Origin of the sequence: Oleomonas cavernae, assembly GCF_003590945.1 — a bacterium.
Lineage (GTDB): Bacteria > Pseudomonadota > Alphaproteobacteria > Zavarziniales > Zavarziniaceae > Zavarzinia > Zavarzinia cavernae.
In genome coordinates this window covers 4,190,036-4,243,180 of record NZ_QYUK01000011.1, presented here as the reverse complement: position 1 = coordinate 4,243,180, position 53,145 = coordinate 4,190,036, and the positions used below count along the sequence as shown (strand labels likewise).

Here is a 53,145-nt window from a genome sequence, read left to right as displayed (position 1 = left end):
GATCATGTAGGGCAGCCAGACATAGGTGAAGACCAGGAAGGTGCCGATATAGCTGGTCGACAGGCTGGGCCCGCCCACCACCGGCAGGGCAAGCACACCGTCCAGCAGGAAATCGAGCCCCAGCGTATGGGCGAACCACGAGACGATGCCTTCCTTGGCCAGGATCAGCTTCCAGGCATAGACCTTGACCAGGTAGCTCGACCACAGCGGCATCATCACCGCGAGGTAGAAGAACGCCTTGGCCCGGCCGCTGGCGTAACGCGCGGCGTAGTAGGCGATGGGAAAGGCGATGATGCACGAGGCGATGGTGACCGCCGTCGCCATCCCCGCGGTGCGCAGCACGATGTCCATGTTGGCGAGCTGGAACAACTGGCCATAGGTCGCGAGCGTCAGCGTCCGGTCGATCAGGCCTGAAAATTCGTCGATCGAGAAAAAGCTCTGCGCCAGCAGGGCGAACAGGCTGCCCAGATAGACGATGCCCAGCCACATCAGGGGCGGGATAAGCAGCAGGCTGAGGTAGAGCCCCGGATGGCGGACCAGGAGATCCGACAGCCGGCCCAGCAGGCCGTCGCGCGGCGCGGGCAAGGCGGCGGCGGTCACGACAAGCCTCCCCAAACTCCCTCTCCGCCGCTCGCGGGGGAGAGGGAAGGGGCCCATTGCGCCAGCAATGGGAAGGGTGAGGTGGTCGAGGGGACGGATCTCGCCCCGTGACGACCACCCACCTCACCCCACCCTCTCCCCCCTGAAGGGCGGAGAGGGCTACGTGGCATCAACAGCATGGCCATCACACCCCCTCCATCGCCCACAACGCAGACCGGGGGAAGGTGAGACTGACGGCGTCCCCCGGCGCAATCCCTTGGGCCTCGACCGCCGGCACGCTGGCGACCAGGCGGTTGCCCGCGAACTCGCCGCCCAGGGCGACCAGCAGACGGCGGGCGGCGCCCTGGTATTGGACGTCCTCGACCGTGCCCCGGGCGCTGAGGTGGCCGTCGCGGGCGGGGCCGACATGGATCGCCTCGGGCCGCAGGGAGCAGGCGGCGTTCGGCCCGCCCAGCCTGGCCGCGAGCGCCGCCCCCAGCACGTTGGAGGAGCCGACGAAGCGGGCGACGAAGGGCGCCTGGGGGCGCTCGTAGATGTCCTGGGGCGGGCCGACCTGGACGATGCGGCCCTCGTTGAACACCGCCACCCGGTCGGACATGGACAGGGCCTCGCCCTGGTCGTGGGTGACGAAGACGAAGGTGGTGCCGAGCTGGCGTTGCAGGGCCTTGAGCTCGACCTGCATTTCCTCGCGCAGTTTGAGGTCGAGCGCGCCCAAGGGCTCGTCGAGCAGGAGCACGCGCGGCTCGTTCACCAGGGCGCGGGCCAGCGCCACGCGCTGGCGCTGGCCGCCCGAGAGCTGGGCCGGGCGGCGCTCGCCAAGGCTGGCCAGTTTCACCAGGGCCAGGGCCTCGCGCGCCCTGGCCAGGCGCGGCGCCTTGGCGATACCCTTCACCATCATGCCGTAGGCGACATTGTCGGCCACGCTCATGTGCGGGAACAGGGCATAGTCCTGGAACACGGTGTTCACCGCGCGGCGGTAGGGCGGCATGCCGGCGCTGGGCTGGCCGAAGATCTCGATCTCGCCGCTGCTGGGCTGCTCGAAGCCGGCGATCAGGCGCAGGCAGGTGGTCTTGCCCGAGCCGGACGGCCCCAGCATGGAAAAGAATTCGCCGGCGGCGATCTCGAGGTCGACCCCGTCCACGGCGCGCACGCTGCCGAAATGGCGCGAGACGGCGCGAAAGCGAACGGCGACGGGCGCGGCGGTCATGCTTACCTCAAATAAACCTGGGGCGTCATCCCGGAAGCCGCGTCGGCGGCTATCCGGGATCTCGTCGGGGTTACACTGGTCAAAAGATCCCGGATCTGCGCTGCGCTTCGTCCGGGATGACGACTTTTGCTTTAAGTCTCAGCGACCGCCGAGCACGGCGATGTAGTCCGTGACCCAGCGGTAGTAGGGCACGCAGGCTTCCTGGGTCTTGCACTTGGAAACCGGGGTGCGCCAGAAGTGGATCTTGTCGAAGTTGCCCTCGCCATTGGTGGCGCAGCCGGTATCGGTCAGCAGGGCATTGCCCTTGCACGCCGCCAGCACCACCGGCACCGAGCCGAACCAGGCCGCCAGGTCGCCCTGAAGCTTGGGACTCAGCGAGTGTTCCATCCACAGATAGGCGCAATTGGGATGCTCGGCGTCCACATGCATCATGGTCGTGTCGGCCCAGCCGGTGGCGCCTTCGGCCGGCACGGTCGAGGCGACCGGCTTGCTCTGCGAGGCCAGCAGGTTGACCTGGAACGGCCAGGACGAGGAGGCGACCACGCCTTCATTGTTGAAGTCGTCGACCTGGATCATCGCGTCATGCCAATAGCGGCTGACCAGGGTCTTCTGCTGGCGCAGCAGGTCGAGGGCCGCCTTGTACTGGTCCTCGGTCAGCTCGTAGGGATCCTTGATGCCCAGGTCGGGCTTCTTGGCCATCAGGTACAGGGCCGCGTCGGCGATATAGATCGGGCCGTCGAAGGCCTGGATGCGGCCCTTGTTGGGCTTGCCGTCCGGCAGGTCCATCGGCTCGAACACCACGTCCCAGGACTTGGGCGCCTCCTTGAACACGGTGGTGTTGTACATCAGCACGTTGGAGCCCCACTGGTAGGGCACGCCATAATGCTTGCCGTCCACCGTGTGCCAGGGCGCATCGGCCAGGCGCGGGTCGATGGTCTTCCACGACGGGATCAGCTTGGTGTTGATCTCCTGGACCTTCTTGCCCGAGATCATGCGCAGGGAAGCATCGCCCGAGGCGGTGACCAGGTCGAAGCCGCCTTCGTTCATCAGGGCGACCATTTCGTCGGAGGTGCCGGCGGTCTTCACCCGCACCTTGCAGCCGCTGGCCTTCTCGAACTCGGTGACCCAGTCATAGCCCTTGTCGGTCTCGCCGCGTTCGATATAGCCGGGCCAGGCCACGATATCGACGAACCCTTCGCCCTTGCCGACCTTGGTGATCGGCCCGGCGGCGCCCGCGGCCCCGGCAAGGCACCCAGGATCGCCATGGTACAGGCGGCGACCAGCAGCTTCTTCATGGCCTCATCCCCCGACGCTTTGCGTCATTTTACCGTCGCGGGCCCTGCGCCCTCGACCCTGGGGAGAAGTATGGCGACGGTTTTCCACACTTCGCCAATTCAAAAATCAGAAATATGAAATCGGAATTTCCGAAACACGCTCAGTTCTTGACTGGCCACCTCCCCCATCCGACATTAGATGAGCCATGACCGAGAATGTCGAAAACCTGATCCTGGAACATCTCCGCCACCTGCGCGGGATGATGGACAACATGCGTGTGGACATTCTTGAGATAAAAGAACGATTGGGAATCCTTGAGCGCCAGTACGCTTCGATTTCCAACCGCGTGGACCGGATGGACGTGCGCCTCGATCATATCGAGCGTCGCCTTGGTCTCGTCGAGGCCTGACGCGGCTCCTGACAATCTCATGGTTTCGTGATCATGGCCTTGCCCGCAAGTGCCCTTGCTATTGCCCCGACCAGCCCCGCCGATCAGGCGGCGCTGAATGCCGCCTATGGCCGGCTGGCGCAGGCAGCGCATCTGCTGCCGATCAAGGTTACCGGCTTCTACAAGGCCAAGCTCGAGGCGGAACTGGCCGCCCTGGGCCATACCGACGGCCCGCTGCACCGGATCGTCTATCCCAGCCGTGAACGCATGACCGACCGGGCACCGGGCGAGGTGGCCGATTTCGTCGACGACCGCGCCAACATGGCCGCCGCGGGCCGGCGGGCGATCGTGCAGAAATATGCCGACCGGGTGCTGTTCCTGGCGACACCGGTCTGCGCCGCCCATTGCCAATACTGCTTCCGCCAGGACGTGCTGACCCAGATGCACGGGGAAGACCCGGTCGACCTGGACGACAGGCTGGCCGCCCTGGTCGAGCATGTCGAGCGCGACCCGGCGATCACCGAGGTGATCCTCTCGGGCGGCGACCCGCTGACCCTGTCGCCGGCGGCGCTGGAGCGGGTGCTCACCCGCCTGCGCGCCCTGCCCCAGCTGAGTTCGATCCGCGTCCACACCCGCGCCCTGGTATTCGCGCCGCAGTTTTTCGCCCATGGCGACAAGGCGGCGATCCTGGCCCGGGCCGATGTCCGCCTGGTCCACCACATCGCCCATCCTTACGAGATCTGCGGCGAGGTGGCGGCAGCGCTCCGGCACCTGAACGCCCTGGGCCTGCGCAACTACAACCAGTTCCCGGCCTTGCGCGGCATCAACGACGATGCGGGACTGCTGGCATTCCATATCCGCCGGCTCGACGAGTTGCGCGTGCGCAACATCTCGATCTTCGCGCCCGACCCGATCAACTATTCGGCCGCCTTCCGCTTAGGCCTCGACCGCCTGTTTGCGATCCACGACCGGCTTTCGGCGAGCACGCCCAGTTGGATCAACGCCACGGCACTGACCTTCGATTCACCGCAAGGCAAGTTCCGCCGGGAACACCTGGTGTCCCGCGACCGCGCGGCGGGCACCGCCCTGTTCCGCCATCGCGGCCAGGACATTCTCTACCACGACCTGCCGGCCGCGCTCGATGCGCCCGGCGATCCGGCCGTCATGTTGTGGCAGGGGATGGTGTAACCGCCCCGGGCTCACACCAATCCTTCGCGTCATCCCGCGCAGGCGGGGATCCACGGCAGTGGCGATACGGGTCTGTTCCAGTATTCCACGACAGTGGATCCCCGCCTGCGCGGGGATGACGAATTGATGAGGAAACGACCCAACCTATTCGGTCAGGTCGTTCCAGAGTTCCTTCACCTTGGCGAAGAAGCCCTCGGACTCGGGGCTGGTGCCCTTGCCACCGGCCTTTTCGAACTCCTTGAGGAGGTCTTTCTGCTTCGCGGACAGGTTCACCGGCGTCTCGACCACCGCGTTGATGTAGAGGTCGCCGAAGGCGCCGCCGCGCAGCGCCGGCATGCCCTTGGCCTTCAGGCGGAACTGGCGGCCGGTCTGGGTGCCGGCGGGGATCGCGACCCGCGCCCTGGTGCCGTCGATGGTCGGCACTTCGATGTTGCCGCCCAGGGTCGCGGTGACCATGGGGATGGGCACGCGGCAGAACAGGTTGCCGCCGTCGCGCCGGAACAGGGCATGGGGCGCCACGGTCAGGAAGATGTAGAGATCGCCCGGCGGCCCGCCGCGCAGGCCGGCCTCGCCCTCGCCCGACAGGCGGATGCGGGTGCCGTCCTCCACCCCCTGCGGGATGTTGACCGACAGGGTCTTGTCCTTGGCGACGCGGCCATGGCCGCCGCACACCTTGCACGGATCCTTGATCACCCGGCCCGAGCCCTGGCAGGTCGGGCAGGTCCGCTCGACCGTGAAGAAGCCCTGGGCCGCGCGCACCTTGCCGGCACCGTTGCAGGTGCCGCAGGTGGTGGGCTTGGAGCCGGGCGCAGCACCAGCGCCGTCGCAGGCCTCGCAGGAAATGGTCGAGGGCACGCGGATCTGCGTCTTCTTGCCCTTGAACGCCTCCTCGAGGCTGATCTCCATGTTGTAGCGCAGGTCCGAGCCGCGGGTGGCGCTGTTGCCGCCACGCTGGCCGCCCCGGCCCATGAATTCGCCGAACAGGTCGTCGAAGACATCGGCGAAGGACGAGCCGAAGTCGAAGCCCCGCGCGCCGCCGCCAGGGCCCCCGCCCGGACCCTCGAAGGCGGCGTGACCATAGCGGTCATACGCGGCGCGCTTCTCGTCGTCCGACAGGACCGAGTAGGCCTCGTTCATTTCCTTGAATTTTTTCTCGGCTTCCGCGTCCCCGGGGTTTTTGTCCGGGTGCCATTTCATGGCCATCTTGCGGAAGGCTTTTTTGATCTCGTCGCCCGAGGCGCCGCGCGCCACGCCGAGGAGTTCGTAATAATCGGTCTTCGCCATGGCGGACTCCCAATCGTCCGGCTACCCGGCCGGTGTGAAGACACCGGCCGGGCCATCCGTCATGACCTCAGTTGGCGGACTTCTTCTTGTTCTCGTCGACTTCCTCGAAGTCGGCGTCGACAACGTCCGGCCCATCGTTGGCCGGGCCGCCGGCCGACGGGCCGGCATCGCCGCCGCCCGCCGCCTGGGCCTTCTCGGCTTCCGCCTTGTAGATCGCCTCGCCGACCTTCATGGCCGCCTGGGCCAGGGCCTCGGTCTTGGCCTTGATCGCCTCGGCGTCGTCATTGGCGACCACGCCGCGCAGGTCGGCGATGGCGGTCTCGACCGCCGACTTCTCGGCTGTGCCCACCTTGTCGCCATGCTCGGCGATGTTGCGCTCGGTCGAGTGGATCAGGGCCTCGGCGTGGTTGCGCGCCTCGACCAGTTCCTTGCGCTTCTTGTCCTCGGCCGCATTGGCCTCGGCATCCTTCACCATCTTCTCGATGTCGGCGTCGGACAGGCCACCGGAGGCCTGGATGCGGATCTGCTGCTCCTTGCCGGTGCCCTTGTCCTTGGCCGAAACCTGGACGATGCCGTTGGCGTCGATGTCGAAGGTCACCTCGATCTGGGGAATGCCGCGCGGCGCCGGCGGAATGCCCATCAGGTCGAACTGGCCCAGCATCTTGTTGTCGGCGGCCATCTCGCGCTCGCCCTGGAAGACCCGGATGGTGACCGCGTTCTGGTTGTCGTCGGCGGTCGAGAAGGTCTGGCTCTTCTTGGTCGGGATCGTGGTGTTACGCTCGATCAGGCGGGTGAAGACACCGCCCAGGGTCTCGATGCCCAGGGACAGCGGGGTCACGTCGAGGAGGAGCACGTCACGCACGTCGCCCTGCAGCACGCCGGCCTGGATCGCGGCGCCCATGGCCACGACTTCGTCCGGGTTCACGCCCTTGTGGGGTTCCTTGCCGAAGAAGCTCTTCACGATCTCCTGGATCTTGGGCATGCGGGTCATGCCGCCGACCAGGACCACTTCGTCGATCTGGCCGGCCGACAGGCCGGCATCGCTCAGCGCCTTGCGGCACGGCTCGACCGTGCGCTGCACCAGGTCGTCGACCAGGGCCTCGAACTTGGCCCGGGTCAGGCGCAGGGTCAGGTGCTTCGGGCCCGTGGCGTCGGCGGTGATGAAGGGCAGGTTGATTTCGGTCTGGACCGCCGAGGACAGTTCGATCTTGGCCTTCTCGGCCGCTTCCTTCAGGCGCTGCAGGGCCAGCTTGTCCTTGCGCAGGTCGATGCCGCCCTGTTCGCGCTTGAACTCGTCGGCCAGGTAGTCGACCAGGCGCATGTCGAAGTCTTCGCCACCCAGGAAGGTGTCGCCATTGGTCGACTTCACCTCGAACACGCCGTCGCCGATTTCCAGCACGGACACGTCGAAGGTGCCGCCGCCCAGGTCATAGACGGCGATGGTCTTGCCGTCCTGCTTGTCGAGGCCATAGGCCAGCGCCGCCGCGGTCGGCTCATTGATGATGCGCAGGACTTCAAGGCCCGCAATGCGCCCGGCGTCCTTGGTCGCCTGGCGCTGGGCGTCGTTGAAATAGGCGGGAACGGTGATCACCGCCTGGGTGACAGTCTCGCCCAGGAACGATTCGGCGGTTTCCTTCATCTTCTGCAGGATGAAGGCGGAAACCTGGCTGGGGCTGTACTTGGCTCCGCGGATATCGACCCAGGCGTCGCCGTTGTCGGCCTTGACGATCGAATAGGGCACCATGCCCTTGTCCTTCTGGGTCATCGGGTCGGCGAAGGAGCGGCCGATCAGGCGCTTGATCGCGAACAGCGTGCCTTCGGGATTGGTGACACCCTGGCGCTTCGCGGCCTGGCCGACCAGACGCTCGCCATCGGGAGTAAAAGCCACCATCGACGGCGTGGTGCGCGCGCCTTCGGCATTCTCGATCACCTTGGGCTTGGCGCCCTCCATGATGGCGATGCAGGAATTCGTCGTCCCAAGGTCAATACCGATTACCTTGCCCATATCTCTCTCCTTTTCGGCAGGCGTCGACGGCCCGTCCGGCACCGGCAACACCCCCTGACTTCTCCGGGGATTGAGCGACAGGGGCTAAAACCCCTGTCACGCTGGGGCTTATATAGGGCCCCGTCCTGCGGCCCGCAACGCCCCGATAGCGGCCAGCAACGATGGCCATGACGAAATGTCACGGGCAAGGCGACCGCCACGGGGAAATGGGGCGGCCGGCTCGGGGCGTCAACCCTGCCGGCGATCACTCGGGCAGGGGGGTGAACTGGCAGCGGTCGGGCTTCAGGTCGACCAGCGGCGTGCCGTCGAGGCAGTCGAGGCCCCGGACCTCGAGGCCGGACGGGGTGCGCCCGACCAGGGCGACGAGCGAACTGCCGATCGGGTTGGGCCGGACGGGCGAGCGCAGGGCGAAGGTGCCCCGCGTCCGCCCGTCGCTGGCCGGGCTCTGCCGCACCAGGTCGCGGCGCGCCTGGTGCAGCCAGTAGAGGACCTCGATCCGCTCGTACTGCTCGATGCCGTCGAGCGCCGGCAGCCACAGCGGGTGGAGCTCGATCCGGCAGACCGGGCCGTCGAGGCGCCCCTGGCGGGGACAGTCCGGCCGGGCGGTCCAGGGGGTGCGGATGGTGCCGATGAAGAGCAGGCCGGCATCGGTCGCGGCGGGCAGCTCGACCGCGACCTCGTTGGGCCGGATATCGCTCGATCGGACCACGGCCGCCCCCTCAGTTGTGCTTGTGCTCCGCCTCGCCGCCGGCGGCGCCCGCCGGGCCGACGACGAACTTCACCTCGACGGTGCCGGCCTTCTCGAAGCTCAGAGTCGCCAGGAAGGGTTCGCCTTCCTTCAGCGGGTGCTTCAACCCGATGAACATCAGATGGATGGCGCCGGGCTTGAGCTCGACCGCCCCCTTGGCCGGCACGACCAGGCCGTCGGTCAGTTCCTTCATGCTGGACATGCCGTCGGCGCTCATCGCCATCTCGTGGATCTGGACCTTCTCGGCGATGTCGCTGCTGACTAAGACCAGGCGATCGGGCGTATCGCCCTTGTTCTCGATGGTGAAATAGCCGCCGCCCACCGTGGCGGCCCCGGGCGTCGCCCGGGACCAGGGATGGAGGATTTCCAGCGGGCCCAGCTCGTATTCATGGGCCTGGGCCAGGCTGGCGAAGCCCATCAGCAGGGCCAGGACGGCGGCGAAGCGCGAGAGCATGTTCATGGCGATACCTTGCATCAACGAATGGCGGGTTTGAAGGCGCGGCAGCACGAACAGCCCGGCATGGAAGCGCCAGCGCCGGATGGCGCGGCGGAAGGCCCCGGTCGAACGGGCGATCGCGCCCGTCGCCGGCCCGGCAACGATTTCAGTCATGGAGGTAACCCTTAAGGCTGATGCGAGAGCGCGGGCAGGGCCACGCGCGACGGTTTTCGCGAAATCAGGCCGAAAGGGTCGGGGGTGCGCGAGGCTGGGCGCCAAGGCGTGGCGTGGCCGGCAGGATCGTCCCGCCGACGGCGACCCAGGGCGACAAGGCCATCGCGACGGGGATGGGTGGCACGCCAAGAGCGGGTGGCGGGCCCAGCAGGTTCTGATGGGCCAGGGCCTGGCACAGGGCGCAGTCGCGCGGCACCGGCGGCTGCTTGTGTTCGGGGGGCTTGACCTTGCCCGTCTCGTCGAGCGCGACCAGGCTGGCCAGCGGCACCACCTGATAGCCATAGAGCGTGCAGATCACCACCGACATGCCGTCGCCGCCGGTCTTGGCGGCCATGGCCATCGCCGCATGATGCCAGGCCGGCACCAGCGCCTGCAACAGGATCGCCAGCGCCGCCAGCCAGGCGCCCAGGCGCCGGCGCGGCAGGTTTCCAGCGATGGCAGGGCTGCGGCTCATGACTTTAGCTTTAGGCCCGGCAACCGGCCGGCGCAACCGGCCGGCCGATGGCTGCGACAATCGGCCGGGCGAGCGCGCCCGCACCCTCAATCGTCATGACCGGGCTTGTCCCGGTCATCCACGTCGGCAAGCTGCCTTTTCCGTCGACGGATGTGGCTCGTCTCGACGTGGATGCCCGGCACAAGGCCGGGCATGACGATCAAAAGTGGTTCCAAGGTTCCCGAGAACAGCCAGTTTCAAAATTCCCGACAGCCATGTGCCTTCACCGGGCCGCGGGAGACCGCGTTATCCAGGGGCCGGTTTCGTGTAATCATCAAGGGTGGGGAAGCGGGGATGGCCGGGCATGGACGACGGGGCGCTGACGATTCTGGTCGCCGACGACCACACCCTGTTTCGCGACGGGCTGCGCCAGGTGCTGATCCAGTTCGACCCACGGGCCCGGGTGGTCGAGGCGGCGAGCCTGGCCACCGTCTGCGCCGCGCTGCGCGCCGAACCCGCCATCGCCCTGTGCCTGATCGACCTGCACATGCCGGGCATGGCCGGGCCCGAAAGCCTGGAGGTCATCCGGGCGGTGGCGCCCCGCACCCCCTTGCTGGTGATCAGCGGCGACGACACCCCGGCCCAGATCGAGGCCGTCCGTGCCCACGGCGCCGCCGGCTTCGTCGCCAAGACCGCGTCGATCCCCGCCCTGCTGGACGCCTTGCAGGCCGTGCTGGACGGCGAAGCCTGCTTTCCCCAGACCCCGGTCGTGCCGCCGCCGGGCGGCCACCGCCTGACCGAGCGGCAGGTGGCGATCCTGCGCCTGATGGCCCAGGGCGCCAGCAACAAGGAAATCGCCAACAGCCTCGGCATCGCCCTGCAGACGGTGAAGAATCACGGCGCCACCATCCTGCGCCTGCTCAACGCCCGCAACCGCACCGCGGCGGTGCAGGCGGCAATGCGCCTGGGGCTTATCGGGGCGCCGCCGGGGCCAGCAGGGCCGCCGTAACCTTGGCCAGCTCGTCGGGGTCGACCGGCTTGTGCAGCACCGGCCAGGCCTGGCCGTGCAGGCTGCGCAGGCGCTGCGGCCCGGTGTCGCCGGTGACGATGATCGCGGCCAGCGGCGTCGCCTGGCGCCGCGCCACTTCGTCGATGACATCGTCGCCGGTGACGTCGTCGGCCAGACGATAATCGGCGATGACCAGGTCGGCGGCGCCGCCCAGCCGCTCCAGGGCCGGGCCGAGGCCGTCGGTGGTTTCGGCATGGGCGGTCTTGAGGCCCCAGCCCTCGAGCAGGGCCACGGTCGCCAGGGCCACCGCCCGGTCGTCCTCGACCACCAGCACCCGGGCACCCGGGGAATGGCATGGGCGCGGTCCGGCAGCGGCAGCGCCAAGGCCGGGGCGCAGGCCGGCAGGGTGACGCGAAAGACACTGCCCCGGCCGGGGATCGAGCGGAAGGCAAGGTCGTGGCCCAACAGGCCGCACAGGCGCTTGACGATGGCCAGGCCCAGCCCCAACCCGCCTTGCCGGTCGGACGAGCGCCCGCGCAGGCTGAAGAATTCCTGGAAGATTTCCTGCTCGTGCTCGGGTGCGATGCCGATGCCGGTATCCCAGACCTCGACCAACACCTGGTCGCCGCGCCGGCGCGTGCCGATCAGCACGCCGCCCTCGCTGGTGTAACTCAAGGCATTCTCGATCAGGTTGCGCAGCAGGCGGCCCAGCAGGGTGGGATCGCTCAGCACCCAGGCCTCGGTCGGGCGCAGGGACAGGCGCAGGCCGCGCTCGTCGGCAAGGCTGGCGAAGGCATCGGCCGCCTGGGCCAGCAAGGGGCCCAGCGCCAGGGGCGCCGACACCGGCTGCACCGTACCGGCGTCGAGGCGCGAGATGTCGAGCAGGGTGTCGAGCAGGCCGCGCAGGCCGGCCAGGGACTCGCGCACCCGGGCGACCAGGGCCGCAGATTCATGGTCCAGCGGGCGCGCCGCCAGGGTCTCGACAAACAGGCGCAGGGCATGGACGGGCTGGCGCAGGTCGTGGCTGGCCGAGGCGAGGAAGCGGGTCTTGGCCTGGGCCGAGCGCTGCGCCTCGTCCAGGGCGCGGCGGGTCTGGGCCAGGGCATCGCTGAGCGAGGCGACCAGGGCCTGGTTGGTGAAGCGTAGGGCAAAGGACTCGCGCACCTGGGCGTTCATCCGCCGGCCGACATTGAGCAGCACCAAGAGATAGACCAGCAGCATCAAGGCCATCTCGTTCGAGGTCGGGATGTCCGAGAGCCAGAACTGCCCGGCCAGGATGCCCAGCGCCGGTACGACGGCGACCGGGATCGCGCGGTAGCGCGGGCTGAGCGTGATGGTCGCCGCCGCACACATGCCGCCGACCACGAAGGCGATGGCGACCTCGAGCTCGTAGTGCCCCGGGGCCTGGAGCAGGGTGGCCGCGCTGCCCCACATCACGCCGTTGAGCGCGACCAGGGCCAGATAGGCCCGCTCCCAGCCCGGCAGGGCCGCGTCGGGCGGCGCCACGGCGGTGAAGCGCCGCACCATGGCCAGGCGCATCAGGCCCACCGCCATGATTCCCGCCGCCCACAGCACAACCGCGCCATGGGGCGCGAAATCCCAGGCCATGGCCCCGGTCAGGCCGATCAGCAGGATATGGGTGAAGCCCGGCTGGGCATTGCCGAACATGGCGCGGATCTGCGCGGCGGCGAGCACCGCGGGATCGATATCCGCCGGGCCGGCCCTCTCCGCTTGCGCACCCGGCATCATGATCGGCAGATCCCCCGTTTCCGGCGCCCACCATGCGGGGCTTCGCGCCGCCGCTCAAGCACCGCGGCCGCCAGTACCAAAGTACCAGTACCCCTGGGCCTCTGTCGCCCGGGCCGCCCGCGGCCTAGGCTGCGCTCGCGATCGTGAGATCGGTGGAACCGGGGGGCTCCTCGGCCGGCTGCCAAAGCGTCCGGCCGGACCGATCGCACCAGACGCACCGTCGGGGTGCTGCCCTCGGGATGACGGAGCCGTCATCCCGAGGGCAGTTGTTTTTTTGGGCCCCTCAGACGCCGGGCGGCCGCTTCCGCGGCCTTGGCTCGCTTCGCTGAAGCTCCGCGGGGCCTCAATGGCCCAGGGGGGCTTGGCGCTCGCTCTTCAGACCGTCTGGTCGACGTGGACCGGGGCGTCGGCCTTGGCGACGCCGACCTTGGCGGCGCGCAGCAGGCGGTCGGCGATCTGGTAGCCGGTCTGGATCACCTGCACGATCGAGCCGGCAGGCTGGCCGGTGCCGGGCACCTCGAACAGCACCTCGTGGCGATGCGGATCGGCCTTTTCGCCCACCGCCGGCGCGATCTTGGTGATCGAGGCCTTTTCGAAGGCGGCCAGCAGCTCGCGCTCGGTCAGCTCCACGCCGGCCAGCAGGTTGGCCACCGCCTCGTCGGCGGCGCGGACCTCGGCCGGGACGGTGTCGATGGCGCGGCGCAGGTTGTCGGCGACCGAGGTCAGGTCGCGCGCGAACTTGGTCACCGCATACTTGGCCGTGTCCTCGCGCTCGCGCTCGAAGCGGCGGCGCATGTTTTCGCTCTCGGCGAAGGCGCGCAGCAGCTTGTCCTTGAGCTCCGCCACCTCGGCGAGCAGCGATTCGACCGTCGGACCGGCCGGAATCTCGAGCTCGATCGCGGCTTCCGCCTCGATCTCGGGCTCGTTGGCTTGGGCATTCTCGTTCTGCGTCGTCATGATACTTCCAGCGAAATCAAACTTGAGGGTCGATACCTAGCGGATCAGGCGGCCGATCATCCGGGCGGTATAATCCACCATCGGCACCACCCGCCCGTAATTCACCCGGGTCGGCGCGATCACCCCGATCATGCCGACGATGCGTTCGTCGGCCCGGCGGAACGGGGCCACGATCAGCGACGAGCCCGACAGGCTGAACAATTTGTTCTCCGAGCCGATGAAGATGCGCACCCCATCGGCATCGTGCGCGAGGTCCAACAATTGGAGGACATCGCGCTTGGATTCAAGATCGTCGAACAATTGCCGCACCCGTTCGAGATCCTCGACCGCGGTCAGGTCGTCGAGCAGCCGCGCCCGGCCGGAGACGATCAGGGTGTTGCGCTCCTCGTCGCCCGACCAGGTGGCGAGGCCCGCCTCCACCACCTTGGCGGTCAGGAGGTCCAATTCGGCGCGGCGGTCCTCGATCTCCTTGAGGATGCCGCTGCGCCCCTCGGCCATGGTGCGCCCGCCCAGCCGGGCGGAGGTATAGTTGGAGGCCATCTGAAGGGCGCTGGGCGTCATGCCCAAAGGCACGTCGATGATGCGGTTCTCGACCGAACCGTCCTGGGAGACCAACACCACCAGGGCGCGCCCGGGTCCCAGATAGACGAATTCGACATGGGACAGCGGGTTGTCGGCCTTGGGCGCGATGACCAGGCCGGCGCATTGCGACAGGCCCGACAATTGCCGGGTCGCCTCGGTCAGCAGGTCCTCGACCGAACGGCCCCGCCCCTCGGCCGCCGCCTGGCCCTCGATCGTGCGGCGCTCGTCATCGGTCAGGCTGCCCAGTTCGAGGAACGAGTCGACGAAGATGCGAAGCCCTGCGTCGGTCGGCAGGCGCCCGGCCGAATGGTGGGGCGCATGGAGCAGGCCCGCCGCCTCCAGATCCGACATGACGTTGCGGATCGAGGCGGGCGACAGGGGAAAGCCCAAGCGCTGCGACAGCGTGCGCGAGCCGACGGGCTCGCCGGTCTCGAGATAGGCCTCGACGATCGTGCGGAAGATCTGGCGTGAACGCTCGTTCAGCTCCTGGATCATCGCGGATTCCCTTGGTTTGCGGCTGCAATGTAGGGAGGGGGACGGGGGCGTCAATGTAGGGGGTGTCGCGCTCGATGGAAGCATGGAGACTTTTATCTTGTTATAAGATAATTATCTCATTATAAGTCTTTCGTATCGAAACCGCAGCCGACAGGCCCACCCATGCGCGACACTTTCATCATCGGGGCGGTGATCGCCGCCGCCCTGACCGCTCCCGCCCGCGCCGACGACCAGGTCGAGCGCGGCGAATATCTCGCCACCATCATGGACTGCGGCGGCTGCCACACCACCGGGGCCTTGCTGGGCAAGCCCGATCCCGAGCGCTACCTCGCCGGCTCGACGGTGGGTTTCCAGATTCCGGGCCTGGGCATCTTCTACCCGCCCAACCTGACGCCGGACAGGGAAACGGGCCTGGGCACCTGGACGGCGGCGCAGATCGTCGCCGCGGTGCGCACCGGCGTGCGGCCCGATGGCCGGGTGCTGGCGCCGGCGATGCCCTATGGCCACTATGGCGCCTTGTCCGATGCCGACGCCCAGGCCCTTGCGGCCTATCTCAAAAGCCTGAAACCCGTGCATCATGCCGCCCCGGCGATGGCGGGCGCCGCGGACAAGCCGACCGCGCCCTACCTCGCCGTGGTCATGCCGTAACCCCGAAAGCACCGCCATGGACATCGAGATCCGGCCCCTGGCCGAAGCCGACCTTGCCGCCGCCGACCGCATCTTCCGCCTGGCCTTCGGCACCTTCGTGGGGCTGCCCGAGCCGTCGAGCTTCATGGGCGACGCTGCCCTGATCGCTCCGCGCTGGCACGCCGACCCGCAGGCCACCCTGGGCGCCTTCCGCGACGGCGAACTGGTCGGCTCCAACTTCGCCGCCAACTGGGGCAGCTTCGGCTTCTTCGGCCCGCTGACCATCCGCCCCGACCTGTGGGACCAGGGCATCGCGCGCCAACTGCTGGAACGCACCATGGCCCTGTTCGCGGCCTGGGGCACCCGGCAACTGGGCCTGTTCACCTTCCCCGACAGCCCCAAGCACCATGGCTTCTACGGCAAATTCGGCTTTGCCGTCGGCGCCCTCACCCCGGTGATGGCCAAGCGGGTGGAGCGCGCCGACACCGCCCCCTGGACGACGATCGCCGCGCGGCCAGGCAGCCTCGCCGCCTGCCGGGCCCTGGCCGGTGCGGTCTATCCCGGCCTGGACCTGACGGGCGAGATCGCCGCGGTGGCGGCGCAGAAGCTGGGCGATACCGTGCTGGTCCACGATGGCACCGAGCTGGTTGCCTTCGCCGTCTGCCATGCCGGCGCCGGGACCGAAGCCGGCAGCGACACCGTCTACGTCAAGTTCGGCGCCGCAAAACCCGGCGCCGCCGACGCCTTCGACCGCCTGCTGGCCGCCTGCGAGGCCTATGCCCACGGCCTGGGCGCCACCGCCCTGATGGCCGGCACCAACGCGGCGCGCAGCCGGGCACTGGCGCTGATGGAAGCGCGCGGCTTCAAGGTCGCCTTCGAAGGCGTGGCCATGCTGCGCGATGGCGCGGCGGGTTACAACCGGGCGGAATGCCTGGTGATGGACGATTGGCGGTAGGCGACCGATCGGACTCCTACTCTAATCTCCCGAGCTACCGCTTGCCTGAGTTATTGCTGGGGAAACCTCCAACATTATATTGCATTCTGGACATTTTGTGGTGCCAAACAGGTGAAGGATTTGCTTCGCTACCTCAAGCTGATCATGTGCGACGGCCTTTTGGTGGAGCCATGCTGCCACGGGCGAAAGGTGTTGCAATGGGGAGGGGAAGATAGGGTTTTGAGTACTGGTACGCTTCCTCGGACCGATCCATTCCTCACCCACGCAGAAAAAGCCATAAGCGCCAACAACGAAATATAGGCTGTGCCCGCAAGCGGAGCAGTTGCCGGAAAACTCGCCACTAAAGAGATAGGAAAGATTTCGCCCCCAGAAAAGATGCCCAGCGAGGGCACATAAGGTTTGCAGGCAATAGATGAAGGCTTCTTGGTCGAGTTCGCCTGAAGCCAGGCAGTCTTCCATAAGGGCTTCAGCATCTGGGATGACTGCCTGGATCATGTCGGTTGGCCGCTGATCGACCCCAACCAAATCGTCCGACGCGATGATCGCGCCAACTAGCATCAGCGGCGAGAGCCGTTCCAAGGGGAAAGGCCCTTAGCCAATTCGCAAAGTGGCTGGAGTGCGGCAAAACTCGCAGGGTAGACGGTGCCCTGGTGACACAGGCAACTCCACAATTCTTTGGAGATTGCCCCGCTGGGATGCGTACGAAACCGCCTGATCAGCTCGGGTACGTCTGTTGCCTCACCATACGCATGCGAAAGTGCACTCCAGTCTATCATGACGCTCACCCGCCTACTCAGCCCAGTTGTGCAGGGCGTATTCGCGAACCTCAGACTCGCAAGATCCGGCGACACCCCTTGCCTACGCAAGAGGCGGGTTACAACCGGGCGGAATGCTTGGTGATGGACGATTGGCGGTAGGGCCTACCGCTGGCGATGGGCGTCACCCGCGCCGCGCCGCCTCGATCGCCGCGACGTCGATTTTCTTCATGGTCATCATGGCGTCAAAGGCGCGCTTGGCCTCGTCACCGCCCATCGCCATCGCGTCGGTCAGCACGCGCGGGGTGATTTGCCAGGAAATCCCCCACCGGTCCTTGCACCAGCCGCACTCGCTCTCCTGGCCGCCGTTGCCGACGATGGCATTCCAGTAGCGGTCGGTCTCTTCCTGGTCGTCGGTGGCGATCTGGAACGAGAAGGCTTCGTCGGGCTTGAAATAGGAGCCCCCGTTCAGGCCGATGCAGGGAATGCCCGCAACGGTGAATTCGACCGTCAACACGTCGCCCGCCTTGCCGGACGGATAGTCGCCAGGGGCCCGGCGCACGGCAGTCACCGCGCTGTCGGGAAAGGTCTCGGCATAGAAGCGGGCGGCAGCCTCGGCGTCCTTGTCGTACCAGAGACAAATCGTGTTCTTTTGCATTGCCTGTCCCTTTCGCGTTGAAGCCGGTTTTTCGGCCTGGTTTGAACCTCGGCGGCTCGGCTTTCGTAACCGGAAGCCCTAAAGCGGCCTTTCCGTTCCCGGCCACCAATACTCTTTCCAACGTCGGGTGCGTACCCCAAAGGGCCGGACGGCGCTTGACGATAACTAACTTGTTATATAACAATCTCTTTATTGAAAAGAAAGCCCGCCCTTGCCCAACCTCGACGCCACCTTCTCCGCCCTCGCCGACCCCACCCGCCGGGCGATCCTCGCCCGGCTGGCGCTGGGCGAGGCGACGGTGATGGAACTGGCGGCGCCGTTCGCGATGACCCAGCCGGCGGTGTCGCGGCACTTGAAGGTGTTGGAGGGGGCGGGGCTGATCATCCGGCGGGCCGAGGGCACCAGGCGGCCCTGCCGGCTGGCCCCGGCCGGGATCGAGGCGATCGACCAGTGGCTGACCATGCTGCGCGAGGCGCTTGCCAGGAACTACGACCGGCTGGACGCGGTGCTGGCTGCCATGACACCGAAGTAATCAGGGAGGACATAACGTGCCCAGACTGAGCATCAGGACCGAGGGCGACGCCCATGTCGTCGTCACCAGGCGCTTTGCCGCCGCGCCGGAGGCTGTCTTCCGCGCCCATACCGAGCCCGCGCTGATCCAGCAATGGCTGCTGGGGCCGGAGGGCTGGACCATGCCGGTGTGCCTCAACGAGGCCCGCGTGGGCGGCAAGATCCGCTATGAATGGAGCGACGGCAAGGGCGGCGGCTTCTACCTGACCGGCGAATATCTGGAACTGGTGCCGTTCAGCCGGATCGTCCATGTCGAGCGCATGTTCCTGCCCGAGCGCACACCCGACAACCACGTCGAGACCAGCTTCGTCGCCGACGGCACCGGCACCTTCATGACCATGCGCATGACCCTGCCCGATGCGCAGACCCGCGCGGCAATGCTGGCCTCCGGCATGGAGCACGGCATGGAAGCGAGCTATGTCCGGCTCGAGACCATAATCTGACCTTTGGAGGGATGAAATCATGCTGGATACGCCACGCATCCTCGACACCACGGCCCAGGCGGCCGCCGTCATCCACCTGACCATCCCGCGGGAGCAGATGATGAAGGTCTTCGGCCCCGCCGTGGCTGAGCTGATGGCGACGCTGGCCGCCCAGGGGGTGGAGCCGGTGGGCGCGGTCTTCGCCCACCACCTGAAGATGACCGACGGCCAATTCGATTTCGAACTGGGCGTGAAGGTCTCGGCACCGGTGACAGCCGCCGGCCGGGTGAAGCCGGGCGAGCTGCCCGCGGCCAAGGTGGCGCGCACGATCTACAGCGGCCCCTACGAAGGCCTGCCCGGCGCCTGGGGCGAGTTCATGGCCTGGATGGCCGCGAACGGCCACAAGCCGGCGCCGGACCTGTGGGAGCTCTATGCCGTCGGCCCGCAGTCGAGCCCCGACCCGACGACCTGGCGCACCGAGCTGAACCGGCCGCTGGCGGGGTGATGGGGGGTGGCGGGGGGCGGTTTGCCGCCACCGCCGTGTTACCTTCCGCTCGCCGCGAGGCATGGAGGGGTACACAGATGAGTCTCGAGCTTTACATGCTGCTGCTGGCGGCGCTGATACCGCTGGTCATGGTCGCGGTGCAGGGCACGGCCCTGACCCTCAAGATGGGCATGGGCCCCTTGCTGGGCAATCGCGAGCGCTTCGCGCCGCCCGCCGGCTGGCCGGGGCGGTATATCCGCGCCCATGCCAACCAGATCGAAAACCTGGTGCCGTTCGGCCTTCTCATCCTGGTCGCCCATGCCGCCGGGGTCTCGAACGAGGTGACGCGCGTCGCGGCCGAGGTCTTCCTCGGCGCCCGCCTGGTCCATGCGGCGAGCTATATCGCCGGCATCCTCTATATTCGCACCGCCGCCTTCTATGCCGGGCTGCTGGCCATGTTCGCGATCGCGCTGCAGCTTCTGTGACGGCGGGGCACCCCTCCGTCATACCTAGGTGTTAGGCAGCCGTGCCAAGGTTCGATACCGGCGGCACCGACCGGAAGCGCATGATCCCCTAGACGACAACACGGGGTCTTGCCATGTCGGATGCCTTTCTCGTTCCCGGGGTGCGCACGCCCTTCGTCAAGGCGGGCGGGGTGTTCCAGAAGTTCGACGCGCTGGAACTCTCGGTGCCGGTGGCCCGGGCCATGGCGGCCCAGGCGCGGCCCGATTTCCTGGCCTGGGGCCAGGTGATTCCCTCCACCACCGTGTCCAACATCGGGCGCGAGCTGGTGCTCGATGCCGGGCTGGACCCGGAAATCCCCGCCTTCTCGACCATCATGGCCTGTTCCACCAGCATGATGGCAACGATCCAGGCCGCCGGGATGATCGGCAAGGGCGGCAACCACTTAGGCCTGGTGGGCGGGGTCGAGACCATGAGCCGGGTGCCTATCGCGCTCAAGCCCGAGGCCGCCCTGCGCCTGATGGCGCTGGCCGCCCAGGGCAAGCTGGCGGAAGCCGCGACCGCGCTCGGCTTCGACGATTTCAACCTGCCGGTCAAGGGCTGGGCCAACCGCATCTCGGGCCGTTCCATGGGCGAGCACACCGAGGATACGGTGAAGCATTTCAACATCGCCCGCGAGGACCAGGACCGGATCGCCCTGCTCTCCCACCAGCGCGCGGTGGCGGGCCAGGACGCCGGCTTCTTCGACGACCTGGTGATTGCCATCGACGGGGTTACCCGCGACGGCCTGGTCAGGCGGGATTCGACGGCCGAGAAACTGGCCGCCCTGCCGCCGGTGTTCGACCGTTCGGGCCGGGGCAGCATCACCGCCGGCAATGCCTCGCCCCTGACCGACGGCGCCGCCGCGATCTGGGTGGCGGATGCCGAGGGCCGCGCCAAGCTGGGCGACCGCCCGGCGGCGCGCCTCGTCGACTGGCAGCTCGCCGCCATGGACTGGCATGAGGAGGGCATCCTGATGTCGCCCGGCCGCGCCATTCCGCGCCTGCTGGCCCGCCAGGGCTTGCGCCTCGACGATATCGACCTGTGGGAGATCCACGAGGCCTTCGCCGGCCAGGTCCTGGCCAATGTCCAGGCCATCGCCGACCCTGCCTACCGGCGCGAGAAGGCGGGCGTCACCGCCGACCTCGGCCCCTTCCCCTGGGACCGCTTCAACCCCCACGGCGGCTCGCTCTCGATCGGCCACCCGTTCGCGGCCACCGGCGCCCGCATCCTCGCCCAAGCGGTGAAGGAACTGAGCGCGCTGGGCCGGGGCAAGCGCGCCATCGTCTCGATCTGCGCCGACGGCGGCCAGGGCACCTGCGTGCTGCTGGAAGCGGCCTGACTTACACGCAAGGATGGAACCCATGACCGCCCAAGCCTTTGACGCCGCCCGCACCGCCCTGCTCTTCGTCGATCCCTATAACGACTTCCTCTCGGACGGCGGCAAGCTGTGGCCGCGGCTGGCGGAAGTCGCCACGGCCGTCGACCTGCACGCCCACCTGCGCGCCATCACCGCGGGCGTGCGCGCGGCGAAAATCCCGGTCTTCATCGTGCCCCACCATCGGGCCGAGCCGGACGATTTCCACGGCTGGGACCACCCCACGCCCTATCAGTTGGGCGCGGCCAAGCTGCAGGTCTTCGCCAAGGATTCGTGGGGCGGCGACTGGCACCCGGATTTCGCGCCCCAGCCGGGCGACACCGTGGTCAAGGAGCATTGGAGCGGCAACGGCTTTGCCAATACCGACCTCGATTTCCTGCTGAAGCAGCACCGGGTGAGCCACGTCATCCTGATCGGCCTGATCGCCAATACCTGCATCGAGAGCACGGCGCGCTTCGCGGCCGATCTTGGCTATCACGTCACCCTGGTGCGCGACGCCACCGCCGCCTTCAGCGCGGAAGCGATGCACGCCGCCCACGACATCAACGCCCCCGCCTTCGCCCACCAGGTCCTGACCACCACGGAACTGCTGGCGGCGTTGCCGGCAGCGGCGTGAGCCTCTTAGAGGAATGCGCGCCTATTCCAGGCAGCCGCGTGCATGCGCCCTAGGGGCGTTGTTTATCCCTGTAATCTTCTTGGCGCATTTCAGTAAGACGCTGGATCAGAATTTGGCGAGCAACGTCATTGGGGCCCTTGCCTAATGTCGTGTTCCGGGTAAGCCAACAGAGATACGCCATTGTCTGTGGGTTCACGGTAAAACGAATTTCTCCATCTCTCTCTGTTTCCAAGGGCATTCCTCTGCTCCGGCGAATATCGTCAAATTTCGACGATATTCGCCTTGATATCCGTTGTCGAATCAGGGATGATTCTCCTGTCAAGATTGAGTACAAAGAAAAAGCGGCCCCTTTCGGGACCGCTTAGACTGAGACCGGGGCTGGAATCGAACCAGCGTCTCCTAGCTTGCAACGCCCAGGCGCATATCCATTCTGCCACCCGGTCACCTATGAGAGGGGTTAGCGATTGCTGACCCCTCTTTTGCTTCGGTCGTCAGACGACGTCTGCAGCACAACTTTTACCGTGCAAAAGCGTCGGCGCCAAGCCTTTTTGTGTGTCGAGAGAAGGTCACCACAACATGTTGTGGGCGTACCGTGGCCGTTCAAAATATAGCGTCGCTCCATCGTGCCTAGAGGCTGGTCGCCCTTGGGCTTCACATTGTGGTCGACATCCCTATCGGTGGTTGTTGTACACTCCTCAGTTGTCGCACGCTGCGGAAGGAATGTTGATGGTCGCTCTCAAGACAGAACGGCAGATATTTATGTGGCGGATGCAGGGCCATCCCCTGCCTAAAGAGGCGTCCGCAGAGGTGGATATACATAAGATTTTTGAAATAATTGAGCTCGCGCACCAAAATGGCTCGGCAAAAATGTACTTTGACAATGATCACAAGATAGTAATGGAGCAAGGTGATTTTTCTGAAGTAAATTGTATTTACATTGCTGATATAAAGACTAATGGGCGTCAAGGAATTAAGACTATTCTCATTAATCGTGGTGATCCGGATGCAGCAAATCCCGCTTTTATAAAACCCGTATCCGAGGATGTTCGATCCGTTGAGCCAGAAGATGACGAGATGCAGGGTTGGTCTGCGCATTTAGTTATTTCTACCAACGCGGATTCCCAGGGGGAATTTCGCGCGTGTTTTGAGCAAATGCAGAATGTGTCTAGCACCCTTGTTCAAAAGCTTTTGGACTCTATTTTGGACAAATACACACAAGGAAACAGCGATTTCCTTTACGAGAAGGTGCTGAGATCTCGTGGGAAAACTCGCGTCGAACTCCGTCCCTATAAGATAAGATTATCTATCAATAGGGTCCCAAGCGAAAAGATAATCGAGGATATCAAGAAAGGCGAATTGTCTGAGATTAATCTTATTAAGAAAAAACCACAGTATACTGGCCCAGGGGCCCCCGATATAATGAAATCTATATCGGAAAAATTGACTATCAGAACTAAGCGTGTGGATGAAAACAGAATATCGAATTATATCCGTAACGTTATGTTGTGGGCAAAAAACAATAACTACAACGAGATTCAGTTTAAAATAACTGATTTACCTGGCAAAAAATCCTCCTCACCGCGGCTTATGGTTGATAAAATAGATGCAATGGAAACATTATATTCCAGATCGCAGAGGATAACAGGGTTTGGATTGATGCTTGAGGCCTGCTACTCAAAAGTACAGTTGCAGATAGAAAAGAAAATGATCTCAGTAATTGAGAGCGAAGAAAGATGGTAGATGCTCTGGGCTTTTAAGCAACTTGGTGTACCCTTGAGATACCTTGCAATAAAGCAAGGCGATGGAATATTTCACTCTAAAACAATGTATGATTTTGTTTTGCCCGGGTTATTTTCGATAGCCAATACGACCTTGGTATATCTTTTATCGATAAAGATGGGGATTTTCGCAGATAAGGGACTCATACCTGCAATTATTGACCTCCTTAATCTAATCATAGCCTTTTTTATTGCTGCACTAGCTGCCGTGGCAACATTCGAGCGGAAGGGTTTAGATGATAAAATAAAGGGACAACCTGCAACCCTATCTATTATGACAAAATCTGGCTCAAAGAAGGACTTTGTGTTAACTCACAGACAATTTATTTGCTATTTATTCGGATACCTTTCTTTTGTTTCGCTGTTATTTCTTATACTTCTTCATTTTGTCCGCTTGATTGGGCCGGATTTGGCCAAAATAATACCGTATGTTCTTTTTGAATTCTCGGTGATCAAAATTATTATAACTCAGATTTTCTTTTTTGTATTGTGGCAAATTGTCATTACGATGTTATTGGGAGTATATTTTCTTTGTGATCGACTACAGTTTTTGAATGAGCCGGATATATAGATAATAATATTTCATAACGAATTAGTTTCAGTATGCTTTACGTCCATTTTCCTCCTTCCTATCCGTTTTTCCATTTTCCAGCCCAATCGCCCGTTTCCCCAAGGGCAACCACCGCCCCAGTTGTAGAGAGGCCCCAGCACAGACCTCCACGAACCCTTCCCCGCCCTCGTGTGTTATCCTCAAAGCCACCAACGCCAAAAAAAGGAGCCACCCATGAACTTCTGGGAAATCCTCTCCCGGCAGAAGGCAGACCGGGAAACCTATCGCGCGATCACGCCCCAGGCACGCTCGATGGAGCAGATGCGGTCGCAGCAGGAAACAGCGGCCGAGGCAGCCCATCGCGAGATCGACTTCCTGCGCCGCCAGCACGCGGAAGACCAGGCCACGATCGAGCAGTTGCGGCAGGAACTGGAAGAGCTGACCGAGGCGCGGCGCGCCCACTGAGCGCCGCGACGGGCCACGCGCGGTTAGTCCGTTTTCAATCCGTAGAAAGTCAATTATTAATTGCGCTTTTGCTGGTTTGAAATCGTCGCTGGCGTTTGACCCATCGCCAGCCTGCGCCGTCGCCTGCGGCCATCCGCAAGGCCCCTGACCAGGGCAGCCCTAACCAGAACGGTTGCTTGCGCCCCTCGCCCCTGCGACCATCCATGGCAGCGATGGAAACGGCGGGGGCGGGGGCATGCGGCGTCTATTCGCGGGGGTATTCACGGTCCTGGCCCTGATGGGCGCCGCCGGCGCGGCGCACAGCGAGGACGCGCGCTATTTCAAGATCGCCACGGCGGGCACCGCGGGCAGCTATTTCCCCGTCGGCACCATCATCGCCACGGCCAGCTCCACCCCCACCCTGGTGGTCAATGCCGTCGCCTCCAACGGCTCCTTCGCCAATGTCGAGGCCCTGGCCGCAGGCAGCGTCGATTCGGCCTTCGTCCAGGCCGATGTCGCCCATTGGGCGGTGACCGGCACCGGCGCCTTCGAGGCCAAGGGCAAGCGCGAGTCCTTACGCGCCATCGCCGCCCTCTACCCCGAGGCGGTGCACCTGGTGGTGCGCAAGGCGAGCGGCATCGCCAGCTTCGCCGACCTGGCCGGCCATCACGTGGCGATCGACGAGCCGGGCTCGGGCACCCTGGTCGATGTCCGGCTGATCCTGGCCGCGCACGGCCTGTCGGAGCGGGATTTCACGGCGGAATACTTCAAGCCGGACCTGGCGGCCCAGATGGTGGCGGCGGGGCAGCTCGACGGCTTTTTCTATGTCGGCGGGGCGCCGGACGGCGCGATCGCGGCCCTGGCCGCGAAGGTCGCCGGCACGCCGGCCGAGATCACCCTGGTGCCGATCAACGGCAGCGGGGCCAAGGGCCTGATGGCCGATAACCCCTTCTTCACCGCCGCCATCATCCCGGCCGGGGCCTATCCGGGCGTGGCCGAGACCCACACCGTGGCCGTGCGCGCCCTGTGGCTGACCACCGCCGCCACGCCCGACGACGTGGTCGAGACCATCACCGCCGCCCTGTTCAGCGAGGCCACCCTGAAAGCCCTGGCCGCCCACCCGCAAGGCGCCCAGATCACCCTGGAACACGCGCAGGACGGCCTGACCGTGCCCCTGCACCCCGGGGCCAAGGCCTTCTATGCCAAGGCTGGTATCCTCAAGTGACAGGTGCAAGCGCGCGGTAGAGCAGGTAAAAGGCCCCTCAACACAAAGCCAACCTGGGCCATTGAGGCCCCGCGTAGCTTTAGCGGAGCGAGCCAAGCGCGCGGATGCGCGCGCCCGGCGCCTGAGGGACCTATGTCAACACGCTTCAATTCCCGCCAAGCCGACCAGTTGCGTCCTGTCAGCCTGGAGCCGGGCTATGCCAAGCATGCCGAAGGCTCGTGCCTGGTGCGTTTCGGCGATACCCATGTGCTGTGCACGGCGTCGGTCGAAGACCGGGTGCCGCCGTGGCTGCGCGGCCAGGGCAAGGGCTGGGTCACCGCCGAATACGGCATGCTGCCCCGCGCCACCCACACCCGGGGCGACCGCGAGGCGGCCAAGGGCAAGCAATCGGGCCGCACCCAGGAGATTCAGCGCCTGATCGGCCGCGCCCTGCGCGCCGCGATCGACCTCAAGGTGTTGGGCGAGCGGGTGATCAAGATCGACTGCGACGTGATCCAGGCCGATGGCGGCACCCGCACCGCCTCCGTCACCGGCGCCTATGTGGCGCTGTACCAGGCGGTCGAATGGCTGATGAACAAGGGCGACCTCAAGGAAAACCCGATCCGCACCGAGGTCGCCGCCATCTCCTGCGGCCTGGTGAAGGGCGAGGCCCTGCTGGACCTCGACTATGCGGAAGACAGCGGCGCCGATGCGGACGCCAATTTCGTCCTGACCGGCGCCGGCGCCATCGTCGAGATCCAGGGCACGGCGGAGGAGGCCCCGTTCACGGCCGAGCAGTTCGCCAACCTCTTTGCGCTGGCCCAGAACGGCATCACCCGCCTGGTCACCTATCAGCGCCAGGCCCTAGGCCTGTACTGAGCCATGCGCAAGCTGACCGGCCGCCTGATCGTCGCCAGCCACAATGCCGGCAAGGTGCGCGAGATCGGCGACCTGCTGGCCCCCTTTGCGGTGGCGCCGGTCTCGGCCGGCGCCCTGGGCCTGCCCGAGCCGGAGGAGACCGGCACCACCTTCGCCGCCAATGCGGAACTGAAGGCCCGGGCCGCGGCGCAGGCCGCCGGCCTGCCGGCGCTGGCCGATGATTCCGGCCTGTCGGTCGCCGCCTTGAATGGCGATCCCGGGATCTATTCCGCCCGCTGGGCCGGGCCGGCCAAGGATTTCACCCACGCCATGGCCCTGGTCGAGAAGGCCCTGGGCGAGAAAGGCGCGGTGACACCTGATCAGCGCCGCGCCCACTTCACCTGCGCCCTGTCGCTCGCCTGGCCGGACGGCGAGATCGTCACCTTCGTGGGCGAGGTGCACGGGCACCTGGTCTGGCCACCGCGCGGGGCCAATGGCTTTGGCTATGACGCCATGTTCCTGGCCGATGGCCAGACGCTCACCTTCGGCGAGATGGACCCGGCGGCGAAACACGCCATCAGCCACCGGGCGCGGGCCTTTTCCCAGCTCGTCGCGGCCTTGAGCGATGGCTGACCTGCTGAGACAGCCTGCGTCCTTCGAGACGGGCGCGTTGCGCCCTCCTCAGGATGAGGAGAATCTTGCTGGCATAACAAATCCCCTCATGCTGAGGAGCCCGAAGGGCCGTCTCGAAGCACGCAGGCCGGCGACCCCGCACCCTGGCGCTTATGTCCACTGCCGTTCTGCAAGGCCAAGTGCCCCTATTGCGACTTCAACAGTCACGTGCGGGGCCCAGGTCGATCACGCCACCTGGGCCGCTCGCGCTGACCGCCGAGGTGCGCCGCTGGCATTACATGGCGCCGGGCCGGGGTGCTGACGCGATCTCTTCGGCGGCGGCCACGCCTCGCTGATGGCGCCCGCAACCGTTTGGGCAGCGGTGATTGAGGCGGCCGCGCCGCGTTGGGCCTTTCGCGCCCGACATCGAAATCACCCTGGAAGCCAACCCGACCAGTTTCGAGGCCGGCCGCCTGGCCGACTTTCGCGCCGCCGGCGTCAACCGCGCCAGCCTAGGCGTCCAATCGCTCGACCCGGCGACCTGCTCTTCCTCGGCGCCACATTCCGCCGACGAGGCCCGGCCGTGCGAGATCGCCCGGGCAACCTTCCCCCGCGTCTCCTTCGACCTGATTCTATCCCGGCCCGGGGCGAGTCGTGCGGGCTGGGCGCGGAAACTGAAACATGCCCTGGCCTTCGGGCCCGATCACCTCTCGGTCTATTCAATTGACCATTCGAGGCGGGCACGGCCTTCCACCCGCCGTGCGCCGGGGCGACTGGGCGCCGCTGGACAGGATGCCCAGGCTGCCCTCTACGGAGGCGACGCAGGAGATCCTGAGCGGGGTCCGGCCTACCCGCCTTACGAGTCTCGAACCACCGCCCGGCGGGCAACGAGAGCCGTCACAACCGACCTATTGGCGCTACGGCGACTATTGCCGGCATCGTTCCCGGGCGCCCACGGCCGCCTGGGCGCGAGGCGACGGCACGGCGAGCGCCACCGCCGCCTGGCGCAAGCCCGAGAGCTGGCTCGACCACGTCACCACCCGGGGCGACGGGACCGAGAGCTGGCCACGCTCGACGCTGCCCCCGGGTCGACGGAATGCTTGATGATGGGCTGCGCCTGAGCGAGCGTGCCCTTGTCGCGCATCGAGCCGCGCTGGCGGCCGGCCTTCGCGCAGATCGTGGCGCCGCGCCGCCTCGATCGCCTTGGTCGGACTTGCGCTTTCACTACCCTTGGCCGGCGACCGGTCTGGTGGCCACGCGCCGCGGGCCGGGCTGGTCTTGAACACATTGCTGGGCGAATTTGGCTGCGTGACAGGGCGGACGCCCTTGTGCGAGAGAATCGCCAAGTGCAAAGGCGTCATTGACACCAGGATCGGTATTCTCGGCTTGTGCCGGGCGCATGGGCGCGCCTGGGCCAGGCCCCCTGGCCGCCGGCCGCAACCGGCCGGGGCCACGGAACGCCCCGGGCTTCGCCGGCGGGGGCGCCGATCTCGGCACCCTGCTGGGCCGCGAGCCGCGGGGGTTCGTGGTGAGGCGACGATCGGCCGCCCTGTTCGCCGCCGCCGGACGTGGTGCTGGATTTCACCGCGCGCGGCCGCCACCGCCGCCCATGTCGCCCTGGCGGCGTCGACCGGCACGGCCCTGATCGTCGGGACCACCGGGCTGAGCGCGACCAGCAGGCTGCCGCCGTGTCGCAGCGTCGGCAAGGCCGCCCTGCTGCAGGCGGCCAATTTCAGCTTAGGCGCAAACTCCTCGCCGCCCTCACCGCCAAGGTCGCCGGGATCCTGGGGCGGAGCAGTGGATATGACGATCGTCGAGATGCACCATCGCCACAAGGTCGATGCCCCCTCGGGCACCGCCCTGCCCTGGGCCAGGCAGCGGCGGCGGCGCGCGGCGTCGACCTCGCTGCCGTGTCCGACCGGGTGCGCGACGGCCACCCCGGCGCCCGCGTGAGCGGCCACATCGGCTTTGCCACCCTGCGCGGCGGCGACGTGGTGGCGAGCACACGGTCATCTTCGCCGCCGACGGCGAGCGGGTGGAGCTGACCCACAAGGCCGCCGACCGGGCATTTTCGCCCGCGGCGCCGTCCACGCGGCCCTGTGGGCGGCGGGCAGGCCGCCCGGCCTCTACAGCATGGCCGACGTCCTCAACCTGGATTGAACCCATGACGCCGCTGACCTGCCAACGGATCATCGCCGTGATGTTCTTGGGGATGGGCGGCTGGTGCCTGGTGGCGCCAGCGAGCATCAATGCGCTCGCGATCCGGCCCGAGGCGCAGGTCGACAGCGCCACCTTCCGGCTCATGATCGGCTGTTTCGGGGCGCAGGCCATGCTGGTCGGCCTGCTGGCGGCGACCGCCCGCTTCACCCGCACGACCTTCCTGGCCTTCGGCCTGGCGATGCTGCCCTTCTTCGCCTTCAACTACTGGTTCTATGTCGAGCAGCCGATCCTGAACGAGCTGATGGCGCTGGATTTCATCGCCAATCTCGCCTTCGTGGTGCTGTGCGTGATCGGGTGGCGGCGCGGCCCGGCGTCCCCGGCTGAGATTTTCGGGATCAAAGGCCCGTGGCTCGTGTTCTTTCCTTTGGACATTTGATCGTCCCACCGGAATCCACGAGGAGACACGATGAAAAAGTCGGCCATAGCCCTCGCCCTGCTGCTCGCCACCGGCGTTGCGGCCTGCGATGACAAGAACGCCTCGAACACTGCCCCGGCCCCTGCGGCCCCCACCGCGCCGACCCCGCGCCCACCCCACCCCGCCGGCGACACCGCCTGCAACCACCCCGCCGGCCCAATAATCCGGCTTGGATCCAAGAACGGCGGCACCCCTGGCGGTGCCGCCGTTTTCATGTGGGCGGGATCTTGTTGCCACCGATGGTGTTGATCCCGCTGACGAGCCTGCCTCGTCCCTATTGGATTTCTCAAGGATAGATCATGAACAAGTCGGCCATTGCTCTTGCCCTGCTGCTCGCCGCCGGCGTCGCGGCCTGCGACGACAAGACCAGCACGACCCCCGCCGCCCCCACCAACAGCAGCAGCGCCGCCCCCACCACCCCGGGTCCGGCCACTCCGGGTCCGGCCGAACAGACGGGCCAGGCCGCCGGCAAGGCGGTCGACGAGGCCGCCAAGGCCACCGGCGAGGCGCTGGACAGTGCCGCCAAGACCGTGGGCGCCGCCGCCGACGAGGCCGCCAAGGCGACCGGCGAAGCGGTCACCGAGGCCGCTAAGGCCGTCGACGAGACCCTGAACGGCCCGGCAGCGACCCAGCCCGCCCCGGCCCCCACCAACACCGCGCAGTAATCAGGCAACGGACGGCGGTACCCTCTTAAGGTGCCGCCGTCGTCAGGTTGGCGCGGCGCTGGGCCATCGCCTGGCGCAGGGCGCGGGCCAGGTCGATGCGCTCGCAAGGCGACAGGAAGCGGGCAAAGACGAAACGCCTGCCGTGGCTGGCAATCGCCAGTTCGGCCATCTCCTCCAGTTCCTCGTCGATATCGATCCGCGCCCAGGACGGTTCGAACTGCCACGAGCGCGCCCGGCCATTGGCCGCCACCCGCTCGATGGTCAGCAGCCGGTCGGTCAGGCGCACCCGCTCGAACTGGCGGGCACTGCGGAAATTGGCGCGGAAGGCAAACCACAGCAGCACGACGTCCAGGCCGAAGAAGCCGAACACCGGCCACGCGCCCAGGATCACGAAGACCATGCCGGTGGCGAAGCTGACGGCGGCGATCGCCAGCATCAGGATCAGGAAGCCGCGCGGCCCCAGCGCCCGGTGCGGGTGCAACACCGCATCGAACCACAGCCGGTCGATCTCCATCGCCTCGATGGCCACCGCGAAGCTCCGCTCAGATCACCGAGATATGGTGCCTGAACCAATCGGCCAAAGCATCTTCCTCGAGCATGCCGGCGGCCAGGGCGAGGAATGTTTCGACCACGTCGCGCTCGTCTGTCGCCAGTCGATGCCCGTTCAGCACCAGAAATGTCGCGGCGAGAACAAAGGCCGTCCGCTTGTTGCCATCGACAAACGGATGGTTTCGCGCCACCCCGAAAGCGTAGGCGGCGGCGAGCGCCGCCAGGTCGGGCGTGCCGTAGGCGCTGAGATTCAGCGGACGCGCCAATGCCGATTCAAGCAGGCCCTGGTCCCGAACGCCTTCGCCACCGCCGTGTTCGGCGATCTGGGCCGCATGCATGGCCAGGACCGCCCGCAGCGACACCCACCGGATGCTCATTTGGCGAGCTCTTTGAGCGCGTTACGATAGGTACGCATGACGCCCTCGGCAGCCGCCATCTCCTCGGCAAAGCTGGGATCGTAGGCCGTGAGCTCATAGCCATTGGGCGTCTCGATCAGGTGCACCGTGTCGCCCTTTTCGAGCTTGAGCCGCCCCAGCACCTCTCGTGGCAGGACGATGCCGGTCGAATTGCCGATGGTCGTCACCTTCAGTTGGATCATCACGGGCTCCGTTGTTATAACGTTTGTTATAACAGACTTGGGCCCGGATCGAAATCATGCGCAAGGCGGACATCGTCACCTTTTTCGAGCGGTTGCAGGCGCAGCGGCCCGATCCGCGCGGCGAGCTCGAACATGGCAATGCCTATCAGCTACTGGTCGCCGTGGTGCTCACGGCCCAGGCGACCGATGTCGGCGTGAACAAGGCGACCCAACCGCTGTTCCAGGTCGTGCGCACGCCGCAGCAGATGCTCGACTACGGCCTGGAGCGGCTGACGCAGACGATCAAGACCATCGGCCTTTACCGCAACAAGGCCAAGAACGTGATCGAGCTGTCGCGCCTGCTGATCGACCGTCACGGCGGCGAGGTTCCGCCCGACCGCATCGCCTTGGAGGCCCTGCCCGGGGTGGGGCGCAAGACCGCCAACGTGGTGATGAACATCGCCTTCGGCGAGCCCACCATCGCCGTCGACACCCACGTCTTCCGGGTTTCCAACCGCACTGGCCTCGCCCCAGGCAAGACCGTCGAGGCGGTCGAGGAGAAGCTGGAAAAGGCGGTGCCCAAGCCCTTCCGCCTGCACGCCCACCACTGGCTGATCCTGCACGGGCGCTACGTCTGCAAGGCCCGCAAGCCCGATTGCCCAAGCTGCATCGTCAACGACCTGTGCCCGTGCAACGGCAAGGTCGTCGCCTGAGTCCCTAGACGCCGCCCTTGGCCGCGGCCTTGGCGGCGGCTTCGGCCGCGATGCGGCGGGCGCAGACCTCGGGCGCATAGGGCCGCCGGCGACGATCGCGGGCATCCCAGTGGCGCACGGTCATGCCGGCGTCTTCACGGTAGAGAAACAGGAACAGCAGGCAGTCGCGGGCGGCGTATTGCCAGATCTCGGCCGGCGGTTCGCTGCGCTTGAGCGACGGCTCGCCCAGATAGGTCGGCAGTTGCGCCGCCGTGGCGCCCTTGAGCCCGCCTTCGGGCAGCGGCACCAGCACGATGCCGGGCGGCGAGAGGGCGAAGTCGTCGGCGCAGGCGGCGAGCATGGTCAGCATGGCACCGAGAAGTGCCAGACGAACCAGACCCGCCCCCCTCATCACACGATCGGACGCGGTGTTTTAGACCAGCGAGCCGTCGCCCCTCGATGCCCCGAAGGCCATCGACGGCGCGCTTTGCGGCACGCTGCTCGGCGATGCCCCGACCGACGCCGTCGATTCGCCCAGCTTGGGCGCTTCCACCGGCGGCAGGGCATTGCCCTGGACGGTGTGGATGTCGCCGATCAGCTCGCCGCCCAGCTCGATTTCGAGCTGGCCGTAGCGGATCTCGCCCTTGACCTTGCCCGTCGAGCGAATCAGCAGGCGGCCGCGGCAGATCAGCTTGCCCTCGAAGGTGCCGCCGATCAGCGCCTCGTCGATCTCGGCCGCGCCCTTGAAGACGCCGGTCGAGGTGATCTCGATGACCCGGCTTTCGGTCAGGGTGGCGTCGACGCGGCCTTCCACCACCAGCTTGTCGCAAGCGGTGATCTGGCCCGAGAGGACGATATTGCGACCGACGATCAGCTTCTTGTCATCCGACGACGGCGGCGGGGCCGCACTGGCGGGGACAGCCGGGATGATCGGCCGCGAGACGCCCGGCAGATCCGGGGTGCGGCGGGCGATTTCGGGGCGGAAGCTCGTCGATTCGTTTTCGGCCATGGCGGGCGTGCCTTGCTGGGTAGGGTTGAGGGGACGGGCCGTCGGCGGCGCAAAGGTGGTCGCCGGGCGGCTGGGCTGTACCGGTGTGGGTGTTGGTTGGTCCGGGGGGCCGTTTCGTTTTCCGAACATCGATCTCTCCGTTTTTTGACCCGGCTGGCGCCGGTTCGAACTCAAGCGGCCGGCTTAAGAGCCGGGTCGGCCTCACGCAGCGGCCGGCGGCAAAACCGGCCTCTAATTCCCCCTGGCCGGGCCCAGCCGCACCCCGCGCTCGAGGTGGACCATGGCCGCGACAGTCACGAGCGGTGCGATCAGGTTGACGATCGGCACCACCATCAGGGCAGTCCCCAGCAGACCGGCCCCGAATACAAGCAGACGATTGTCCCGGCGTATCCTTGCCGAAACCGTTGCCGATGCATGACGCATGGCAACCTGCTCGAAATACTCGCGGCCGACAAGATAGCCGTTCAATCCCAAGAACACCAAGAGATTGAGGAGAGGAACCACCAAACCCACGATCTGCAGGGGCAAAGCCACCAGATTGAGGACAAGTGCCAGGATCAGAAACCTGACGCCCGAAATGCCGCCTTCGACGAAGCCGATCTCGCGCCCCGGCGCATCGGCGGGATAGTCGCGCGTGGCGACCTTGGCCGCCGCCTCGTCCAGAAAGAGCGATTGCAGGGTGGTCATGATCAGGGGGAAGAGGAAGAACAGGCCGACCGTGGTCAGGATCCCGCCGGCGATGCGGATCGTCTCGTCCAGCCATTCCCAGCCGGTCGAGGGCGCAAACCCCAGGCCCTGGTAGGCGCCCCAGACGATCAGGATCGAGAGCACGACGCCCAGCCCCAGCACCCGCCACAGGATCGCCCGCAGGGGTGGCGACAAGGCATCTTCCAGGCCCTTGAGATAGGCGGCAATCAAGGACATCGGGCTCAAATCCCCCTGGCGAACTGCGGCGTGGACGTCATCGCCGCCATCCCTAATACTGCGGCCGGCGACTTCAACAGGGGCATCATGACCGCAGCGCGCTTCGACGTCATCGGTATCGGCAACGCCATCGTGGACGTATTGGCATCCGCCGACGACGCCTTCCTGGCGCGCGAAGACCTGGTCAAGGGCTCCATGACCCTGATCGACGATGCGCGGGCCGATGCGCTCTATGCCCTGATGAGCTCGGGCGTCGAAGTCTCGGGCGGTTCGGCCGCCAATACCATTGCCGGCGTCGCCTCGCTGGGCGGGGCATCCGCCTTCATCGGCCGGGTGCGCGACGACCAGTTGGGCGAGGTCTTCGCCCATGACATCCGCGCGGTCGGCGTGACCTACGAGACCCCGGCGGCGACCACAGGCCCGGCACCGCCCGCTGCCTGATCCTGGTGACCCCCGACGCCCAGCGCACCATGTCGACCTATCTGGGCGCCAGCGTCGGCCTTGGGCCCGACGAGGTCGACCCGGCCCTGATCGCGGACGCGGAAATCACCTACCTCGAAGGCTATCTGTGGGATCCCGCCAACGGCAAGGCGGCCTTCCGCAAGGCGATCGACGCCGCCCACGAGGCCGGCCGCCGGGTCGCCCTGTCGCTGTCCGACGCCTTCTGCGTCCATCGCTGGCGCAGCGAATTCCTCGATCTCGTCTCCAACGGGGGGGTCGACATCCTGTTTGCCAACGAGTCCGAGATCTGCGCCCTGTTCGAGGCCAACAACTTCAACGCGGCCCTGCAGGCGACCCGCGGCCTGGGGCTGACCGCGGCCCTGACCCGCAGCGAGAAGGGCTCGGTCATCATCGGCGGTGACGAGGTCCATGTCATCGATGCCGCGACCCCGGAACGGGTGGTCGATTCGACGGGCGCGGGCGACCTCTATGCCGCTGGCTTCCTGTTCGGGCTGACCCACGACATCGGCCTGGCCCGCTCCGGCCGGCTGGGCTCGCTGTGCGCGGCCGAGGTGCTGAGCCATTTCGGCCCGCGGCCGCAGGTGGCGCTGGCCAAGTTCGTCGACGGCAAATACTAACGCCGCCTGAACAGGCGCCCGTCGATCGCCGCCAGGCCGGCGCCGATCAGCGCCATGCCTAGGAAATGCTTGGGCGCCAGGGTCTCGTGCAGGACGAAGGTGCCGAGCAGGATGGCGCTGACCGGGATCAGGAAGGTGACCAGCGACAGGTTGGTCGCCCCGGCGCTGGCCATGATGCGGAAGAACAGGATGTAGGCGAAGGTGGTGGAGAGCAGCGCGAGGCCGACCACGGCCGCCCAAACGTCGAGCCCGGGCATGGCCAAGGTCCAGGGTTGATCCACCAGCAGCACGACGGGTGCCAGCAGCACGCTTGAAGCGGTAACCTGTCCCGTGGCGGTCGCCAGCGGTGAGATGCCCATGGCCTTGAAGCGCCGGCCGAAGATGCCGGCAAAGGCATAGGACACCGTCGCCCCCAGCACCGCCGCCTGGGCCCAGACTTTGTCGCCCAGGCCCGACAGCACGCCCGGCCCGATCATGCACACCACGCCGGCCAGGCCGATCAGCACGCCGGCCAGGCGATTGCCGGTCATCTTCTCGTCCGTGGTCAAGAAGTGCGCGACGACCACGGTCGCGACCGGCGTCATGGCGTTGAGGATCGAGGCCAGGCCGCTGGCGATCTGGGTCTGGCCCCAGACGATCAGGCAGAAGGGGATGGCATTGTTGAGCAGCCCCATGCCGAAGAAGGCGGCCCAGCTTTTGCCGTCGCGCGGCATGCGCAACCCCATCAGCGGCATCGCCAGGTTCAGCACCACGGCGGCCAGCGCCACCCGCAGCAGCACGATGGTGAAAGGCGGCAGGCCGGTGACGGCAATGCCGATAAAGAAGAACGAGCCGCCCCACAGCACGGAGAGGAGCAGGAGCATGGCCCATTCGGCAGGGCCCATGGTGCGGCTGATGGTCGAGGTCACGGTCATGGCCGGCACTCTGGCAGGTCGGCCGCGCCGCGGCACCCCGGATCTTGCGGCCTAATTCGGCCGCCGGACGAATAAAGGGGCGCGAACCCAACGAAGGTTGGGCGCGCCTTCGGGCCGCCCCGGGCATGGTGCCCGGGTGTGATGCGTTGCTTGGGCTCGAGATACCCGCAGAACCTGGAGAGCTGCATGGCAACGCCGATGAGTGCTTTCGACGCCGGCTGGATGGTGGCCGAGAAGATGGGATCGCCCGGGCATTTCGGCCCGCTGCTGATCCTGACACCCCCAGCGGCGGCCCGCCCGGCTTCGTGCGCGACCTGGTCGAGGCCTGGCGCCAATACCGCCACTTCGCCCCGCCCTTCAACCTCACCCTGGGCGGCCTCGTGCCGCCGCGGTGGCAGGCGGTGCCGGACGCCGATATCGACCTCGACTATCATTTCCGTCATTCCGCCCTGCCGGCGCCCGGCGGCGAGCGCGAGCTGGGCATCCTGGTCTCGCGCCTGCATTCCAACCCGCTCGACCAGCGCCGGCCGCTGTGGGAATGCCACGTCATCGAAGGCCTGGACGGTGGCCGCTTCGCCATCTACCTGAAACTCCATCATGCCCAGCTCGACGGCATGGGCACCGCCCGGCTGTTCGACCAGGTCATGGCCAGGGATCCGGCACTGCGCGACATGCCACCGCCCTGGGCCATCGGCATGAAGGCGGGCCGCCCAAGTCCCAAGCCGGGCAGCAGGCGGCCCGGGATTCTGGCGCGGGCGCAGGGCCTGGCCGGGCCCTGCCCAGCGTCGCCCGGGCCGCGGCCCAGGTGGTGCGCGCCGCCGTGCGGTCAAATGACGCGCATTCGCCGGCCCCCTACCGGGCGCCGCGCAGCCTGCTGAACGGCCGGATCGGCGGACAGCGCCGCTATGCCACCCAGTATTTCAAGCTCGATGCCCTCCGGCAGATTGCCAAGGCCGCCGACGCGACGGTGAACGAGGTGTTCCTGACCGCCTGCGGCGGCGCCCTGCGCCGATACCTGCGCGAGAACAACGCCCTGCCGCCGCGCACGCTGGTCGCCCAGGTACCGGTGAACCTGCGCGACGAGGCGGGCATCGACACCATCGGCAATGCCATCGGCTTCATCTATGTGAACATCCACACCGATATCGCCGATACCGCGGCGCGGCTGGCCGCGGTCAGGAAATCCGGCACCCTGGCCAAGCAGCAATATGCCGGCATCAGGCGCGAGGGCATCAACCTGTTCACCATGCTGCTGCTGGCACCCTACATGCTGCAGACCTTCTTAGGCCTGGGCGGGCGCCTGCCGGCCGCGGCCAACCTGGTCATCTCCAACGTCGCCGGCCCGCGCGAGCATCGTTACCTGAACGGTGCCAGGATCAACCAGATGTTCGGCCCCTCGGTAATCTTCGACGGCCAGGCCCTGAACATCACCCTGATGAGCTATGCCGACGAGGCCAACATCGGCTTCACCGGCTGCCGCACCACCCTGCCGCGCATGCAGAACATCGCCGTCTATCTCGGCGAGGAACTGCGTGCCTTGCAGGAAAGCTTCGACCTTGAAGCATAGGGCCGTTCACGCGCGAACCAGCAGCGGGCCAAGCGGCCGGCCACCCATGATGTGGACGTGGAATGGCACCACCCACCTCCCCCTCAAGGGCGGAGGGGAGAACCGAGCCCTCTCCTCTGAGAGGAGAGGGTTGGGTGAGGAGGGAAGCCAGGTGTTACTTGTCCCGCCCCGCCTTTTCCGCGACGCCGGATTTGCCCTCGCGGGCTTCCAGTTCCGCCCAGACGGCGTCCGGGGAAATGCCGCGCTCGGCCAGCAGGATCAGCAGGTGGAAGACCAGGTCCGCGGCCTCGCCGACCAGGTCCTGGTCCGACCCGGCAACGCCGGCCAGCGCCGTCTCGACGCCTTCCTCGCCCACCTTCTGGGCGATCTTCTGGCGGCCCTTGGCGAACAGGCGGGCGACGTGGCTGTCGGCGGCAGTGCTGCCCTTGCGCGACAGGATCACGGCGTAGAGCCGGGCGAGGACGGCGGCGTCGCTCATGGGATCCCCGCTGTCACAGGCGCATCGGCACGCCGCGCGCCGCCATGTGTTCCTTGGCCGCGCGGATCGAATATTCGCCGAAATGGAAGATCGAGGCGGCCAGCACCGCCGAGGCGTGGCCCTGGATGATGCCGTCGGCCAGGTCGTCGAGGTTGCCGACGCCGCCGCTGGCGATCACCGGCACGGTCACGGCGTCCGACACGGTACGGGTGAGGCCTAAGTCGAAGCCCGACTTGGTGCCGTCCCGGTCCATCGAGGTGAGCAGGATTTCGCCGGCCCCCAGGCTGACCATGCGCTGCGCCCATTCGACCGCGTCGAGGCCGGTCGGCCGGCGCCCGCCATGGGTGTAGACCTGCCACTTGCCCGGGCCGTCGGCCTTGGCGTCGATGGCGACGACGATCGACTGGCTGCCGACCTTCTCGGCCGCCTCGCACACGAAGTCGGGCCTGGCCACGGCGGCCGAATTGATCGAGACCTTGTCGGCCCCGGCCAGCAGCAGGGCGCGGACATCGTCCAGCGTGCGCACGCCGCCGCCCACGGTCAGCGGCATGAAGACCTGTTCGGCGGTGTGGGCGACGACGTCCAGCATGATCGCCCGGTCGTCGCTGGAGGCCGTGATGTCGAGGAAAGTAAGTTCGTCGGCACCGGCGGCATCGTAGATGCGCGCCTGTTCGACGGGGTCACCGGCATCGCGCAGGTCGATGAAATTGACGCCCTTCACCACGCGGCCGTTGTGGACGTCGAGGCAGGGGATGACGCGGGCCTTCAGCATCAGGCGGCCCTTGCCCGCGAGCGGATCAGCGCCAGCGCGGCCGCGGCATCGAGCCGGCCGTCGTAGAGTGCGCGGCCGGAAATGGCGCCGGCGATCGGCGTGCCGGTCACGTTCAGCAGGGCTTCGATATCGCCAAGGCCCGCCAGCCCGCCCGAGGCGATGACCGGGATCCTGACGGCATCGGCCAGCGCCGCGGTGGCGGCGACGTTGACACCGGTCAGCAGGCCGTCGCGGGCAATGTCGGTGAAGATGATCGCGGCGACGCCCGCATCCTCGAAGCGCCGGGCGAGGTCGACCGCGGTAATCTGCGAGGTTTCGGCCCAGCCTTCCACGGCGACGAAGCCGTCGCGCGCGTCGATGCCCACGGCGATCTGGCCCGGGAAGGCCTTGCACCCGGCGATGACCAGGTCCGGGTTGCGCAGGGCGGCGGTGCCGAGGATGACGCGGGCCAGGCCCTTGGCCAGCCAGCCCTCGATCGCGCCCATGTCGCGAATGCCACCGCCGAGCTGGACGGGCACGTCGGTCGCCTGCAGGATCGCCTCGACCGCGCCCGCATTGGCGGCCTTGCCGGCGAAGGCGCCGTCGAGGTCGACCACATGCAGCCATTCGAAGCCCTGGGCCTTGAAGGCGGCGGCCTGGGCGCCGGGGTCGGGGTTGTAGACCGTGGCACGGGCCATGTCGCCCTGGGCCAGGCGCACGCATGCACCGCCCTTGAGGTCGATCGCGGGATAGAGGATCACGGCCGCCACCTCAGGAAACCGGCGATCAGCGACAGGCCGAAAGCCTGGCTCTTCTCCGGGTGGAACTGGGTCCCGAACATGTTGTCGCGGGCAATGATGGCGGTGACCGGGCCGGCATAGTCGGCGGTCGCCAGCAGATCGCTTTCGCGTTCCACCGTCAGGGCATAGGAATGGACGAAATAGGCATGGGGCTGGGGCGCCGGCTGGCCCACCACCGGGTGGGAGCCGTGGAATTGCAGGTCGTTCCAGCCCATGTGCGGGATCTTGAGCGTGGCATCGGCGGGGGCCAGGCGATCCACCGTGCCGGGGATCCAGTCGAAGCCGTCATGCTGCCCGTGTTCCAGGCCGCGGCTGGCCATCAACTGCATGCCGATGCAGATGCCGAAGAAGGGCCGGGCTTTCACGGTCACCTGTTCGCGCAGCGCGTCCATCATGCCGGGCAGGGCGGCGATCGAGGTCTTGCAGTCGGCGAAGGCGCCGTCGCCCGGCAGCACCACCCGGTCGGCCGCGGCCACCACCTCGGCCTTGTCGGTGACGACGATCTGCTCAGGATTCAGGCCCGCCTCCGCGCCCATGCGCTCGAAGGCCTTGGCGGCGGAGCGCAGGTTGCCGGCGCCGTAATCGATGATGGCAACCGCGGGCGAGGCCATCAGCGCGCCCTCAGTACGACACGGTCGGCCGCTTCCGCCTTGTCGTGGGCGCAGACGACGCCCAGGGCGGCCATGCCGTGGCGCGCCAGCACCCGGCGGCGGATCTGCCCGGCCTCGAAGCCCACGAACAGGCCGGCGGCCAGGATCGCCGCGGGGGCCACCGCCAGGTCCGGCAACAGGAACAGCTGCACGACCACGGCCGCCGCGACCACCACGGCATAGGCGGCCAGGTCCACCCAGGCCATCTGGAACAGCAGCCACAGGGGCGCGAACAGGCAGGCGAGCAGCGAAAAGCGCTCGGCCACCAGGATCGGCTGGGTGCCCTGGCCGTGGACGGTATAGGCGATCGGTTTCATGGCCTGGATCTCATGGGCCTAGAGGCTGCCGCCCAGCACGCCCTTGGTCGAGGGCACAGCGGCCGCGGCCCGCGGATCGGTCTCGATCGCGTGGCGCAGCGCCCGGGCCAGGCCCTTGTAGCAGCTCTCGACGATGTGGTGGTTGTTCTCGCCGTAGAGGTTTTCGACATGCAGGGTGATGCCGGCCGCCTGGGCGAAGGCCTGGAACCATTCCTTGAACAGCTCGGTGTCCATCTCGCCCAGCTTGGGCCGGGTGAAGCCCACCTTCCAGATCAGGTAGGGCCGGTTGGAGCAGTCGAGCGCCACCCGCGTCAGGGTCTCGTCCATGGGGATGAGCGCGTCGCCATAGCGGCGGATGCCGACCCGGTCGCCCAGGGCCTTGGTCACCGCCTCGCCGATGGCGATGCCGGTATCCTCGGTGGTGTGGTGGAAATCGATGTGGGTGTCGCCCTTGGCGCTCACCTCGAGATCGATCAGCGAATGCCGCGAGAGCTGCTCCAGCATGTGGTCGAGGAAGCCGATGCCGGTCGACACCGTGTACTTGCCGGTGCCGTCCAGGTTCAGCGAGACCGCAATCTGGGTCTCCTTGGTCTTGCGGGCGATCGTGGCGGTCCGCATGGGAAAACATGTCCTCGAATGGCTGATCGCCGCCCGTTTAGCACGGGTTGGCGGGAGAGGCCAGTTTTTGGGCGGTCTGCGTCAGCGTGTCTGGCATCGGTCAGAGCAACGAGCGCAGTTGACTGGCCAGCGGGCCTTCGTCGCCCCTGAAGCTTGCAATCATTGCGGCCATGAAGCTGCCGGGAACCAAACGGAAAAGCTTTCATACATCGAAGCGGTCAGCCCTTCGGCTTTCCATACTTTTCAATGATGGCATGCCGGCGTTCATCGTCGGAAAGGTTCCGCCGATCGAAGTCTTGGAAATCCCGCGTCATCTCGGCCGAGAGGAAGATGCCCTCAACGGCGCTGATCTGCGCGAAAGCTTCTCGGCTCAAAGCGAGGCCGGAAGAGCCCTTGGGCTGGGCTTTCCTGGAGGCGGAACGGTCGGATTTCATACCGTCATGATACCACGATCCTTCGACTGCCCGGGTGAATTCATGCAGGCACTAGCGTGCTGGGCGCGCCCTTCTGGTAGCATCGTCTGGCACGCCACCACCGGCGTCGTTGCGGGGAGCTTTCCATGGGGCAGCACTATCGGGCACCGATTTCCTTCGGCTTTCCACTGTCGGGCGACGTCACCCAGGGGTTCGACTGGTCGGGGGCGCAGTTCGGTCTGTTCAACATCAACCTGGGCCGGTCGAGTGCCCCGGCCGTCGAGCAGAAGGTTCTCGAAGAGGTCGGCTCCTACGGCCGCCAGATCGGCCGGCTGGCCGACGCGGTGGAAGTGCTGATGAAGACCCTCGATACCACCAAGCTCAGCGAAGAGGATCAGAAGGTGCTGACCATCTTCAAGGCGATGCAGCACGAAATCCGGGCGATCAAGAAACGCGTCGGCAAGTCGTGAACATCCTCACCCAGGCCCGTTGTAGACCGCGTTGAGCTTGTTGCCGGTCGGGTCGCGGAAATAGGCGGCGTAGAAGGTGGGGCCGTAGTGTTCGCGGATGCCGGGGCCGCCTTCGTCGTGGCCGCCATTTGCCATGGCGGCGGCATGGATCGCGTCGACCTGGGCACGGCTGGCGGCATTGAGCGAGACCATGGTGCCGTTGCCCACGCTGGCCGGCTGGCCGTCGAAGGGCTTGCAGATGAACAGGCGCGGCGCCGTCTCGGTGCCCCAGGAAGCCCAGCCGTATTCGGCGCTGAAGTAATAGCGCGGCTGGCCCAGGATGCCCATCAAGGCATCGTAGAAGGCAACGCCCTGGTCGAAATCCACCACGCCCAAAGTGACATAGCCGATCATTTATCCCTCCGGTTTTTCGGACATTGCGAACATATCATGAACGGTATGACAGGAATGCGGCAATCGGTTTTTCTTGTGATCGCGATCGCGCCGCGCTATCACCGCCGCGTCATTGGGGAGTAGCCGCCCGCGTCTTCAAGCGGGGTGCGCGTCAACAGACTTGGGAACCGGGCCACCGGCGACCATGGCGCGCACGGCCGAGATGCTTGGCGAGACCTTTGGCAGGCTGCATCCATCCTTCGCAGGGTTGGGCTGTGCGGCTTGCCATTGGTTTGTCGCCCGACCCTGCCCCGGTGCCTGTTCCCATGGAAGCCTTCCTCGTTTCGACCGGCGTCGTCGCCATTGCCGAAATCGGTGACAAGACGCAACTCCTCGCCATCCTGCTGGCCTGCCGTTTCCGCCGGCCCTGGCCGATCGTCGTCGGCATCCTGGCCGCCACCCTGGCCAATCACGCGCTGGCCGCCACCGTCGGCACCCTGGTCGCCGCCGCGGTCGACCCGGCCGTCATGCGCTGGATCCTGGGCGCGTCCTTCATCGCCATGGGCGCCTGGGCCCTGATCCCCGACAAGGTCGATGACGACGAGGGCCAGGCCACGGGCCGCCTGGGCGCGTTCCTGGCGACCACCGTCGCCTTCTTCCTGGTCGAGATGGGCGACAAGACGCAGATCGCCACCGTCGCCCTGGCCGCCCGCTTCGAGACCATCTATGCGGTCACCGCCGGCACCACCCTGGGCATGATGCTGGCCAATGTGCCCGCGGTCTTCTTAGGGGAAGCGGTAACCCGCATCGTGCCCCTGAGCGTGGTCAGGACGGCCGCCGCGGCGATTTTCGTCGCCGTCGGCGTCGTCACCCTGGCTGTTGCCTAGGCCGCCGTCGCGGTATAGGCGGCGAGATTGTCCAGGCCCCGGCGATAGGGCTTACAGCCCAGCCACAGCACCAGGGCCGAGATCGGCATGCAGATGCCGCCGACCACCGCCAGCGAGAAGCCGACCATGTTTTCATCGTGGAAAACATAGTCGGTGACCATCGCCACGGCGGTGGGGCCGAGGCCCAGGCCGATCAGGTTGACGATAAATAAGTAGATCGCCGAGGCCTGGCCGCGCATCTGATTGGGCATGATCTCGGCGATCGCCGCCGGGGCCGCGCCGAAGCACATGGTGTAGAAGAAGGTGGTCAGGATCGAGAGGGCGAGCACCAAGTTGCCGTCCGGCATGAAGGGCATGGCGATGGCAAACGGCACGCCGGCCAGGCCGGCCAGGATGCCGACGCGGATGCGCCCGTCGCGCATGCCGCGCTGCTTGAAGAAATCGCCCAGCCAGCCGCCGAAGACGACGCCGGTGACCCCGGCGGTGAGCTGGACCAGGCCGAAGGCCAGGCCGATTTCAGGCGCGGTCCAGCCATGGGCGCGGATGAAGAAGGCGGGCAGCCAGGTCGCGGTGCCGTAGCCCACCAGGGCCAGCAGGGCGAAACCGATGCTGTGGCACAGCACGGCGGCGATATTCAGTTTCATATAGGCAAACACTTCACTGACCGGCACCACCTTGGCGGCCATGCTGCCGTCCACCTGGCGGGCCAGCTTGATGCCCCGGCGCACCGGCTCGCGCACCGTATACATGAGCAGCGCCACCAGAAGCCCCGGCAGGCCCACGGCGAAGAACACCACCTGCCAGGAATAGACCTCGCCCACGATCGGCAGGACCGTGTGCTCGACCCCCGACACCAGGCCGATCACCATGCCGCCGAAGATATAGGCGAGCCCGGCCCCAACGAAGATGCCCATGTTGTAGACGCCCATGGCCGTGCCCATGCGGTTGGGCGGGAAATAGTCGGCGACCAGGGAATAGGCCGCGGGCGACAGGGCCGCCTCACCGATGCCAACCCGATACGGGTCAGGAACAATTGCCAGAATTTGGTGGTCAGGCCGCAGGCGGCGGTGAACAGGCTCCACACCACGATACCGATGGTGATGATGCCGCGCCGGCTCTTGCTGTCGACCATGCGGCCGATCGGCAGGCCCACGAAGGTATAGAACAGGGCAAAGGAGAGGCCCGCGAGCAGGCTGAATTCGGTGTCGGTGATACTCAGGTCGCGCTTGATCGGCCCACCAGCAGGTTGAGGATCTGCCGGTCGATGAAGGAAACCGTGTAGGCGAGCATCAGGACGCCGACCACGTACCAGGCGTACCCGGAATTCGGATAAGGCTGCTCGACGGCTTGCGCGGCGGGCGGTGCCGCTGCTCGCGGTTCCTCGCGATACTCCGGACGCACGGACATGTTTCCTCCCCTGATTATTTATCAGCGCGCCTTGTTTGCGGCGCATGGGGCGATATTAACCGTGGTACGGGCCGTTTGTCGCGGCTTTATCGTCGCCCCGGGCGCACGCAAAACCGGCCCCCGCCGCCATACCCGATATTCTGATTTGCCTGAAGCCGGCCGCGAGAGCCGATTTCGGGCCACGTTTTTGTGACCGCCGTCACGGCCGGCGGCGCCGATTCGGCGTAACCGGGGATCATGCTTGTTGTCGCGACCGCGCTGCCCGTGGCACCGTCCGCGTAACCAACAAGATGAATTCGCAAGCGAGGGGGCGTTTGAATCATGGCGTGGATCAGGAAGGCTTGGGCGGCGGCGATGATGGGCAGCGCCCTGCTGGCGGCGGCCGTCGGTAGCGCGGCGGCGGCCGAGACGAGGGCCAAGGCCATCCTGGTGCTCGATGCCTCGGGCAGCATGTGGGGCCAGATCGACGGCAAGGCGAAATGGGACATCGCCAAGGTCGCGGTCGACAGGCTGGTGACCGGCTGGGATCCCGCGATCGATCTGGGCCTCACCGTCTACAGCCACCGCTCCAAGGGCTCGTGCGACGATATCGAGGACATCATCCCCGTCGGCCCGGTCGATCCCGCGCGCTTCAAGGCGGTGGTCGGCAGCATCAGCCCGAAGGGCAAGACGCCCATGACGGCCGCGGTGAAGCGCGCCGCCGAGCAGCTCAAATACACGGAGGACGCGGCCACGGTGATCCTGGTCTCGGACGGGGAGGAGACCTGCAACCTCGATCCCTGCTCGATCGCCCAGGAACTGGAACAGAAGGGCGTCGCCTTCACCGCCCATGTGGTGGGCTTCGACATTCGCGACCAGGCGACCCGGGACCAGCTCAAGTGCATCGCCGACAACACCGGCGGCACCTTCGTCCTGGCCGACGACGCCGCCAGCCTACAGGCGGCCCTGGCCACCGTCGCCGCCGCGACCGCGGCACCGGCACCGGCACCGACCCCGCCGCCGCCACCCCCGCCGCCGGCGCAGACCACGGGCAAGGGCAAGGTGACCTTCACCGCCGTGCTGAACGACGGCGTGCCGGTCACCGACAACGGCATGCGCTGGCAGCTTTTCCGCGACATCCCCACCCAGGAGGAGTTGCGCGACCCGGTCGACTATACCTATGCCGCGGTGTGGAGCCCGGACAAGGTCGAGCCAGGCGACTACATCATCGAGGCAAAGCTCGGCACCGCCACGGTGCAGCAGCCGGTGAAGATCACCGGCGAGAAGCAGGCCGTCACCGTCAACCTGGGCGCCGCGCGCCTGAAGCTGACCGCGGTCGAGGCCGAGGGTGGCCCGGCGATCGCCAAGGAGCTGGGCTGGAAGCTGCGCGATCCCGCCACCGGCAAGGACATCGACTACAGCTACGACGCCCAGCCGACCTTCTCGGCCAAGGCGGGCAGCTACCTGATCGTCGTCGACTATGGCGCGGCCAAGGCGGAAGCGCCGATCACCGTGAAGCCCGGCGATATCGCCCAGGTGACGGTGACCATCGGCGCCGGCACGGTCGAGGTCGAGGCGCGGCCCAGCGAGACCGAGCCGATGGCAACCTCCGGCGTATCGTGGAAGGTCTTCCCCGAGGGCAGCGATACCACCACCACCTATTCCTATGACGCCGCCGAAATCTTCCACCTGAACGCCGGCCGCTACCGCATCGTCGCCGAGATCGGCGAGGCGCTGGTCGAGCAGACGGTCGAGGTCAAGGCCGGCGAGGCCCAGAAGCTGACCTTCACCTTGAGCGTCGGCCTGATGAAGCCCACCGCCATCTATGCCGCGGGCGCGCCCAAGCCGACGAAGGACCTGTCCTGGTCAGTCTACAAGGCGCAAGCCGACATGACCGGCAACCGCGAGAAGGTGACCTACAGCTACGACCTGGAACCACAGTTCAAGCTGCCGGCCGGCAAGTATTATGTCGAGGTCGAGACGGGCGTCGCCAAGGCCGGCATGGAAGTCGAGGTCAAGGCCGGCGCGCCCACGGCACCCGTGATCAACCTCAACGCCGGCGCCATCCTTGCCAAGGCCCAGGCGGGCGGCATCAAGGTCTCGTCCGACCTGAACTGGGGTGTCCACAGCCTGGTCGCCGCCATGACCGGTACCGAACGCACCAAGGTCACCTACAGCTACGACCCCGAACCGGTGTGGATCGTCCCGGCCGGCACCTATATCGTTACGCTCGAAGCGGGCGGCAAGAGCGCCGAGGCCGAAATCACGGTCGAAGCCGGCAAGCCCACACAGGTTACGCTGACCTTGCCGTAGCAGGTGAAGCAAGAGATCACACAAGTATCGTCATTCCGGCGAAGGCCGGAATCCATCGACGGGACAGCGTGATGCAGACGATCACGCTGGTCCTGGTTCCCGCGCTGCATCGGAATGGATCCCGGCCTTCGCCGGGATGACGGCAGGGGTTGATCAGCCCCCGCCAGCCGCTGGGCCAGGCGGGCGAGGTCGATCAGGTCGATCAGGCGGGCGATGTAGTGGTCGCGCGGGTTGAAGGGCAGGTGGCTGCCGGTGCGCAAGCCGTGCTCGACGCCGTCGATCAGCCGGTTCAGGCGCCGGCGGTGCAGGCCCAGGGCCTTTTGCGCCGGGTCGGTGACGACGCCGGCGAAGGCGGTGAGCATGGCAGCGCCCAGGAACAGGCTGCCGGTCACGCCGGCCACCAGGCCGGTGCCGACGCTGGTGGGAAACCACTGGTACCACAGCCCGCCGATCGAGGCGCCCAGGGGAAAGCTGGAGACGGCAGCACTCTGCGCCAGGGCGCCGGCCAGGGCCGGCCCCAGGGTGAGCAGGCTGGGCGTCAACTGCTTGAAGGCGAGGGCGCCCACCCCCAGACTGGTCAAGGCCGTGGCGATTTCCGCCGCCGCGATACGGGTGTTGCCATAGCGCGACAAGGCCTGGTCCAAGGCTGCGCGGAAGACGGGGTCCTGCGCCCGGCGCCGGTGCGAAATCTCCAGCACCTCGAGGGCCGCCGCAACCGCCGGCTCCCGGCCCAGGGCGGCGGCCATGCCGTCGGCGCCGGAAGCGTCGGCCGCGAGACCCAGCAGGTCACGTTCGACCGCACGGCCCAGTTCCGCCGCCACCGCCGTGCGGTAGAGCAGGTCGACCCTGGAGAGCCGCGCCGCCGCCCGGGCACCGCCTAGGCGGCGGAGGCCGGCGGCCAGTGTCTGCACCCCCAGTTGCGGCACCGAGAGCAGGAGATTGGCCGGCGCCCGGGCGAGATCCCAGCCCACCGCGTGGCCGTGCAGGCGCAAGGAACCCCTGACCGAGAAATACTGCTCGATGAAGCCCGGCACCCGGGCCCGGCAGGCGGCGATGTGGCGCTCGATCGCCGCGTCGACGATGGCGGCCGCGGCAACCTGGTCGAGGGCAGGGACCGCGACGCTCATCGCCCGGCCGTCAGTTCCCGGTGGTGCAGGGGTGCTTGGCGCGCATCGCCGCCCGCACCAGGTCGCCCGCCGGCTTGTCGTCGAATTCGCTGCGGCCCTTGCCCCAGTCCAGCACCTGGTCGGAAATCTCCTGCCAGGACAGCTTGCCGTTGATGCACATCACCTGGTCGGTCGGCACCACGGGGCGGGCGTTTTCGAGGGTGAAGAAGTTCTTGAGGAAATCCTTGCACTGGCGCGCCGCCGGCCGGCTGCCGTCGCCCGGCGGGCTGGACAGGGCGCGGCCCGCCTTGGTGCATAGTTCGACGAAATCGGCGCCGCTGACGATCTCGCGCGTCGGCGTTTCCTGGGCCCGGGCCGGCAGGGCATGGAGGCCCAGCGCCAGCAGGCCGGCGGCCATCGTCCAGCGGATCGTGCGCATCGTCTTCTCTCCCACGGGCCTCAACGGGCCATCAGCCTTGTGCCGGCTGCTGCATCGGTGAGCAGAGGATAGCGCTCCGCCGCGGGCAGGTTGTAGTGCCACCATTCCGATTCGATGTGCTCGAATCCCGCCTGGGTCATCAACCCCAGCAGGATCAGGCGGTTGCGCCGGGCCTCGAGCGGCACCGGGGCATTGTGGAACGAGCTTTGCGTCATGTCGTCGAAGCCGGTGCCCATGTCCAGGGGCACCCCGTCCGGCGTGCCCAGGGTCAGGTCGACCGCGATGCCCCGGCCGTGGGTCGAGCCTGCCCTCGGATCGGCGATGAAGGTCGGATCCGGCAGGTGGTGCCACAGCACCCATTGCGCCTCGGTCGGGCGGAAGGCGTCATAGACGATCAGGGTCAGCCCGATCGCCCGGGCCGCGGCCTGGGCCCGGTCCAGCGCCGCCGCCGCCTCCACCTGCAGAAAGCAGGCGCTGCGGGTATAGATCGGCTTGTTGGTGAGGTTGTTGGCCGTGGCATAGGCCAGGCGGATGAGCGGGCGCCCCGGCCCTTCATGAATCTCGGTCAGCATGAGCGCAGTCTGCCAGAGCGCGGCCTCGCAGGTCCACCGTGCGTCCTTCGACAGGCTCAGGATGAGGTAAGTCTTTGTGGCATAAAAGTTTTCCTCATGGTGAGCCTGTCGAACCACGCAGGCCGTCAATCCCAGCCGCCGCTTACCAGCCTTGTGCCCGGGCCGCCGATCGCTACATACAAGGACCGACATTTCCCCCGCAAGGACATCCCCCTTGGATCAGCAATCACCGCTTTGGCACGGCACCACCATCCTTTGCGTGCGCAAGGGCAACAAGGTGGTCGTGGCCGGCGACGGCCAGGTCAGCCTGGGCCAGACCGTCATCAAATCGAATGCCCGCAAGGTCCGGCGCATCGGCAACGGCAAGGTGATCGCCGGTTTCGCCGGCGCCACCGCCGACGCCTTCACCCTGTTCGAACGCCTGGAAGCCAAGCTGGAGCGTTTTCCCGACCAGTTGACCCGGGCCTGCGTCGAACTGGCCAAGGATTGGCGCATGGACCGCTACCTGCGCCGGCTGGAGGCCATGCTGATCGTCGCCGATGCCACCACCTCGCTGGTGCTGACCGGCACCGGCGACGTGCTGGAGCCGGAAGACGAGATCACCGCGATCGGCTCGGGCGGCAACTATGCCCTGGCCGCGGCCCGCGCCCTGATGCCCTACGAGGCCGATCCGGAGGTGATCGCGCGGCGCTCGCTGGAGGTTGCCGCCGACATCTGCGTCTACACCAACCGCAATCTCACCGTCGAAGTCATCGAATCATGAGTGAATTTTCCCCGCGCGAGATCGTCTCCGAACTCGACCGCCACATCGTCGGCCAGAACGACGCCAAGCGCGCCGTGGCCATCGCCCTGCGCAACCGCTGGCGGCGCCAGCAACTGCCCGACGACCTGCGCGACGAGGTTCTCCCCAAGAACATCCTGATGATCGGGCCGACCGGCGTCGGCAAGACCGAGATCTCGCGCCGCCTGGCCAAGCTCGCCAATGCGCCGTTCCTGAAAGTCGAGGCGACCAAGTTCACGGAAGTCGGCTATGTCGGCCGTGACGTCGAGCAGATCGTCCGCGACCTGGTCGAAATCGCCATCGCCATGACCCGCGAGAAGCGCCGCCGCGATGTCAAGGCCAAGGCCGAGCTCAATGCCGAGAATCGGGTGCTCGACGCCCTGGTGGGCGAAAGCGCGTCGAAGGACACGCGCGAGAAATTCCGCGCCAAGCTGCGCAGCGGCGAATTGGCCGACAAGGAGATCGAGCTTCAGGTGGCCGATACCGGCTCGCCCCTGGGCAACATGGAGATTCCCGGCATGCCGGGCGCCTCGGTCGGCATGATCAATATCGGCGACATGCTGGGCAAGGCCTTCGGCCAGCGCACCAAGGCTAAGAAGGTCCTGGTCAAGGACAGCTACGGCATCCTGCTGGCCGAGGAATCGGACAAGCTGCTGGACCAGGAATCGGTCACCCAGGAAGCGATCCGCCTGACCGAGAACGCGGGCATCGTCTTCCTCGACGAGATCGACAAGATCTGCGCCCGCTCGGAACGCCAGGGCGCCGACGTCAGCCGGGAAGGCGTGCAGCGCGACCTCCTGCCCCTGATCGAGGGCACCACCGTGTCGACCAAGCACGGCCCGGTGAAGACCGACCATGTGCTGTTCATCGCCTCGGGCGCCTTCCACATCGCCAAGCCCTCGGACCTGCTGCCCGAATTGCAGGGCCGCCTGCCGATCCGCGTGGAACTGACGGCCCTTTCCCGGGCTGATTTCGAGCGCATCCTGACCGAGCCGGAGACCAGCCTGATCCGCCAGTACGTCGCCCTGATGGCCACGGAAGGCGTCACCCTGGACTTCACCAAGGACGGCATCGCCGAGATCGCCAAGGTCGCGGCCGAGGTCAACGCCGCGGTCGAGAACATCGGCGCCCGGCGCCTGCACACGATCCTGGAACGGGTACTGGACGAGATCAGCTTCGCCGCGTCCGACCGCAGCGGCCAGAGCGTAACCATCGACGCCGCCTATGTGGCCAAGAATGTCGGCGCGCTCGCCGCCAACACCGACCTGTCGAAGTTCATTCTGTAAGACTTGATCTCCCACCTGCCCGTCGCGGGTGGGCGATTCCCCATCCGGGCCTGCCCGCTCAATCGGTCGGCTGCCCCAGGATTTTCTGCTCGATGAACTGCAAGCGTCGCTTCAGTGCAACCGCCCATTCCGCGGTTGGCGGTGCGTTCACCGGAATCAGGCCGCTCACGGGTTCGCCGCGCTCGACCGCTTGAACCCACCGCGACATTTCAAATAGATACCCTTGAAGTGCCGACGCGGCGTCGTGACAGTCGTCGCAGACGAGGTAGGCAGGCGGCAGATCGCCGACGACGACCCAAAGCTGCTCGTCCACCTCGGGCCGGCCGGGAACAATACGAACCAGGAACAGCCCCAGGATCCCCGGAATCGCCTCGCCGATCCGGCCCTCGACAATCTCCGTGCACCAGCTATGGGACAGGAGGAAGTCGCTGGCTTCGCGAAACAGGCCGGCAACGTCATCACGATCAGGCGGATCGGCCGAAAGGTACTGCTCCACTGGCACCAGCTTCTCGGTAATGCTCAGCATATGCCGCTCGCCTTGCTCGGGAGATTTTCCGCTCCATGATTGCACCCGGCTTCGGAGAATGCGCAAGCGGGGACCGATTTCACGCTTCCTTCAACAGAATGGCTGTGGTCCGCCGCACCGCACCGCGATAGAGTTGCGGCCTGTGCAGTCGGGGGGCGGGCATGACGAAGGTTTCGGCGGGACTCTATCTGGCATCGTTGGGCCTGTTGCTGGCCGGCTGTACGGGTGGCGGGGGCGGGGGCGGCGTCCCCTTGCCGCCGGCGCCGGCGCCGGGCATCACCGGCCTGCGCGATGTCCTGCCCGATAGCGGTGCGGCGGTCGAGCCGGGGATCCAACTGAGCACGGCGCCGGGCGCAGAAGACGGCATCGGCGGGGCGCGCACCACCGCCCTCAATCAGGCCTATCACGAAGCCAATCTGAAGGAAGCCGGCGCCGACACGGTGCTGACCTTGAACCGGCGGCCGCCGGCGGCCGGCCCCGAGACCATCGCCACCTTCCACGGTTTTGCCGCCGGCACCGGCGCCCTGACCGACGTGCAGGTGGCGCGGACCCCGACATCACCCGGGGCGGGCCGGCCTTTCCCACCGGCGAGGCCCTGCTGCTGGACGGCAGCAGGACCGAAGCCTTCGAATTCATGACCTTCGCCTATTGGGCGATCGTCAACACCACCTCCGACACGATCATCACCGCCGCCGGCGGCTCGCTCGGCACCCCGGCGGCCGACTTGTCGGCCGGCCCCGGCCTGGGCACCGCGACCTATCGCGGCACCACCCTGGGCGGCATCGTCGACGGCGCCACCTCGGGCAATTTCCGGGTGCTGCGGGGCGACATCCAGCTCGACGCGAATTTCACCACCGGCCGGCTGGACGCTGCCATCACCGGCACCCGCCTGGCCAACCCCGATACCGGGGCCGACCTGGGCGCCGGGCCGACCTTCCAGTTCACCGGGGCAACGATCGTCGATGCCGGCGGCGCGGCCTCGCCCGGGTTCCAGGGTTCGACCGGAATCGGCGCCTTCACCGCCACCATGAACGGGGCGGCGCTCAATGCCGGCACCGGTTCCTTCGCCGACCTGGCCGGCGGCTTCTATGGCAACCGGCTCGAGGAAGTGGGCGGCGGCTGGTACGTCATCACCCCGACCGAGGAGATCAGCGGCGCGTTCGGCGCGGCCCGCTGATTGCGCGCGCGGTCGATCTTTGCCCTGGTGCTGGCGGGTGCAGCGCTCGGCGCCGGGGTGCCGGCGCGGGCGGACGACAGCACCCTTTCGGTGCCGGAAGCCCGGCAGATCGAGGCCCGCTTTAGCGAGGCCCTGCGGGCGATCGACGCCGGCCAGTACCGGGCGGCGATCGACCTGCTGGACGGCATTC

General features: G+C 66.8%; 65 protein-coding genes, 1 tRNA gene, 3 pseudogenes and 1 riboswitch (2 of these 70 only partly in view). Of the genes and pseudogenes, 32 read left to right on the top strand and 37 right to left on the bottom strand.

The features are described from left to right. The 3 genes from D3874_RS24395 to D3874_RS24385 all read right to left on the bottom strand — a co-directional run. A protein-coding gene (locus D3874_RS24395; RefSeq protein WP_233560143.1) for an ABC transporter permease crosses the window boundary here: on the bottom strand, positions 1-600 show its 5' portion. The gene continues 342 nt to the left of window position 1, outside the view; only the first 600 of its 942 coding nucleotides appear in the window; it begins with the start codon at positions 598-600; its stop codon lies off the left edge, out of view. Between the two features lie 184 nt (positions 601-784). Continuing rightward, the gene (locus tag D3874_RS24390) at positions 785-1,807 is read right to left on the bottom strand and encodes an ABC transporter ATP-binding protein (RefSeq protein WP_119781883.1); all 1,023 of its coding nucleotides are present in this window, start codon (positions 1,805-1,807) and stop codon (positions 785-787) included. A 138-nt stretch (positions 1,808-1,945) separates the two neighbouring features. Then, complete coding sequence (locus tag D3874_RS24385; RefSeq protein ID WP_233560142.1) at positions 1,946-2,986, bottom strand: ABC transporter substrate-binding protein; 1,041 nt, start codon at positions 2,984-2,986, stop codon at positions 1,946-1,948. Between the two features lie 301 nt (positions 2,987-3,287). Between D3874_RS24385 and D3874_RS24380 the strand changes: the two genes are divergently transcribed. Together D3874_RS24380 and D3874_RS24375 are read left to right on the top strand one after the other, a co-directional pair. Further along, positions 3,288-3,491: a hypothetical protein gene (locus D3874_RS24380; RefSeq protein ID WP_119781879.1), complete on the top strand. Its 204-nt coding sequence runs from the start codon at positions 3,288-3,290 to the stop codon at positions 3,489-3,491. Positions 3,492-3,524: 33 nt separating this feature from the next. After that, positions 3,525-4,658, top strand: a complete 1,134-nt coding sequence (locus D3874_RS24375) for a radical SAM protein (protein WP_147385848.1) — start codon at positions 3,525-3,527, stop codon at positions 4,656-4,658. A 144-nt stretch (positions 4,659-4,802) separates the two neighbouring features. Here the strand turns inward: D3874_RS24375 and dnaJ are convergent, their stop codons facing one another. The 5 genes from dnaJ to D3874_RS24350 all read right to left on the bottom strand — a co-directional run bounded on the left by dnaJ (position 4,803) and on the right by D3874_RS24350 (position 9,819). Beyond that, the gene (gene dnaJ / locus D3874_RS24370; protein ID WP_119781875.1) at positions 4,803-5,942 is read right to left on the bottom strand and encodes a molecular chaperone DnaJ; all 1,140 of its coding nucleotides are present in this window, start codon (positions 5,940-5,942) and stop codon (positions 4,803-4,805) included. Between the two features lie 67 nt (positions 5,943-6,009). After that, positions 6,010-7,947, bottom strand: a complete 1,938-nt coding sequence (gene dnaK, locus D3874_RS24365) for a molecular chaperone DnaK (RefSeq protein ID WP_119781873.1) — start codon at positions 7,945-7,947, stop codon at positions 6,010-6,012. Positions 7,948-8,191: 244 nt separating this feature from the next. Then, positions 8,192-8,656 (bottom strand): tRNA (N6-threonylcarbamoyladenosine(37)-N6)-methyltransferase TrmO, encoded by a 465-nt coding sequence (tsaA, locus tag D3874_RS24360; protein WP_119781871.1) that lies wholly within the window; start codon positions 8,654-8,656, stop codon positions 8,192-8,194. Positions 8,657-8,666: 10 nt separating this feature from the next. Then, positions 8,667-9,305, bottom strand: coding sequence for a copper chaperone PCu(A)C (locus tag D3874_RS24355; protein ID WP_199699243.1), 639 nt, complete (start codon positions 9,303-9,305; stop codon positions 8,667-8,669). 64 nt (positions 9,306-9,369) lie between these two features. After that, the gene (locus D3874_RS24350) at positions 9,370-9,819 is read right to left on the bottom strand and encodes a DUF2946 family protein (protein ID WP_119781869.1); all 450 of its coding nucleotides are present in this window, start codon (positions 9,817-9,819) and stop codon (positions 9,370-9,372) included. A 343-nt stretch (positions 9,820-10,162) separates the two neighbouring features. On the opposite strand from D3874_RS24350, the gene D3874_RS32240 reads away from it, so the two are divergent. Continuing rightward, positions 10,163-10,807 carry a response regulator gene (locus D3874_RS32240; RefSeq protein ID WP_119781867.1) on the top strand — a complete coding sequence of 215 codons (645 nt, stop codon included), beginning with the start codon at positions 10,163-10,165 and terminating at the stop codon, positions 10,805-10,807. Here D3874_RS32240 and D3874_RS32235 read toward each other — a convergent pair. From D3874_RS32235 to hrcA, 4 genes and pseudogenes are all read right to left on the bottom strand, one after another. After that, a complete protein-coding gene (locus tag D3874_RS32235; protein WP_408899999.1) occupies positions 10,770-11,099 on the bottom strand; it encodes a DNA-binding transcriptional response regulator in 330 nt (109 codons plus the stop codon). The two genes, D3874_RS32240 and D3874_RS32235, sit on opposite strands and share 38 nt — an antisense overlap. A 116-nt stretch (positions 11,100-11,215) precedes the next feature. Further along, positions 11,216-11,983, bottom strand: a pseudogene (locus tag D3874_RS32230) (sensor histidine kinase); the annotation flags it as partial. A 948-nt stretch (positions 11,984-12,931) separates the two neighbouring features. Next, the gene (gene grpE / locus D3874_RS24330; protein ID WP_119781863.1) at positions 12,932-13,513 is read right to left on the bottom strand and encodes a nucleotide exchange factor GrpE; all 582 of its coding nucleotides are present in this window, start codon (positions 13,511-13,513) and stop codon (positions 12,932-12,934) included. Between the two features lie 36 nt (positions 13,514-13,549). After that, complete coding sequence (hrcA, locus tag D3874_RS24325; protein ID WP_119781862.1) at positions 13,550-14,590, bottom strand: heat-inducible transcriptional repressor HrcA; 1,041 nt, start codon at positions 14,588-14,590, stop codon at positions 13,550-13,552. Between the two features lie 162 nt (positions 14,591-14,752). On the opposite strand from hrcA, the gene D3874_RS24320 reads away from it, so the two are divergent. Together D3874_RS24320 and D3874_RS24315 are read left to right on the top strand one after the other, a co-directional pair. Next, a complete protein-coding gene (locus tag D3874_RS24320; protein WP_119781860.1) occupies positions 14,753-15,238 on the top strand; it encodes a c-type cytochrome in 486 nt (161 codons plus the stop codon). A 16-nt stretch (positions 15,239-15,254) separates the two neighbouring features. Then, positions 15,255-16,172 (top strand): GNAT family N-acetyltransferase, encoded by a 918-nt coding sequence (locus D3874_RS24315; RefSeq protein WP_119781858.1) that lies wholly within the window; start codon positions 15,255-15,257, stop codon positions 16,170-16,172. Between the two features lie 21 nt (positions 16,173-16,193). Here the strand turns inward: D3874_RS24315 and D3874_RS28190 are convergent, their stop codons facing one another. Both D3874_RS28190 and D3874_RS24310 read right to left on the bottom strand, forming a co-directional pair. Then, positions 16,194-16,751, bottom strand: a complete 558-nt coding sequence (locus tag D3874_RS28190; RefSeq protein ID WP_147385847.1) for a hypothetical protein — start codon at positions 16,749-16,751, stop codon at positions 16,194-16,196. Between the two features lie 360 nt (positions 16,752-17,111). Further along, positions 17,112-17,585, bottom strand: coding sequence for a VOC family protein (locus D3874_RS24310; RefSeq protein WP_119781856.1), 474 nt, complete (start codon positions 17,583-17,585; stop codon positions 17,112-17,114). A gap of 211 nt (positions 17,586-17,796) precedes the next feature. Between D3874_RS24310 and D3874_RS24305 the strand changes: the two genes are divergently transcribed. The 6 genes from D3874_RS24305 (at position 17,797) to D3874_RS24280 (ending at position 21,556) form a co-directional block, all read left to right on the top strand. Continuing rightward, entirely contained in the window at positions 17,797-18,117 is a 321-nt protein-coding gene (locus tag D3874_RS24305; RefSeq protein ID WP_119781854.1) for an ArsR/SmtB family transcription factor, read from the top strand. Positions 18,118-18,133: 16 nt separating this feature from the next. After that, on the top strand, positions 18,134-18,598 hold the full coding sequence (locus D3874_RS24300) for an SRPBCC domain-containing protein (protein ID WP_119781852.1): 465 nt from the start codon (positions 18,134-18,136) through the stop codon (positions 18,596-18,598). Positions 18,599-18,617: 19 nt separating this feature from the next. After that, on the top strand, positions 18,618-19,082 hold the full coding sequence (locus tag D3874_RS24295) for a GyrI-like domain-containing protein (RefSeq protein ID WP_119781851.1): 465 nt from the start codon (positions 18,618-18,620) through the stop codon (positions 19,080-19,082). 77 nt (positions 19,083-19,159) lie between these two features. After that, positions 19,160-19,546 carry an MAPEG family protein gene (locus D3874_RS24290; RefSeq protein WP_158596199.1) on the top strand — a complete coding sequence of 129 codons (387 nt, stop codon included), beginning with the start codon at positions 19,160-19,162 and terminating at the stop codon, positions 19,544-19,546. A gap of 113 nt (positions 19,547-19,659) precedes the next feature. Then, on the top strand, positions 19,660-20,904 hold the full coding sequence (locus D3874_RS24285) for a thiolase family protein (protein ID WP_119781847.1): 1,245 nt from the start codon (positions 19,660-19,662) through the stop codon (positions 20,902-20,904). Positions 20,905-20,926: 22 nt separating this feature from the next. After that, the gene (locus tag D3874_RS24280) at positions 20,927-21,556 is read left to right on the top strand and encodes an isochorismatase family cysteine hydrolase (protein WP_119781845.1); all 630 of its coding nucleotides are present in this window, start codon (positions 20,927-20,929) and stop codon (positions 21,554-21,556) included. 369 nt (positions 21,557-21,925) lie between these two features. Here D3874_RS24280 and D3874_RS24275 read toward each other — a convergent pair. After that, positions 21,926-21,999, bottom strand: a tRNA-Ala gene (locus D3874_RS24275). Between the two features lie 283 nt (positions 22,000-22,282). On the opposite strand from D3874_RS24275, the gene D3874_RS28185 reads away from it, so the two are divergent. The 9 genes from D3874_RS28185 (at position 22,283) to D3874_RS24240 (ending at position 30,302) form a co-directional block, all read left to right on the top strand. Next, positions 22,283-23,296 (top strand): hypothetical protein, encoded by a 1,014-nt coding sequence (locus D3874_RS28185; RefSeq protein WP_147385846.1) that lies wholly within the window; start codon positions 22,283-22,285, stop codon positions 23,294-23,296. Then, the gene (locus D3874_RS28180) at positions 23,297-23,905 is read left to right on the top strand and encodes a hypothetical protein (RefSeq protein ID WP_147385845.1); all 609 of its coding nucleotides are present in this window, start codon (positions 23,297-23,299) and stop codon (positions 23,903-23,905) included. A gap of 213 nt (positions 23,906-24,118) precedes the next feature. Then, positions 24,119-24,349 carry a hypothetical protein gene (locus tag D3874_RS24270; protein ID WP_119781843.1) on the top strand — a complete coding sequence of 77 codons (231 nt, stop codon included), beginning with the start codon at positions 24,119-24,121 and terminating at the stop codon, positions 24,347-24,349. A gap of 235 nt (positions 24,350-24,584) precedes the next feature. Continuing rightward, positions 24,585-25,553 (top strand): TAXI family TRAP transporter solute-binding subunit, encoded by a 969-nt coding sequence (locus D3874_RS24265; protein ID WP_119781842.1) that lies wholly within the window; start codon positions 24,585-24,587, stop codon positions 25,551-25,553. 132 nt (positions 25,554-25,685) lie between these two features. After that, a complete protein-coding gene (gene rph / locus D3874_RS24260; RefSeq protein WP_119781840.1) occupies positions 25,686-26,411 on the top strand; it encodes a ribonuclease PH in 726 nt (241 codons plus the stop codon). A gap of 3 nt (positions 26,412-26,414) precedes the next feature. Next, positions 26,415-27,023, top strand: coding sequence for an RdgB/HAM1 family non-canonical purine NTP pyrophosphatase (rdgB, locus tag D3874_RS24255; RefSeq protein ID WP_119781838.1), 609 nt, complete (start codon positions 26,415-26,417; stop codon positions 27,021-27,023). A 1,782-nt stretch (positions 27,024-28,805) separates the two neighbouring features. After that, on the top strand, positions 28,806-28,955 hold the full coding sequence (locus tag D3874_RS30865) for a dihydrodipicolinate reductase C-terminal domain-containing protein (protein WP_233560140.1): 150 nt from the start codon (positions 28,806-28,808) through the stop codon (positions 28,953-28,955). A gap of 82 nt (positions 28,956-29,037) precedes the next feature. Continuing rightward, the gene (locus D3874_RS24245) at positions 29,038-29,598 is read left to right on the top strand and encodes a hypothetical protein (protein ID WP_233560139.1); all 561 of its coding nucleotides are present in this window, start codon (positions 29,038-29,040) and stop codon (positions 29,596-29,598) included. 338 nt (positions 29,599-29,936) lie between these two features. After that, positions 29,937-30,302, top strand: a complete 366-nt coding sequence (locus D3874_RS24240) for a hypothetical protein (protein ID WP_119781834.1) — start codon at positions 29,937-29,939, stop codon at positions 30,300-30,302. A 25-nt stretch (positions 30,303-30,327) separates the two neighbouring features. Here the strand turns inward: D3874_RS24240 and D3874_RS24235 are convergent, their stop codons facing one another. The 3 genes from D3874_RS24235 to D3874_RS24225 are packed head-to-tail and all read right to left on the bottom strand — an operon-like array spanning position 30,328 to position 31,449. After that, positions 30,328-30,831, bottom strand: a complete 504-nt coding sequence (locus D3874_RS24235) for a DUF2244 domain-containing protein (protein WP_233560138.1) — start codon at positions 30,829-30,831, stop codon at positions 30,328-30,330. Positions 30,832-30,844: 13 nt separating this feature from the next. Further along, the gene (locus D3874_RS24230) at positions 30,845-31,228 is read right to left on the bottom strand and encodes a type II toxin-antitoxin system death-on-curing family toxin (protein WP_119781832.1); all 384 of its coding nucleotides are present in this window, start codon (positions 31,226-31,228) and stop codon (positions 30,845-30,847) included. Next, positions 31,225-31,449, bottom strand: coding sequence for an AbrB/MazE/SpoVT family DNA-binding domain-containing protein (locus D3874_RS24225; RefSeq protein ID WP_199699242.1), 225 nt, complete (start codon positions 31,447-31,449; stop codon positions 31,225-31,227). Before D3874_RS24225 ends, D3874_RS24230 begins: the two co-directional genes overlap by 4 nt. Before the next feature lie 56 nt (positions 31,450-31,505). Here D3874_RS24225 and nth point away from each other — a divergent pair, with 56 nt between their 5' ends. After that, positions 31,506-32,141 (top strand): endonuclease III, encoded by a 636-nt coding sequence (nth, locus tag D3874_RS24220; protein ID WP_119781830.1) that lies wholly within the window; start codon positions 31,506-31,508, stop codon positions 32,139-32,141. A 4-nt stretch (positions 32,142-32,145) separates the two neighbouring features. On the opposite strand, the gene D3874_RS24215 is transcribed toward nth, so the two are convergent. From D3874_RS24215 to D3874_RS24205, 3 genes are all read right to left on the bottom strand, one after another. Continuing rightward, positions 32,146-32,532, bottom strand: coding sequence for a hypothetical protein (locus tag D3874_RS24215; protein ID WP_147385844.1), 387 nt, complete (start codon positions 32,530-32,532; stop codon positions 32,146-32,148). A 21-nt stretch (positions 32,533-32,553) separates the two neighbouring features. After that, positions 32,554-33,129 (bottom strand): bactofilin family protein, encoded by a 576-nt coding sequence (locus tag D3874_RS24210; RefSeq protein ID WP_158596198.1) that lies wholly within the window; start codon positions 33,127-33,129, stop codon positions 32,554-32,556. Positions 33,130-33,360: 231 nt separating this feature from the next. After that, positions 33,361-34,053, bottom strand: coding sequence for an EI24 domain-containing protein (locus D3874_RS24205; protein WP_119781825.1), 693 nt, complete (start codon positions 34,051-34,053; stop codon positions 33,361-33,363). Between the two features lie 87 nt (positions 34,054-34,140). Between D3874_RS24205 and D3874_RS24200 the strand changes: the two are divergent. Further along, positions 34,141-35,132 (top strand): annotated as a pseudogene (locus tag D3874_RS24200) (adenosine kinase). Here D3874_RS24200 and D3874_RS24195 read toward each other — a convergent pair. Then, positions 35,129-36,046: a DMT family transporter gene (locus D3874_RS24195; protein WP_233560136.1), complete on the bottom strand. Its 918-nt coding sequence runs from the start codon at positions 36,044-36,046 to the stop codon at positions 35,129-35,131. The pseudogene D3874_RS24200 and the gene D3874_RS24195 sit on opposite strands and share 4 nt — an antisense overlap. A gap of 125 nt (positions 36,047-36,171) precedes the next feature. On the opposite strand from D3874_RS24195, the gene D3874_RS30860 reads away from it, so the two are divergent. Further along, positions 36,172-36,924, top strand: a complete 753-nt coding sequence (locus tag D3874_RS30860; protein ID WP_119781823.1) for a wax ester/triacylglycerol synthase domain-containing protein — start codon at positions 36,172-36,174, stop codon at positions 36,922-36,924. Then, complete coding sequence (locus D3874_RS24185; protein ID WP_408899978.1) at positions 36,867-37,613, top strand: WS/DGAT domain-containing protein; 747 nt, start codon at positions 36,867-36,869, stop codon at positions 37,611-37,613. Before D3874_RS30860 ends, D3874_RS24185 begins: the two co-directional genes overlap by 58 nt. Before the next feature lie 154 nt (positions 37,614-37,767). Here the strand turns inward: D3874_RS24185 and D3874_RS24180 are convergent, their stop codons facing one another. From D3874_RS24180 to D3874_RS24150, 7 genes are all read right to left on the bottom strand, one after another. Next, positions 37,768-38,091, bottom strand: coding sequence for a phosphoribosyl-ATP diphosphatase (locus D3874_RS24180; protein WP_119781819.1), 324 nt, complete (start codon positions 38,089-38,091; stop codon positions 37,768-37,770). Between the two features lie 13 nt (positions 38,092-38,104). Further along, positions 38,105-38,863, bottom strand: a complete 759-nt coding sequence (hisF, locus tag D3874_RS24175) for an imidazole glycerol phosphate synthase subunit HisF (RefSeq protein WP_119781817.1) — start codon at positions 38,861-38,863, stop codon at positions 38,105-38,107. Next, the gene (hisA, locus tag D3874_RS24170; protein ID WP_119782470.1) at positions 38,863-39,603 is read right to left on the bottom strand and encodes a 1-(5-phosphoribosyl)-5-[(5-phosphoribosylamino)methylideneamino]imidazole-4-carboxamide isomerase; all 741 of its coding nucleotides are present in this window, start codon (positions 39,601-39,603) and stop codon (positions 38,863-38,865) included. The genes hisF and hisA overlap by 1 nt, the downstream gene beginning before the upstream one ends. Continuing rightward, on the bottom strand, positions 39,600-40,253 hold the full coding sequence (gene hisH / locus D3874_RS24165; RefSeq protein ID WP_119781815.1) for an imidazole glycerol phosphate synthase subunit HisH: 654 nt from the start codon (positions 40,251-40,253) through the stop codon (positions 39,600-39,602). The genes hisA and hisH overlap by 4 nt, the downstream gene beginning before the upstream one ends. Beyond that, positions 40,253-40,609, bottom strand: coding sequence for a DUF2628 domain-containing protein (locus D3874_RS24160; RefSeq protein ID WP_119781813.1), 357 nt, complete (start codon positions 40,607-40,609; stop codon positions 40,253-40,255). Before D3874_RS24160 ends, hisH begins: the two co-directional genes overlap by 1 nt. A gap of 18 nt (positions 40,610-40,627) precedes the next feature. Continuing rightward, positions 40,628-41,227, bottom strand: coding sequence for an imidazoleglycerol-phosphate dehydratase HisB (hisB, locus tag D3874_RS24155; protein WP_119781811.1), 600 nt, complete (start codon positions 41,225-41,227; stop codon positions 40,628-40,630). A gap of 218 nt (positions 41,228-41,445) precedes the next feature. After that, positions 41,446-41,661, bottom strand: a complete 216-nt coding sequence (locus D3874_RS24150) for a hypothetical protein (protein ID WP_119781810.1) — start codon at positions 41,659-41,661, stop codon at positions 41,446-41,448. Between the two features lie 125 nt (positions 41,662-41,786). On the opposite strand from D3874_RS24150, the gene D3874_RS24145 reads away from it, so the two are divergent. After that, a complete protein-coding gene (locus D3874_RS24145; RefSeq protein ID WP_119781808.1) occupies positions 41,787-42,110 on the top strand; it encodes a hypothetical protein in 324 nt (107 codons plus the stop codon). 6 nt (positions 42,111-42,116) lie between these two features. Here the strand turns inward: D3874_RS24145 and D3874_RS24140 are convergent, their stop codons facing one another. Further along, positions 42,117-42,503, bottom strand: a complete 387-nt coding sequence (locus D3874_RS24140; RefSeq protein WP_119781806.1) for a VOC family protein — start codon at positions 42,501-42,503, stop codon at positions 42,117-42,119. A 98-nt stretch (positions 42,504-42,601) separates the two neighbouring features. Continuing rightward, positions 42,602-42,790, top strand: a riboswitch (yybP-ykoY riboswitch). 18 nt (positions 42,791-42,808) lie between these two features. On the opposite strand from D3874_RS24140, the gene D3874_RS24135 reads away from it, so the two are divergent. After that, positions 42,809-43,369, top strand: coding sequence for a TMEM165/GDT1 family protein (locus D3874_RS24135; protein ID WP_119781804.1), 561 nt, complete (start codon positions 42,809-42,811; stop codon positions 43,367-43,369). Here D3874_RS24135 and D3874_RS24130 read toward each other — a convergent pair. The 3 genes and pseudogenes from D3874_RS24130 to D3874_RS29660 all read right to left on the bottom strand — a co-directional run bounded on the left by D3874_RS24130 (position 43,366) and on the right by D3874_RS29660 (position 44,776). Continuing rightward, positions 43,366-44,451 carry an MFS transporter gene (locus D3874_RS24130; RefSeq protein WP_199699241.1) on the bottom strand — a complete coding sequence of 362 codons (1,086 nt, stop codon included), beginning with the start codon at positions 44,449-44,451 and terminating at the stop codon, positions 43,366-43,368. The genes D3874_RS24135 and D3874_RS24130 overlap by 4 nt on opposite strands. Beyond that, positions 44,445-44,561, bottom strand: a pseudogene (locus D3874_RS32225) (hypothetical protein); the annotation flags it as partial. The pseudogene D3874_RS32225 and the gene D3874_RS24130, both read right to left, overlap by 7 nt. A gap of 23 nt (positions 44,562-44,584) precedes the next feature. Next, on the bottom strand, positions 44,585-44,776 hold the full coding sequence (locus D3874_RS29660; protein WP_199699240.1) for a hypothetical protein: 192 nt from the start codon (positions 44,774-44,776) through the stop codon (positions 44,585-44,587). A 321-nt stretch (positions 44,777-45,097) separates the two neighbouring features. On the opposite strand from D3874_RS29660, the gene D3874_RS24125 reads away from it, so the two are divergent. Next, the gene (locus tag D3874_RS24125; protein ID WP_119781802.1) at positions 45,098-47,068 is read left to right on the top strand and encodes a VWA domain-containing protein; all 1,971 of its coding nucleotides are present in this window, start codon (positions 45,098-45,100) and stop codon (positions 47,066-47,068) included. On the opposite strand, the gene D3874_RS24120 is transcribed toward D3874_RS24125, so the two are convergent. Genes D3874_RS24120 through ddpX form a run of 3 tightly spaced genes read right to left on the bottom strand, consistent with a single transcriptional unit; the run spans position 46,972 to position 49,185 of the window. Continuing rightward, positions 46,972-48,195: a DUF6635 family protein gene (locus D3874_RS24120; RefSeq protein ID WP_119781800.1), complete on the bottom strand. Its 1,224-nt coding sequence runs from the start codon at positions 48,193-48,195 to the stop codon at positions 46,972-46,974. The genes D3874_RS24125 and D3874_RS24120 overlap by 97 nt on opposite strands. Before the next feature lie 10 nt (positions 48,196-48,205). Continuing rightward, positions 48,206-48,613, bottom strand: coding sequence for a Rap1a/Tai family immunity protein (locus tag D3874_RS24115; protein WP_119781798.1), 408 nt, complete (start codon positions 48,611-48,613; stop codon positions 48,206-48,208). A 20-nt stretch (positions 48,614-48,633) separates the two neighbouring features. After that, positions 48,634-49,185 carry a D-alanyl-D-alanine dipeptidase gene (gene ddpX, locus D3874_RS24110; protein ID WP_119782469.1) on the bottom strand — a complete coding sequence of 184 codons (552 nt, stop codon included), beginning with the start codon at positions 49,183-49,185 and terminating at the stop codon, positions 48,634-48,636. A gap of 214 nt (positions 49,186-49,399) precedes the next feature. Between ddpX and hslV the strand changes: the two genes are divergently transcribed. Together hslV and hslU are read left to right on the top strand one after the other, a co-directional pair. Further along, entirely contained in the window at positions 49,400-49,948 is a 549-nt protein-coding gene (gene hslV, locus D3874_RS24105; RefSeq protein ID WP_119781796.1) for an ATP-dependent protease subunit HslV, read from the top strand. Then, positions 49,945-51,252 carry an ATP-dependent protease ATPase subunit HslU gene (gene hslU / locus D3874_RS24100; RefSeq protein ID WP_119781794.1) on the top strand — a complete coding sequence of 436 codons (1,308 nt, stop codon included), beginning with the start codon at positions 49,945-49,947 and terminating at the stop codon, positions 51,250-51,252. Before hslV ends, hslU begins: the two co-directional genes overlap by 4 nt. A gap of 58 nt (positions 51,253-51,310) precedes the next feature. Here hslU and D3874_RS24095 read toward each other — a convergent pair whose 3' ends face one another. After that, positions 51,311-51,778 (bottom strand): hypothetical protein, encoded by a 468-nt coding sequence (locus D3874_RS24095; protein WP_119781792.1) that lies wholly within the window; start codon positions 51,776-51,778, stop codon positions 51,311-51,313. Positions 51,779-51,939: 161 nt separating this feature from the next. On the opposite strand from D3874_RS24095, the gene D3874_RS24090 reads away from it, so the two are divergent. The 3 genes in view from D3874_RS24090 to D3874_RS24080 are tightly spaced (each overlapping or abutting the next) and all read left to right on the top strand, a layout consistent with a single transcriptional unit that may run on beyond the window. Then, entirely contained in the window at positions 51,940-52,416 is a 477-nt protein-coding gene (locus D3874_RS24090; RefSeq protein ID WP_147385842.1) for a hypothetical protein, read from the top strand. Beyond that, positions 52,413-52,955 carry a transferrin-binding protein-like solute binding protein gene (locus tag D3874_RS24085; RefSeq protein WP_119781788.1) on the top strand — a complete coding sequence of 181 codons (543 nt, stop codon included), beginning with the start codon at positions 52,413-52,415 and terminating at the stop codon, positions 52,953-52,955. The genes D3874_RS24090 and D3874_RS24085 overlap by 4 nt, the downstream gene beginning before the upstream one ends. Further along, a protein-coding gene (locus tag D3874_RS24080; RefSeq protein WP_119781786.1) for a surface lipoprotein assembly modifier crosses the window boundary here: on the top strand, positions 52,956-53,145 show its beginning. Its footprint extends 1,043 nt past the window's final position; only the first 190 of its 1,233 coding nucleotides appear in the window; the start codon lies at positions 52,956-52,958; its stop codon lies off the right edge, out of view. It begins immediately after the preceding gene.

Bases quoted from the DNA above. Each gene is read 5' to 3' on its own strand.
- D3874_RS24390 (WP_119781883.1), bottom strand. From the start codon at position 1,807: ATGACCGCCGCGCCCGTCGCCGTTCGCTTTCGCGCCGTCTCGCGCCAT.
- D3874_RS24380 (WP_119781879.1), top strand. From the start codon at position 3,288: ATGACCGAGAATGTCGAAAACCTGATCCTGGAACATCTCCGCCACCTG.
- D3874_RS24375 (WP_147385848.1), top strand. From the start codon at position 3,525: ATGGCCTTGCCCGCAAGTGCCCTTGCTATTGCCCCGACCAGCCCCGCC.
- dnaJ (WP_119781875.1), bottom strand. From the start codon at position 5,942: ATGGCGAAGACCGATTATTACGAACTCCTCGGCGTGGCGCGCGGCGCC.
- dnaK (WP_119781873.1), bottom strand. From the start codon at position 7,947: ATGGGCAAGGTAATCGGTATTGACCTTGGGACGACGAATTCCTGCATC.
- D3874_RS24355 (WP_199699243.1), bottom strand. From the start codon at position 9,305: ATGACTGAAATCGTTGCCGGGCCGGCGACGGGCGCGATCGCCCGTTCG.
- D3874_RS24350 (WP_119781869.1), bottom strand. From the start codon at position 9,819: ATGAGCCGCAGCCCTGCCATCGCTGGAAACCTGCCGCGCCGGCGCCTG.
- D3874_RS32240 (WP_119781867.1), top strand. From the start codon at position 10,163: ATGGACGACGGGGCGCTGACGATTCTGGTCGCCGACGACCACACCCTG.
- grpE (WP_119781863.1), bottom strand. From the start codon at position 13,513: ATGACGACGCAGAACGAGAATGCCCAAGCCAACGAGCCCGAGATCGAG.
- hrcA (WP_119781862.1), bottom strand. From the start codon at position 14,590: ATGATCCAGGAGCTGAACGAGCGTTCACGCCAGATCTTCCGCACGATC.
- D3874_RS24320 (WP_119781860.1), top strand. From the start codon at position 14,753: ATGCGCGACACTTTCATCATCGGGGCGGTGATCGCCGCCGCCCTGACC.
- D3874_RS24315 (WP_119781858.1), top strand. From the start codon at position 15,255: ATGGACATCGAGATCCGGCCCCTGGCCGAAGCCGACCTTGCCGCCGCC.
- D3874_RS24310 (WP_119781856.1), bottom strand. From the start codon at position 17,585: ATGCAAAAGAACACGATTTGTCTCTGGTACGACAAGGACGCCGAGGCT.
- D3874_RS24295 (WP_119781851.1), top strand. From the start codon at position 18,618: ATGCTGGATACGCCACGCATCCTCGACACCACGGCCCAGGCGGCCGCC.
- D3874_RS24290 (WP_158596199.1), top strand. From the start codon at position 19,160: ATGAGTCTCGAGCTTTACATGCTGCTGCTGGCGGCGCTGATACCGCTG.
- D3874_RS24285 (WP_119781847.1), top strand. From the start codon at position 19,660: ATGTCGGATGCCTTTCTCGTTCCCGGGGTGCGCACGCCCTTCGTCAAG.
- D3874_RS24280 (WP_119781845.1), top strand. From the start codon at position 20,927: ATGACCGCCCAAGCCTTTGACGCCGCCCGCACCGCCCTGCTCTTCGTC.
- D3874_RS28185 (WP_147385846.1), top strand. From the start codon at position 22,283: ATGGTCGCTCTCAAGACAGAACGGCAGATATTTATGTGGCGGATGCAG.
- D3874_RS28180 (WP_147385845.1), top strand. From the start codon at position 23,297: ATGCTCTGGGCTTTTAAGCAACTTGGTGTACCCTTGAGATACCTTGCA.
- D3874_RS24270 (WP_119781843.1), top strand. From the start codon at position 24,119: ATGAACTTCTGGGAAATCCTCTCCCGGCAGAAGGCAGACCGGGAAACC.
- D3874_RS24265 (WP_119781842.1), top strand. From the start codon at position 24,585: ATGCGGCGTCTATTCGCGGGGGTATTCACGGTCCTGGCCCTGATGGGC.
- rph (WP_119781840.1), top strand. From the start codon at position 25,686: ATGTCAACACGCTTCAATTCCCGCCAAGCCGACCAGTTGCGTCCTGTC.
- rdgB (WP_119781838.1), top strand. From the start codon at position 26,415: ATGCGCAAGCTGACCGGCCGCCTGATCGTCGCCAGCCACAATGCCGGC.
- D3874_RS30865 (WP_233560140.1), top strand. From the start codon at position 28,806: ATGACGATCGTCGAGATGCACCATCGCCACAAGGTCGATGCCCCCTCG.
- D3874_RS24240 (WP_119781834.1), top strand. From the start codon at position 29,937: ATGAACAAGTCGGCCATTGCTCTTGCCCTGCTGCTCGCCGCCGGCGTC.
- D3874_RS24230 (WP_119781832.1), bottom strand. From the start codon at position 31,228: ATGAGCATCCGGTGGGTGTCGCTGCGGGCGGTCCTGGCCATGCATGCG.
- D3874_RS24225 (WP_199699242.1), bottom strand. From the start codon at position 31,449: ATGATCCAACTGAAGGTGACGACCATCGGCAATTCGACCGGCATCGTC.
- nth (WP_119781830.1), top strand. From the start codon at position 31,506: ATGCGCAAGGCGGACATCGTCACCTTTTTCGAGCGGTTGCAGGCGCAG.
- D3874_RS24215 (WP_147385844.1), bottom strand. From the start codon at position 32,532: ATGAGGGGGGCGGGTCTGGTTCGTCTGGCACTTCTCGGTGCCATGCTG.
- D3874_RS24210 (WP_158596198.1), bottom strand. From the start codon at position 33,129: ATGGCCGAAAACGAATCGACGAGCTTCCGCCCCGAAATCGCCCGCCGC.
- D3874_RS24205 (WP_119781825.1), bottom strand. From the start codon at position 34,053: ATGTCCTTGATTGCCGCCTATCTCAAGGGCCTGGAAGATGCCTTGTCG.
- D3874_RS24195 (WP_233560136.1), bottom strand. From the start codon at position 36,046: ATGACCGTGACCTCGACCATCAGCCGCACCATGGGCCCTGCCGAATGG.
- D3874_RS30860 (WP_119781823.1), top strand. From the start codon at position 36,172: ATGGTGCCCGGGTGTGATGCGTTGCTTGGGCTCGAGATACCCGCAGAA.
- D3874_RS24180 (WP_119781819.1), bottom strand. From the start codon at position 38,091: ATGAGCGACGCCGCCGTCCTCGCCCGGCTCTACGCCGTGATCCTGTCG.
- hisF (WP_119781817.1), bottom strand. From the start codon at position 38,863: ATGCTGAAGGCCCGCGTCATCCCCTGCCTCGACGTCCACAACGGCCGC.
- hisH (WP_119781815.1), bottom strand. From the start codon at position 40,253: ATGGCCTCGCCCGCGGTTGCCATCATCGATTACGGCGCCGGCAACCTG.
- D3874_RS24160 (WP_119781813.1), bottom strand. From the start codon at position 40,609: ATGAAACCGATCGCCTATACCGTCCACGGCCAGGGCACCCAGCCGATC.
- hisB (WP_119781811.1), bottom strand. From the start codon at position 41,227: ATGCGGACCGCCACGATCGCCCGCAAGACCAAGGAGACCCAGATTGCG.
- D3874_RS24150 (WP_119781810.1), bottom strand. From the start codon at position 41,661: ATGAAATCCGACCGTTCCGCCTCCAGGAAAGCCCAGCCCAAGGGCTCT.
- D3874_RS24145 (WP_119781808.1), top strand. From the start codon at position 41,787: ATGGGGCAGCACTATCGGGCACCGATTTCCTTCGGCTTTCCACTGTCG.
- D3874_RS24140 (WP_119781806.1), bottom strand. From the start codon at position 42,503: ATGATCGGCTATGTCACTTTGGGCGTGGTGGATTTCGACCAGGGCGTT.
- D3874_RS24135 (WP_119781804.1), top strand. From the start codon at position 42,809: ATGGAAGCCTTCCTCGTTTCGACCGGCGTCGTCGCCATTGCCGAAATC.
- D3874_RS29660 (WP_199699240.1), bottom strand. From the start codon at position 44,776: ATGTCCGTGCGTCCGGAGTATCGCGAGGAACCGCGAGCAGCGGCACCG.
- D3874_RS24125 (WP_119781802.1), top strand. From the start codon at position 45,098: ATGGCGTGGATCAGGAAGGCTTGGGCGGCGGCGATGATGGGCAGCGCC.
- D3874_RS24120 (WP_119781800.1), bottom strand. From the start codon at position 48,195: ATGAGCGTCGCGGTCCCTGCCCTCGACCAGGTTGCCGCGGCCGCCATC.
- D3874_RS24115 (WP_119781798.1), bottom strand. From the start codon at position 48,613: ATGCGCACGATCCGCTGGACGATGGCCGCCGGCCTGCTGGCGCTGGGC.
- ddpX (WP_119782469.1), bottom strand. From the start codon at position 49,185: ATGCTGACCGAGATTCATGAAGGGCCGGGGCGCCCGCTCATCCGCCTG.
- hslU (WP_119781794.1), top strand. From the start codon at position 49,945: ATGAGTGAATTTTCCCCGCGCGAGATCGTCTCCGAACTCGACCGCCAC.
- D3874_RS24095 (WP_119781792.1), bottom strand. From the start codon at position 51,778: ATGCTGAGCATTACCGAGAAGCTGGTGCCAGTGGAGCAGTACCTTTCG.
- D3874_RS24090 (WP_147385842.1), top strand. From the start codon at position 51,940: ATGACGAAGGTTTCGGCGGGACTCTATCTGGCATCGTTGGGCCTGTTG.
- D3874_RS24085 (WP_119781788.1), top strand. From the start codon at position 52,413: ATGACCTTCGCCTATTGGGCGATCGTCAACACCACCTCCGACACGATC.